Raw genomic sequence first — 57,185 nt, 5'->3', positions numbered from 1 at the left:
TCACCGCGGGCTTCAGCACCATTCCTTCGGAGAACTGGTCGACCATGCCGCGCTGGATCTCCTGCCATGGGGTCTGGTGCTTGGGGTAGCGATAGCCGCCACTGTTCTGCAGCTCGGCGCGCCGGCGCGTAATCTCGTCATCGGTGACGAGAATGTCGGCAGTGCCCTTGCGCAGGTCGATGCGGACGCGGTCGCCGGTCTTCAACAGCGCCAGCCCGCCGCCTATGGCGGCTTCGGGCGAGGCGTTGAGGATCGACGGCGAGCCCGACGTGCCTGACTGGCGGCCGTCGCCGATGCAGGCCAGCGCATGGATGCCCTTCTTGATGAGATGGGCCGGCGGCTGCATGTTGACGACTTCGGCGCCGCCGGGATAACCGATCGGGCCGGCGCCACGCATGAACAGGATGGTGTGCTCGTCGATGCCTTGCGCCGGGTCGTCGATGCGGGCGTGGTAGTCCTCTGGCCCGTCGAAGACCATGGCGTTGCCCTCGAAGGCCTCGGGGTCGTTCGGGTTCGACAGATAGCGCTCGCGGAATTCGGGCGAGATGCCGCTGGTCTTCATGATCGCCGAATCGAACAGATTACCCCTAAGATTGATGAAACCGGCATTGTCCTTCAGCGGCTCGGCGACGGTGCGGATAACATCGAGATTCTCGTTGACGGCCGCGCTGCAATTGGCGCCGATCGTCTTGCCGTTGACCGTCATGGCGTCGGGATGAGGCAACAGCCCGGCCTTCATCAGTTCGGCCACCACCGCCGGCACACCGCCGGCATGGTGATAGTCCTCGCCGAGATACTCGCCCGACGGCTGCAGGTTGACAATGAGCGGTATCTGGAGGCCGACCGTCTGCCAATCGTCATTGTCGAGCGGCACGCCGAGATGGCGGGCGATGGCGTTGAGGTGGATCGGCGCGTTGGTCGAGCCGCCGATGGCCGAGTTGACGACGATGGCGTTCTCGAAGGCCTGGCGGGTCATGACGTCTGAGGGTTTCAAGTCCTCATGCACCATGTCGACGATGCGCTTTCCCGTCTCATAGGCGATCTGGCCGCGCTCGCGGTAGGGCGCCGGAATGGCGGCCGAGCCCGGCAGCTGCATGCCGAGGGCCTCGGCCAGCGAGTTCATGGTGGTGGCGGTGCCCATGGTGTTGCAATAGCCGGTGGACGGCGCCGAAGAGGCGACGATGTCCATGAACTCGTCATAGCCGATCTCGCCGGCCGACAGGCGCTGGCGCGATTCCCAGACGATGGTGCCGGAGCCGGTGCGCTTGCCCTTGTGCCAGCCGTTGAGCATCGGGCCGACCGACAGCGCGATAGCCGGAATGTTGACGGTGGCGGCGGCCATCAGCAGGGCCGGCGTCGTCTTGTCGCAGCCGATGGTGAGCACGACGCCGTCGAGCGGATAGCCGTAGAGCACCTCGACCAGGCCGAGATAGGCGAGGTTGCGGTCGAGTGCGGCGGTCGGGCGTTTGCCCGTCTCCTGGATCGGGTGGCACGGGAACTCGAAAGGGATGCCGCCCATCGAGACGATGCCCTCACGCACGCGCTTGGCCAGTTCGAGATGATGGCGGTTGCAGGGCGACAGATCCGAGCCGGTCTGGGCGATGCCGATCAGCGGCTTGCCCGACATCAGTTCGGCACGCGTCAGCCCGTAATTCAGGTAGCGCTCGAGGTAAAGCGCCGTCATCCCCGGATTGTCCGGATTGTCGAACCACTCCTGCGAGCGAAATTTCTTTTTCTGCGTGGGGGCGCCGGCCATCATGGTCTCCGTATTTGTATGACAAATCGATATGACAACGCGCGAGAGCAGGCAAGAGGCACGCGCCATCCGATTCCGGACTTTGGTGCGATAGACATGTGTTTACCCCCACGCTAGACCGGATCGGGGTTTGTCAATTCGTATCCGGGAGATTTTGATGGCTTTGGTTATCGAAGGCGAGGAACGCATCGCCGCACCCTTGCAAAAGGTGTGGGAGGCGCTGAACGACCCGGACGTTCTGAGGCAGACCATTCCGGGCTGCCAGAGCCTCGAAAAGAAGTCGGACACCGAGATGGCGGCGACCGTGGTGGTCAAGATCGGCCCGATCAAGGCGACGTTCAAAGGCGAGGTGACGCTCAGGAATCTCAACCCGCCGCATTCCTACACCATCCAGGGCGAGGGCAAGGGCGGCATCGCCGGCTTCGCCAAAGGCGGCGCCGATGTGACGCTGACCGCCGATGGCCCGGAGGCGACGATTCTCAGATATGCGGCCAAGGCCGATGTCGGCGGCAAGATCGCCCAGCTCGGCAGCCGTCTGATCGAATCGACATCGAAGAAACTGGCCGGACAGTTTTTTTCGAGCTTTGGCGACAAGGTGGGCGGCTCCCCTCGCCCTTGAGGGGAGGGTGCCGCGCGAAGCGGGCGGGAGGGGTCGCCTCAACCGCCTCGACCTACAACTGGCGTTGACCAAGAAAGGTGGAGTGCGTCGCCACCGACCCCACCCGGCCCTGCGGGCCACCCTCCCCTCAAGGGGGAGGATCACTCAAACACGATGTTCGGCACGGCGGCTTCGGCCGCGCCGCGTTCTTCCTTGACCCTGCCCCAGACGTTCGCGGCGATGTCGCGGTAGATCTTGGCCTCGGCGCTGTCGGGCTTGGAGACCACCACCGGCGTGCCGGCATCCGAGCTTTCGCGGATGCCCATTTCGAGCGGCACTTCGCCGAGGAAGGAGACGCCGAGACGCTCGGCCTCGCGGCGCGCGCCGCCATGGCCGAAGATGTCGTAGCGCTTGCCGGTGTCGGGGGCGAGGAAATAGCTCATATTCTCGACGATGCCCAACACCGGCACGTCGACCTTCCTGAACATGTTGAGGCCTTTTCGCGCATCGATCAGGGCCAGATCCTGCGGCGTCGAGACGATGACGGCGCCGGCCAGCGGCACCTGCTGGGCCATGGTCAGCTGCGCGTCGCCGGTGCCGGGCGGCATGTCGACGACGAGCACGTCGAGCGGACCCCATTCGACCTCGCGCAACATTTGCGTCAATGCCGACATCACCATCGGCCCGCGCCAGATCATTGGCGTCTCCTCATCGACGAGGAAGCCCATCGACATCACCTTCAGGCCGTAATTCTCCATCGGCTTCAGGACCTTGCCGTCGACCGTCTGCGGCCGGCCATGGATGTTGAGCAGCCGCGGCATCGACGGGCCGTAGATGTCGGCGTCGAGCACGCCGACCCTCAGGCCGTTGGCGGCGAGGCCAAGCGCGATATTGACGGCAGTGGTCGACTTGCCGACGCCGCCCTTGCCGGAAGCGACAGCGATGATCGCCTCGATGCCGGGCACGCCGCGCTTGCCCTGACTGTGCGAGGCCGGAGCGTGCGGAGCCGGACGCGGCGCGGCAGCGGGTGCGGCCGGCGGTACGGGCCTGGTGGCAGGCCTTTGCGGAACCGGAGCCTCCATGCCGCCACCCTTCTTTTCCGCCGTCAGGGCGACCACGGCGCCGGCGACACCCGGGATCGCCTTGACGACACGCTCGGCGGCGGCACGCAGCGGCTCCATCTCCTGGGCCCGGGCAGCCGGCACGGTGATCGAAAAGAAAACCTTGGCATCGGCAATGAAAATCTCGGAGACCATGCCGAGGTCGACGATGTTGCCGGTGAAGTCCGGTCCGTTGACCGTCTTCAGGCGCTCGATGACGATTTCCTCGGTGACGTTTTCCTGGACGGCGGGCATCAGCTTTTCCTCTGCTTTTACGCCTGAGATAGTGCAGTTCCCGAACAGAACCAAGCGGCGGAACGACACGCACGGGCGTGGCTGCAAAGACTTGCGTCCGTTTGTCGGTCTTGCAGAGGACGAAACGTCTTTAGGGAAGAAGCACGCCGATCGCACAGGCTGCGTCGCCTGAAGACGAAGCAGCCCTATCTTTGCAGGCTTCGGACGTGCTCGCTCGCAAGCAAAGGAGACCAATCATGCTCGCAAACAGCAACGCAACGGCCAATCTCGCGGTGAAGGACCTGGCCAAGGCCAAGGCCTTCTATGAAGACGTTCTGGGGCTGACGGAGGTTCACAACGAGGGTGGCGAACTGATCGTCTACAAATGCGGCGACACCAGCATCAATGTCTATCGCTCGCAATTCGCCGGAACCAACAAGGCGACGGCGGTGACCTGGATGGTCGGCGACGAGATCGACACCATCGTCAAGGCGCTGAAATCGAAAGGCGTTGTCTTCGAGCACTACGAGATGCCGGGCCTGAAGCTGGAAGGCGACATCCATGTCGGCTACGGCATGAAGGTCGCATGGTTCAAGGATCCTGACGGCAACATTCTGAACTTGGTCGACAGCTAGGCCTGGACGGCGGCGAAGCTTCGGCCGCAATGAGGATTCGCCAAGCAAAAACAGCATGCATCTGGCGCAGCCTCACTCGGCCGGGTAGCGTCCGCTCATGATCGACAAGCTGGAATTCTTCATCGCGCTGGCCAGGGAGGAGCATTTCGGCCGGGCGGCGGAGGTGTGCGGCGTCACCCAGCCGACGCTTTCGGCCGGCATCAAGCAGCTGGAGGGCCAGCTCGGCGTGATGCTGGTTCTGCGCGGCTCGCGCTTCCAGGGGCTGACGCCGGAGGGAGAACAGGTGCTGGCGTGGGCGCGCCGCATCGTCGGCGATACCCGCACCATGCGCGAAGAGATGCGGGCGGCGCGTCACGGCCTTTCGGGGCGCATCCGCATCGCCGCCATTCCGACGGCGCTGGCCATGGTGGCGCGGCTGACGACACCCTTTCGGACAAAACATCCCGGCGTCACCTTCTCGGTGCTGTCGCGCACCTCGATCGAGGTGCTGTCGCTGCTCGGCAATTTCGACATCGACGCCGGCATCACCTATCTCGACAACGAGCCGCTGGGGCGGGTGACCAGCGTGCCGCTCTATGACGAGCGCTATCAGCTGATCACCGCGATCGGAAACCCCTATTCCGACCGCGACAAAGTGACATGGGCGGAGCTCAGCCAGCTGCCGCTCTGCCTGTTGACGCCGGACATGCAGAACCGCCGCATCATCGACCAGCATTTGGCCGAAGCCGGCACGCAGGTGCGGCCGACACTCGAATCCAATTCGATGATCGTGCTGTTCTCGCATATCCGTACCGGAAAATGGTCGTCGATCATGCCGCTCAACCTCTCGGAAACATTCGGCTTTTCCGAGCCGATCCGGGCCATTCCGATCGTCGAGCCGGACGCCAGCCACACTGTCGGGCTGGTGGCGACGCTGCGCGAGCCGCACACCCCGCTGGTCTCGGCGCTGCTGGACGAGGCAATGGCGCTGGCAGACGATTTCCGCGCCCGCCACTGAGCTAGAGATTGCAGGCTGGACGGCAGCGATAGAAGATTTCTATCGAGCAACGGATCAGCTTTATTGATTTAGCGGGTTTCCTCCGATTTCCTAGGCACTTAGCGGATTACTACGACCAGGGAGGGCGCTGCATGATCATGCAGCCTGCAAGTACCGAGATCGCGTCGCGCACGGCGGCGATCGTCCAGGAGCTGAAGGGCCTCGAAGGCCCGCTGTTGCCGATCCTCCACGGCATCCAGGAAGAGTTCGGCCATGTGCCGCAGGACGCGCTGCCTATCATCGCCGAGGCGCTGAACATCTCCAAGGCGGAGGTGCACGGCGTCGTCACCTTTTACCACGATTACCGCAGCCGCCCGGCCGGCCGGCATGTGCTGAAGCTCTGCCAGGCCGAAGCCTGCCAGTCGATGGGCTCGGACGCGATTGCCGCCAAGCTCAAGCAATTGCTGGGCATCGGCTTCCACGAGACGGCCCGCGACGGTTCGGTGACGCTGGAGCCGGTCTATTGCCTCGGCCTTTGCGCCTGCGCGCCATCGGCGATGCTGGACGGCGAGGTGATCGGCCGGCTCGATGACGAAAAACTCGACGAGATCGTTGCCGAGGTGCGGTTATGACCCCGCGCATCTATATTCCCGGCGATTCCGGCGCGCTGGCGCTCGGTGCGGAAAAGGTTGCCAGGGCGATTGAGAAGGAATTGGCCGATCGCGGCATCGAGGCCAAGATCGTGCGCAACGGCTCGCGCGGCGCCTATTTCCTCGAGCCGATGGTCGAAGTGGCAACGGCAGACAAGGGCCGCGTCGCCTACGGGCCGGTGAAGCCTTCCGATGTCAAAGGCCTGTTCGACAGCGGCTTTCTCACCGGCGGTCACCACAAGCGCTGGCTGGGCGCGCCCGACAAGATCCCGTTCCTGGCCAGGCAGACGCGCCTGACCTTCGCGCGCTGCGGCGTCATCAATCCGCTGTCGCTTGATCACTACAAGGCGCATGGCGGACTGAAGGGCCTGCAGAACGCCGTGGCGATGGCTCCGGCCGACATCGTCAAGCAGGTCACCGAGTCGGGCCTGCGGGGTCGCGGCGGCGCCGGCTTCCCGACCGGCATCAAGTGGAAGACGGTGCTCGATACGACCGCCGACAAAAAGTACATCGTCTGCAACGCCGACGAGGGCGACAGCGCCACCTTCGCCGACCGCATGATCATGGAGGGCGATCCCTTCGTGCTGGTCGAGGGAATGGCAATCGCCGGTGTCGCCACCGGCGCGACCAAGGGTTTTGTCTACATCCGCTCGGAATATCCGCATGCGGTGGCGATGATGCAGAACGCGGTCGAGATCGCCCGCAAGGCCGGCCTGCTCGGCGTCAACGTGCTGGGCTCGCCCAACGCCTTCGACATGGAAATCCGCGTCGGCGCCGGCGCCTATGTCTGCGGCGAGGAAACCTCGCTGCTCAACAGCCTCGAAGGCAAGCGCGGCGTCGTTCGCGCCAAGCCGCCACTGCCGGCCATCCAGGGCCTGTTCGGCAAGCCGACGGTGATCAACAACGTCATCTCGCTGGCCTCGGTGCCTGTCATCATGGACAAGGGTGCTGCCTTCTACAAGGATTTCGGAATGGGCCGCTCGCGCGGCACCATTCCGATCCAGATCGCCGGCAATGTCAGATATGGCGGCCTGTTCGAGGCGGCGTTCGGCATGACGCTTGGCGAGATCGTCGACGACATCGGCGGCGGCACGGCGACCGGACGTCCGGTCAAGGCGGTGCAGGTCGGCGGGCCGCTCGGCGCTTATTTTCCGCGCAGCCTGTTCGACACGCCGTTCGACTACGAAGCCTTCGCCGCCAAGGACGGGCTGATCGGCCATGCCGGCATCACCGTGTTCGATGACACCGCCGACATGCTGAAGCAGGCGCGCTTCGCCATGGAGTTCTGCGCCATCGAGAGCTGCGGCAAGTGCACGCCCTGCCGCATCGGCTCGACACGCGGCGTCGAGACGATCGACAAGATCGCCAGGGGTAGCGAGCCGGAAAAGCAGATCGAGCTGGTGACGGACCTCTGTAACACGATGAAGTTCGGTTCGCTCTGCGCGCTGGGTGGCTTCACGCCTTATCCGGTGATGAGCGCAATCAACCACTTCCGCGAAGATTTCAAGCCGGCGCCAGTCGCCGAAGCAGCAGAATAGGAACCTCGCGATGGGTCTCATTCAGGAAATCGACTACGGCACGCCGGCCTCGACGTCCGAGAAGCAGGTGACGCTGACCGTCGACGGCTTCACCGTCACCGTGCCGGAAGGCACATCCATCATGCGCGCCTCGATGGAGGCCGGCATTGCCATCCCGAAACTTTGCGCCACCGATATGGTCGACGCCTTCGGCTCCTGCCGGCTCTGCCTGGTCGAGATCGACGGCCGCAACGGCACGCCCTCCTCCTGCACGACGCCGGTGGCGCCGGGCATGGTCGTGCACACCCAGACCGGTCGGCTGAAGGACATCCGCCGCGGCGTGATGGAGCTCTACATCTCCGACCATCCGCTCGACTGCCTGACCTGTGCGGCCAATGGCGACTGCGAATTGCAGACGCAGGCCGGCGTCGTCGGCCTGCGCGACGTGCGCTACGGCTATGAGGGCGACAACCACGTCTTCAAGAAGAACGACGGCGCCGAAAACTTCAAATGGATGGCGAAGGACGAGTCCAACCCATACTTCACCTATGATCCATCGAAATGCATCGTCTGCTCGCGCTGTGTGCGCGCCTGCGAGGAGGTGCAAGGCACATTCGCGCTGACCATCGAGGGCCGCGGCTTCGAAAGCCGTGTGTCGCCCGGCATGCACCAGCTTTTCATCGACAGCGAGTGCGTGTCCTGCGGCGCCTGTGTGCAGGCCTGCCCGACGGCGACGCTTTCCGAGAAATCGGTGATCAAGATCGGCCAGCCCGAGCATTCGGTCGTCACCACCTGCGCCTATTGCGGCGTCGGCTGCTCGTTCAAGGCCGAAATGCGCGGCGACGAGCTGGTGCGCATGGTGCCGTACAAGGACGGCAAGGCGAACCGTGGCCATAGCTGCGTCAAGGGCCGTTTTGCCTACGGCTACTCGACCCACAAGGAGCGCATCCTCAATCCGATGATCCGCGAAAAGGTCACCGATCCATGGCGCGAGGTGTCGTGGGAGGAAGCGCTGACCCACACCGCCAACGAGTTCCGCCGCATCCAGTACCAGTATGGCCGCACCTCGATCGGCGGCATCACCTCGTCGCGCTGCACGAATGAGGAAACCTATCTGGTGCAGAAGCTGATCCGCCAGGGTTTCCGCAACAACAATGTCGATACCTGCGCCCGCGTCTGCCATTCGCCGACCGGCTATGGCCTTGGCCAGACTTTCGGCACCTCGGCAGGCACGCAGGATTTCGACTCGATCGAGCAGACCGATGTGGTGATGATCATCGGCGCCAATCCGACCGACGCACATCCGGTGTTTGCTTCGCGCATGAAGAAGCGGTTGCGCAAGGGCGCCAAGCTGATTGTGCTCGACCCGCGCCGCACCGACATCGTGCGCTCGGCTCATATCGAGGCGCAGCATCATCTGCCGCTGAAGCCGGGCACCAATGTCGCCGTGGTCACCGCGCTTGCCCATATCATCGTCACCGAAGGCCTGTTCGACGAGGCCTTCATCCGCGAACGCTGCGACTGGGACGAGTTCCAGGATTGGGCGTCGTTCGTGGCGCTACCGGAAAACAGCCCTGAGGTGGTCGGCCAGCTCGCCAATGTCGATCCTGAAGAGATCCGCAGCGCCGCAAGGCTGTTTGCCGCCGGCGGCAATGGCGCGACCTATTACGGCCTCGGCGTGACCGAGCACAGCCAGGGCTCGACCACCGTCATCGCCATCGCCAATCTCGCCATGGCGACCGGCAATATCGGCCGGCCGGGCGTCGGCGTGAACCCGCTGCGCGGCCAGAACAATGTCCAGGGCTCTTGCGACATGGGCTCGTTCCCGCATGAGCTGCCCGGCTATCGCCACGTCTCCGGCGACGCGGTACGCGATATCTATGAAAGCCTGTGGGGGGTCAAACTCGACGACGAGCCCGGCCTGCGCATCCCCAACATGCTGGACGCCGCCGTCGACGGCTCGTTCAAGGGCCTCTATGTGCAGGGCGAGGACATTTTGCAGTCGGATCCCGACACCAAGCATGTCGCCGCAGGCCTTGCGGCCATGGAATGCGTGGTCGTCCACGATCTCTTCCTCAACGAGACCGCCAACTACGCGCATGTCTTCCTGCCCGGCTCGACCTTCCTCGAAAAGGACGGCACCTTCACCAATGCCGAGCGCCGCATCAACCGCGTGCGCAAGGTGATGGCGCCGCGCAACGGCTTTGCCGACTGGGAAGTGACGCAGAAGCTCGCACAGGCGATGGGGCTTGCCTGGAATTACCAGCATCCGTCCGAAATCATGGACGAGATTGCGAAGACGACGCCGAGCTTCGCCAAGGTTTCCTACGGTTATCTGGAAAGGATGGGCTCGGTGCAGTGGCCGTGCAACGAGCAGGCGCCGGAAGGCACGCCGATCATGCATATCAGCGGCTTCGTGCGCGGCAAGGGCAAGTTCATCCGCACCGAATATGTGGCGACCGACGAGAGGACGGGACCGCGCTTCCCGCTGCTGCTGACCACCGGCCGCATCCTATCGCAGTACAATGTCGGCGCGCAGACCAGGCGTACCGACAATGTCATGTGGCACAGCGAGGACCGTCTCGAGATCCACCCGCATGACGCCGAAAACCGAGGTTTGCGCGACGGCGACTGGGTCCGCCTGACCAGCCGCTCCGGCGAGACGACGCTGCGCGCGCTGATCACCGACAAGGTGTCGCCTGGCGTGGTCTATACGACGTTCCACCACCCCGACACGCAGGCCAACGTCATCACCACCGACTTCTCCGACTGGGCGACCAACTGCCCGGAATACAAGGTGACGGCGGTGCAGGTCGGCGCGTCCAACGGGCCGTCGGGATGGCAGCTCGACTATGACGAGCAGGCCCGCAACAGCCGTCGCATCGCGACGCTGGAAGCAGCGGAGTAATCGTGCCGAGGCATTCGACCGAAAGCGCTTCAATCTTGACGGTTGGTCGACCCCCACTCCGTCGAGCTTCGCTCGACACCTCTCCCCCGATCGACGGGGGAGAGGAAAGCGCGCGAACTCCAGGCTCCCTTCCTCTCCCTCCGGAGGGGGGAGAGGTCGCGCTGCGAAGCAGCGACGGAGTGGGGGATGGCCTGGGAGAGCAACTGCCAATTGAAGCAAGAAGCCTTCGACGCTTCCCAAGTAAAATGGCCGGCAGGCCAAAGGGGGTGCCGCGTGATGCCTAAACGTTGCGCTATCACACAAATCTCCCGCCTCGCGCACCGCGCCGGCGGCAGTGCGGCCGCCAACCGGATGGTGCCGGAAGAGACGCCGGTGGCGTTCTCCTTTGCCGGCACCACTCACGCGGTGATGATGGCAAGTCCGGCCGATTTCGAGGATTTCGCGCTCGGCTTCGCGCTGACCGAAGGCATTGTCGCCGACGGCCGGGAAATCGAGGCGATCGAGGTTGAGGATCACGGCGCCGGCATCGACATCCAGATCAGGCTGAAGGACCAGGCCAATACGCGCTTCGAGGCGCGGCGCCGACGGCTGGCCGGCCCGGTCGGCTGCGGGCTGTGCGGCATCGAGTCGATCGAGGAGGCGATGCGCTCGGTCGAGGCGGTCGGTTCGTCAAGACTTACACTTGACACCGACGACATCGTCCGTTCGGTCAGGCTTTTGTCGAAAGCGCAGCCGCTGCATGCCGAGACCGGTGCGGTCCATGCCGCCGGTTTTTATATCCCGGGCAAGGGCATCGTCATGGCGCGCGAGGATGTCGGCCGCCACAATGCGCTCGACAAGCTGGCCGGGGCGCTCGCCAAAGCCGGCATCGATGGCTCCTTGGGTGCTGTCGTGGTGACATCGCGCGTTTCGGTCGAGATGGTGCAGAAGACGACGGCGATCGGCGCTGCGTTCATCATTGCCGTTTCGGCGCCGACGGCACTTGCCATCCGCACAGCCGGGGACGCCGGCATGACGCTGGTGGCTTTGGTGCGCGGCGATGAATTCGATATTTTCACCCACCCCGAGAGGGTGGCTTCCGGAGTTGCCAAGCATGTCGCATGACGAAGGCCACATCATGAGCACCAGCGAAAAGCTGGTCCGCATGGCCAACCAGATTGCCGCCTTTTTTCACTCCAAGCCGCGCGAGGAAGGCATTGCCGGCGTCGCCGAGCACATCAACAAGTTCTGGGAGCCGAGGATGCGGCGGCAATTGTTCGAGATGCTGGACAACGGCGGCGAAGGCTTCAACGAGCTTGTCGTGGCCGCCTCGGCAAGGATCAAGCGGCCGGCCGCACCGGAAGCAGCGGGCTTAGGCCCCGGGGCCGTCGTTCCGGGCGGCAAAGGCCTTGGGGCCGGTGAGTCGAAAGCCGGGATCGCCGCTTCGCCGAAGTAGGCCCCGCAGATTATATTCCCATCCTCTAAAGTTTGATCTGCCGCAAGCGACGCGCCTCTCCCACAAGGGGAGAGGCAAAGGCAAAAAGGCGCTACCCGTGCGCAACCATCACATGGCGGACGGCGGTATAATCCTCCAGCGCATAGAGCGACATGTCCTTGCCGTAGCCGGACTGCTTCAGCCCGCCATGCGGCATCTCGTTGGTCAGCATGAAGTGGGTGTTGATCCAGGTGCAGCCATATTGCAGCCGGGCGGCCGTCGCCATGGCGCGCGAGACATCCTTGGTCCACACCGAGGACGCAAGGCCATAGTCGCTGTCATTGGCCCAGTTCACCGCCTCGTCGACCTCGGCAAAGCGGGTGACGGAGACAACCGGCCCGAACACTTCGCGGCGCACGATCTCGTCCTCCTGCAGCGCGCCGGCGACGACGGTCGGCTGGTAGAAGAAGCCGGAGCCCTCGCCCGGCTTGCCGCCGGTGGTGATCTCGATGTGCTTCAGCTCCGAGGCGCGCTCGACGAAGCTCGAGACGCGGTCGCGCTGGCGGCGTGAGATGAGCGGCCCGATCTCGTTTTCGGTGTCGTCGGGGCAGTTGTATTTGATGGTCGAGACGGCGGAGGAAAGGTCGGCGACGAGCTTGTCGTAGATCTTCTTGCCGGCATAGATGCGGCAGGCGGCGGTGCAGTCCTGGCCGGCATTGTAATAGCCGAAGGCGCGCAGGCCGTTGACCACCGCGCCGAGATCGGCGTCGTCGAAGACGATGACCGGAGCCTTGCCGCCTAGTTCGAGATGCGTGCGCTTGACCGATTTGGCGGCGGCCTGCAGCACCTTCTTGCCGGTGGCGACATCGCCGGTGATCGAGATCATGTTGATTTTCGGGTGGTTGATCAGCGTGTTGCCGACGCTGTCGCCTCTGCCGAGCACGACGTTGACGACGCCCTCGGGCAGTATCTCGGCAAGGATTTTTGCCAGCTTCAGCGCCGTCAGCGGCGTCTGCTCGGACGGCTTGAAGACGACCGTGTTGCCGCCGGCAATCGCCGGCGCCAGCTTCCAGGCCATCATCATCAGTGGGTAGTTCCACGGCGCGATCGAGGCGACGACGCCGATGGCGTCGCGGCGGACCATCGAAGTGTGGCCGGGAATGTATTCACCGGCGACCTGGCCGGGCATCGAGCGGACAGCGCCGGCAAAGAAACGGTAGCAGTCGACGATCGCCGGGATTTCGTCGTTGAGCACGGCATTGATCGGCTTGCCGCAATTGAGCGCCTCGAGGGCGGCGAAATCTTGTGCCGCGGCCTCGATGCGATCGGCGATCTTCAGGAGATAACCGGCGCGCTGCGCCGGCGTGGTGCGTGACCAGGTGACGAAGGCCTTTTCGGCCGCCAGCACCGCCGCCTCGATCTGCGCCTGGCTGGCTTCAGGCAGGTTGAGGATAGTCGCCCCGGTCTTTGGATTGAGGATCGGCTCCTCGGTCTCGGTGCCCTTCTCGAATTTCGAGCCGATCAGCATCTTTGTGTCCATGGCAGTCTCTCCCTTATGGATTCTTGACGTCATTTGCCCGAACCGGCGATCTGGTCGCCGTCGCGGGTCAGGTAATAGGCGACGAGGATGGGCAGCAGCGTCACCAGCACGACGACCATGGCCACGACATTGGTGACCGGGCGCTGGCGCGGACGGATCAATTCCTCCAGCATCCAGATCGGCAGCGTCTGCTGCTGGCCGGCGGTGAAGGTGGTGACGATGACCTCGTCGAACGACAGCGCAAAGGCAAGCATGCCGCCGGCCAGCAGCGCGGTGGCGATGTTGGGCAGCACGACATGCCGAAACGTCTGGAAGCCGTCGGCGCCGAGGTCCATCGACGCCTCGATCATCGAGCCGGAGGTGCGGCGAAAGCGGGCGACGGCGTTGTTGTAGACGACGACGACACAGAAGGTGGCGTGGCCGAGCACGATCGTCCAGAACGAGAACGGAATCTCGGCCAGCGAAAAGGCCGAACGCAGCGCGATGCCGGTGATGATGCCGGGCAGCGCGATCGGCAGGATGACCAGCAGCGAGATGGTTTCGCGGCCAAAGAACCGTGTTCGCGAAACGGCGGCCGCGCAGAGCGTGCCGAGGACCAGGGCGACGAGTGTCGAGATGGCGGCGACACGGACCGACAGCGACAGCGCTTCCCACACGTCGGGGCGGTTCCAGGTGACGGCGAACCATTGCGTGGTCAGCCCCGGCGGCGGCCAGGCGAAGCTCTTTTCCTCTGTCGTGAAGGCATAGACGAAGATCAGGAAGATCGGCAGATGCAGGAACAGCAGGCCGTAGGCGGCGGCGACCTTTAAGCCGAGAGGGGCGGTTGGTGAACCATCAGAGCGCATCGAAGGCCCCCATGCGCTTGGCGCCCCAGAGGTAGAAGCCCATGATGACGATCGGCACCACGGTGAAGGCGGCGGCGAGCGGGATGTTGCCGGCGGTGCCCTGCTGCGAATAGACGGCCTGGCCGATGAACAGCCGCGAGGTGCCGATGATCTGCGGGATGATGTAGTCGCCGAGCGTCAGTGAGAATGTGAAGATCGAGCCGGCGACGATACCCGGCAGCGCCAGCGGGAACAGCACGTTGCGGAAGGTCTGGCCGGGCGAGGCGCCGAGATCGGACGAGGCCTCGACCAGATTGCCCGGCACGCGCTCAAGCGCCGCCTGCACCGGCAGGATCATGAACGGCAGCCAGACGTAGACGAAGACGATGAAGGTGCCGGTGGACGACACCGACAGCGAGTTGCCGCCGACGACCGGCAGCGACAGCCAGCCATCGAGCAGCCATAGCAGATGCAGCTTGGCGAGCAGCCAGGTGAGAATGCCTTCCTTGGCGAGAATGAGCTTCCAGGCGTAGATCTTGACCAGATAGCTCGACCACAGCGGCAGCATCACGCCGAGATAGAACAGCGCCTTCCAGCGGCCGCGCGCATAGCGGGCCGCGTAATAGGCGATGGGAAAGGCGATGGTCGCCGAGGCGAGCGTGACCAGGGCCGCCATCGTCACCGTGCGCAGGATGATGTCGAGATTGGCGGCCTGCAGCAGGTCGCCATAGGTCTTCAGCGTGAACTGCCGGTTGATGAGGCCGGAGAATTCGTCGATCGAGAAAAAACTCTGCAAGAGCAGCGCGAACAGCGAGCCGACATAGACGATGCCAAGCCACAGCACCGGCGGCAGCAGCATCAACAGCAGCAGCAGCTTCGGCTTGCGCCAGAACAAGTCGGACAGGGCGCCGCGCACGCCGCCGCTTCCCGGCAGGATGGCGGGAGCGGGATTGGAGTTGAGCGCGGCGATTGTCATGACTCCGCTCTGTCTTGGCGGAGGATATTTGGGAGGCCGCGATCCTTCGCGCCCCCCTTTGTCCTGCCGGACATCTCCCCCACTTGGGGGGAGATCGGCAGCTTCGCCGGCGGCGCCTCTTCTGCAACGTTGGTGACTGGCGAAAGCGGTTGCAACAGCCGATCTCCCCCCTCGTGGGGGAGATGTCCGGCAGGACAGAGGGGGGCGCCGTAGAGCGTCTTGCCTCGGCTAGCCACAATTGCCGACAGCGCCATCATCCCGGCTCGTCCATCAGATGCAAATGCTCGCGGTTGAAGGTGAGCACGACCGCCTCGCCTTCCCTGGGCAATTTCGCACCGGCCGGCACAATGGCATGCAATCTCAACCCGTCGGCGTCGAGCGCCAGTCTGGTCGTGGCGCCGAGATAATTGGTCGAGACGAGACGGGCGGCAACGCCGTCGCCCTTCGCCGCCCGGCCGATGCGAATGGATTCAGGGCGCAGGCTGCCCCAGCGATGCTGGCCGGAATAGCGCTGAACGAAATCCGGCGGCAGCACATTGGACGAGCCGACGAAATCGGCGACGAAGCGCGTCCTCGGCCGCTGGTAGATGTCCTCCGGCGTGCCGATCTGCATGATCTTGCCGTCGTTGAAGACGGCAACGCGGTCGGCCATCGACAGCGCCTCGCCCTGGTCGTGGGTGACGAAGACGAAGGTGATGCCGAGCGCCTTTTGCAGCGACTTCAGCTCCTCCTGCATGTTCTCGCGGAGCTTGAGGTCGAGCGCGCCAAGCGGCTCGTCGAGCAGAAGCACCTTCGGCTGGTTGACCAGCGCGCGGGCGAGCGCGACGCGCTGGCGCTGTCCGCCGGAAAGCTGGCTCGGGCGGCGGGCGCCGTAGCCGGGAAGCCGGACCAGCGACAATGCTTCCTCGGCCGCCTTCTGCCGTTCGGGCTTGCCGACACCCTTGACCATCAGCCCGTAGGCGACGTTTTCGAGCACGTTCAGATGCGGGAACAGCGCATAGTCCTGAAACACGGTGTTGACGTTTCGGCGATAGGGCGGAACGCCTTCGGCGCGTTCGCCGAAGATGGAGATCGAGCCCGATGTCGGCTGCTCAAAGCCGGCGATCAAGCGCAGGCAGGTCGTCTTGCCGGAACCCGAAGGTCCAAGCATGGCGAAGAACTCGCCCGGCACGATGTCGAGATCGACCATGTCGACGGCGCGCACGGTGCCGAAATGGCGCGAGACTTTTTGGAAGGAAACGGCTGATGTCATGGAGCTGTCCTGATCTGCCAGGCTCGTCAATTCAGACGACAGCGCTGCCCCTCATCCGCCTGCCGGCCTTCTGCCCGTATAGAGACGGGAGAAGGGGCTAGCCGCAACGGTCGCGATCCCCTCTCCCCGTTGTTCACGGGGAGAGGGTAAGGGGCAGCGCCAACTTGCGAGCAATGCGAAACGAACTCACCGTCCGCCGATGACGCCGATATAGTCCGACACCCAGCGATAGTAAGGCACGCACTGGTCCTGGGTGGCGCATTTCGATACCGGCGTCTTCCAGAACTTGATCTTTTCGAAATTGTCGTAGCCGTTGGTCTTGCAGCCTTCGTCGCCGAGCAATTCGTTGCCCTTGCAGGCAGCCGGCACCACCGGCAGCGAACCGAACCAGGCGGAGACATCGCCCTGCACTTTCGGTGACAGCGAGTGCTCCATCCACACATAGGCGCAGTTCGGGTGGGCTGCGTCGGCTGCCAGCATGGTCGTGTCGGCCCAGCCGGTCACGCCTTCCTGGGGGATGGTCGAAGCGACCGGCTTCTTGGCAGCAACCAGTGTGTTGACCTGATAGGGCCATGAACCGGAGGCAACGACGCCTTCGTTCTGGAAGTCGTCGACCTGGATGGCGGCGTCATGCCAGTAGCGTCCGACCAGCGTGCGCTGGACGCGCAGCAGATCGAGGGCGGCCTTGTACTGATCTTCGGTCAGCTCGTAGGGATCCTTGATGCCGAGCTCCGGCTTGTGGGACATCAGATAGTTGGCCGCATCGGCGATGTGGATCGGCCCGTCATAGGCCTGGACGCGGCCCTTGTTCGACTTGCCGTCGGGCAAGGTCATCTCCTCGAAGACGACGTTCCAGCTCTTCGGCGCTTCCTTGAACACCTCGGTGTTGTACATCAGCACGTTCGGCCCCCACTGGTAGGGGGCGCCGTAGTGGACGCCGCCGACCGTGAACCACGGCGCATCCTTCAGCCGGTCGTCGACCGTGTTCCAGCTCGGGATGAGATCAGTGTTGATCGGCTGGACCCGCTTACCGGCGACAAGGCGCAACGACGCGTCGCCCGAGGCAGTAACAAGGTCGAAGCCGCCCTCATTCATCAGCGCGACCATCTCGTCGGAGGTGTTGGCGGTCTTGATATTGACCTTGCAGCCTGTGGTCTTCTCGAAAGACGTGACCCAATCATAGTTCTTGTCGGTTTCGCCGCGTTCGATGTAGCCGGGCCAGGCGACAATATTGACCTGGCCTTCGCCCTTGCCAAGTTCCTTAACCTGGGCGATCGCCTGGCCGGAGAAGGCCAGCGCGACCGTCAATGCAGTGCATGACTTCAGGAATGAATTCATCGTCGATCTCCCATCTGAGGGGCCGCACTCTCGCGGCGGCTTGGTCCCTGGTTGTCAAAGTGCTGTGAAATTTCCGGTTTCGCAAATTCATTTGTCAGAAAGGCGATATCGGTTTTTCCGATAGGTCAGCGGCCGTTCTTGTCCAGCCGCTGCCGAACCATGCGCTGCGACTGGGCAAGCCCGATGAAGTCGCGCGCCGCCTGCGACAGGCCGGAGCCGCGCCGCCAGACCGTGCCGACCTGGACAACCGGCAACGAGCCCGAAATATCGCGCGATTCGATGCGGTCGCCTTCCAGCGACCATGGCCGGTAGACGAGGTCGGGCAGCAGCGCCACGCCGGCGCCGGTGGCGACGAGGCTGCGCACCGCTTCGACCGAGCGGGTGCGGAAGGCGACATGCGGCTTGGCGGCGATCGCCGCCAGCAATTTTCCGGTATTCTCTTCGATCTCGTCGACGGTCAGCATGATCAGCGGCTCCGACGCGATATCGCTGATGCCGATGATGTCGGCGCCGGACAGCGGATGGCCAAGCGGCAGCCATAGCCGGTAGGGCGAGACTTCGAGAATTTCCGATTGCAGGGCGGTGCGGTCGCGCAGGTTCGAGGTGACCATGACGGCGATGTCGAGCTTGCCGCCGATCAGCAGATGTTCGAGGTAGTCACCATTGTCCTCGATGGCCGAGATCTCGACGCCCGGATAGGCGCGGCGATAGCGGGCGAGAAGGTCGGACAGCACATAGCCGGCAACCAGCGAGGTGACGCCGAGTTGCAGCCGGCCGCCAGCCGCCGCTTGCTCGCCGGAGAAGGCGCGGCGCGCATCGGAAACATCGGCAAGGATCTTTGTCGCGTGGCGCAGGAACTGGTGGCCCTTGTGGGTAATGTTGAGGCCGCGCGGATGGCGCTCGAACAGTTCGACGCCGAGATCGCCTTCGAGCTCCTTGATCGCCTCGGTGACCGACGATTGCGAGATGGACAGGTTTTGGGCGGCGCCAGACACGGTGCCTTGCTCGGCGACGGCGATGAAGAACTGCAATTGGCGGATGGTGAAGGCCATCGCCGGACTAAACACCGGGACGGCAAGGAAGAAAAGCCGCCGATCCCAGGCTCACCGCATTACTGCTCTGGCCAGGTCAGGTCCCGCTTTCGCTGCCAGCAATGCTGAGCCGTGCGCCAGCCTGGGCAAGGGCTGCGGCGATGGCGTGCGGCGGCGGCCGATCGGTGACGAGTTCGGAAAAACCGTCGAGGCCGCAGACCTGAACCAGGCCCTGGCGGCCGAACTTGGTGTGGTCGGTGATGACGAGCGAGCGCTGGCCGCGCGACAGCACCATGCGGGCGAATTCCGCCTCGTCCAGATCATAGTCCATCACGCCGGTGACGGCATCGACCGCGCCGGTGGAGATCACAGCGTGGCTGACGGAAAAGCGGCTGACGAATGCAATGGCCGAGACGCCGAAGGCAGCGCCCGAATCGCTGCGCAGTTCGCCGCCGGCCATATAGACCTTGTTGCCGTTGACGGTGGCCAGCGTGCGGGCGATGTCGGAGGAGTTGGTGACCACCGTCAACCGCCGGTGACCGAGCAGTTCGCGGGCCAGGAAAGAGGTCGTGGTGCCGGTGTCGAGCATGATCGCTTCGCCGTCGCGGATGGTGGCGGCAACCATGCGGGCGATGGCGCGCTTGGCATCGGCATTCTCGCGCATACGCCGCTCGAACGGCGCCTCGCCGGCCATCGACGGCAGGCCGACGGCGCCATGCATCTTCAGGATCGAACCGTCACTGGTCAGCGGCTTGACGTCGCGGCGCACGGTCTCCAGCGAGACGCCCAGCCGGTCGGCCAGGCTGGCGATGGTGACGGTGCCTTCCTCATGGAGGAGACGCAGGATCTCGCCATGCCGCTTCGAGGGCATCAGTCTCACCCAATCGATTTGTTGCGCTACTGACCGCTTCTAAGGCAAATCGGCCACAGTTTACAAGAAATCCTTGTGATTTCGGGCAAAAAGCCACAAGTTGTCGTTGACAAGCCGGATCACATGGCGCGACACTGGCTTGTGACAGGCTTCGGAACTGCCACGGGAGAACGATGGCAGAGCCGCACCAAAATTCGCCTGCCCGAACGTCCGGGAAATCGTCTGACGTAAGGGAAAAGGACTTTTTTGAATCCGCGGGGGCGGATGCCGGAGTCAAAGAACCCGGCACTGGGGCTCGTCGGTGCGGTGCGGGATACCGATCCCGGGATCCCGCACCGACGAGGACTTCGCATTGCTCCCTCCTGCCGGCCGCCATCTTTGCGTCGCCCGCGACGCCTTGAACCCCGCGCAACGAGGGATTCACCCGTGACCGCCGAGGACCGCATCCGCGCGCTGCCCTGCTGGACCGGCAGCATCGAGATCGCGCCGCTGCCGGGCGGCCTGAGCAACGCCAACTATCTGGTCAAGGACGCCGCCGGGCGGCATGTCGTGCGCTTTGGCCAGGACTTTCCGTTCCATCACGTCTTTCGCGAGCGCGAGGTGATGACTGCGCGCGCGGCGCATGCCGCCGGCTTCGCGCCTGCGGTCCGCCATTCCGAGCCCGGCATCCTGGTAACGGAATTTCTCGGCGCCAAGACTTTTGTCGCCGAGGACGTCCGCGCCAATATCGACCGCGTCGCCGCCCTGATGCGCGGCTTCCATCGCGAGATGCCCAATCATGTCTCCGGCGCCGGCTTCATGTTCTGGGTATTCCATGTCATCCGCGACTATGCGCGCACGCTGGAGGAAGCCGACAGCCGCATGCGAAGCGAGTTGCCGCGGCTGCTGACGCTTGCAGACGAGCTCGAACGGGCGCAGAAATTGCTGCCGATCGTCTTCGGTCATAATGACCTTCTGCCGGCTAATATTCTCGATGACGGCCACAGGCTGTGGCTGATCGATTTCGAATATGCCGGCTTCAACACGGCGATGTTCGACCTCGCCGGCGTCGCCTCGAACGCCACCATGAACGACGAGGAGTCCTTCGCCTTCCTGACCGCCTATTTCATGAAGGAGCCGGACGAGGCGATCCGCCGCTCGCATGCGGCCATGCAATGCGCATCGCTGCTACGCGAGGCGATGTGGAGCATGGTTTCCGAACTCTATCTCGACGCACCAGGCATCGACTACGTTGCCTATACCGACGAAAACCTGACGCGGCTCGATGCCGCGCTGGAAAACTACAGAACAAAATACGGACAGATATCATGACCTTGCCCGCCCACGCCGAGATCGTCGTCATCGGCGGCGGCATAATCGGCTGTTCGACGGCTTATCATCTGGCGCGTGACCACAAGGCCGATGTCGTGCTCCTGGAACAGGGCAAACTGACTTCGGGCTCGACATGGCATGCGGCGGGGCTGGTCGGTCAATTGCGGTCTTCGGCCTCGATCACCCGCGTGCTCAAATATTCGGTCGATCTCTACAAGGGACTGGAAGCCGAAACCGGGCTGGCCACCGGTTGGAAGATGACCGGATGCCTCAGGCTCGCCACCAATGCCGACCGCTGGATCGAGTACAAGAGGCTGGCGACGACGGCGAAGAGCTTCGGCATGGACATGCAGTTGCTGTCACCGGCCGAGGTCAAGGCGATGTGGCCGCTGCTGGCAACCGGCGATCTCGTCGGCGCCAACTGGCTGCCGACCGACGGCCAGGCAAACCCTTCCGACATCACGCAGTCGCTGGCCAAAGGCGCGCGCATGCATGGCGCTAGGCTGTTCGAGGATGTCCGCGTCACCGGCTTCGACATGCAGGAGGGCCGCATCACAACGGTAAAGACCAACAGGGGCGATATCGCCTGCGACAAGGTGGTGAACTGTGCCGGGCAATGGGCGCGGCAGGTGGGAGCGCTAGCCGGCATCAACGTGCCGCTGCAGCCGGTGAAGCACCAGTACCTCGTCACCGAAAGAATAGACGGGTTGGCGACCGATGCGCCGACGATCCGCGACCCCGACCGCCGCATTTATTTCAAGGAGGAGGTCGGCGGGCTGGTGATGGGCGGCTATGAGCCGAACCCGCAAGCCTGGACGACCGATCTTCCCGGCGGCGATGTCCCTGACGACTGGCAGTTCCGGCTGTTCGACGACGATTACGATCATTTCGAGCAGCATATGAACCAGGCAATCACGCGGGTTCCGGCGCTCGAAACCGTCGGCGTCAAGCAGATGATCAACGGGCCGGAGAGCTTCACGCCGGACGGCAATTTCATTCTCGGCGTGGCACCCGAATGCGCCAACATGTTCGTCGGCGCCGGCTTCAACGCCTTCGGCATCGCGGCAGGCGGCGGCGCCGGCTGGGTGCTGGCGCAGTGGGTCGTCGACGGCGAGGCGCCACTCGACCTGTGGGTGGTCGATATCAGGCGCTTTTCCGACCTGCACCGCGACCGGCAATGGGTCCGCGACCGCACGCTGGAAGCCTATGGCAAGCACTATACGATCGGCTTCCCGCATGAAGAGTATGCCACGGGCCGGCCACGGATCGTGTCGCCGCTCTATGAACGGCTGCAAAAGCACCGCGCCGTGTTCGGCTCCAAGCTCGGTTGGGAGCGGCCGAACTGGTTTGCGCCCGAAGGCGTCGAGCCGAAGGACATCTATTCGATGGGCCGGCAGAACTGGTTTTCGCCGGTCGGCGACGAGCACCGGCACGTGCGCGAACACGTGGGCATCTTCGACCAATCGTCCTTCGCCAAATACGAAATGACCGGTGCGGATGCGCTGAAGGCGCTCGACTGGATCTGCGCCAACGACGTCGCCAAGCCGGTCGGCCGGCTGACCTACACGCAGCTTCTCAACACGCGCGGCGGCATCGAGGCCGACCTGACCGTGGCGCGGCTCGGCGAAGACCGATTCTACGTCGTCACCGGCACCGGCTTTAGGACGCATGACTTCTCGTGGATCGGCGACCATGTCGGCAACCAGCTCGACGTGACGCTCACCGATGTCACCGAGGATTTCGGCACGCTGTCGCTGATGGGGCCGCGGGCCCGCGACGTGCTGGCTGCGGTGACCCACGCGGACGTGTCGAACACCGCTTTCCCGTTCGGACACGTGCGGGAAATCTCCATCGCCGGCACCACAGTTAGGGCGCTGCGCGTCACCTATGTCGGCGAGCTCGGCTGGGAGCTGCATGTGCCGATCGCGGCGACGGGCGAAATCTTCGACGCTCTGATGGCGGCGGGCGAGGAGCACAGCATCCGCCCGGTCGGCTACAGGGCGCTGGAATCGCTGCGGCTGGAAAAAGGCTACCGCGCCTGGGGCTCCGACATCACGCCCAACGACACGCCGCAGGAGGCCGGCCTTGGCTGGGCGGTGAAGCTTCGCAAGAACACAGATTTTCTCGGGCGGCGGGCGCTGGAAGAGATCGGCGGCGCGGTTCTGAAAAAACGCTTTGCCGGCTTCACCGTCGACGATTGCGAGATCGTGCTGCTCGGGCGCGAAACGATCCTGCGCAACAGCGAGCCGGTCGGCTACCTGACCAGCGGCGGCTATGGCTACACGGTCGGAAAGAACATCGGCTACGGCTATGTGCACAACGCCGACGGCGTCAGCGACGATTTCCTCACCTGCGGCGACTACGAGCTGGTGGTGGCTATGGAGCGGACGCCGGCAAAAATCCATCTCGAGCCGCTTTACGACCCGGCCGGAGAAAGGATCAGAGCCTAAAGCGCGTCGCGTCTGAACGGATTCATGCGAGGCGCTTTAAGTAACTTGTTTCTATGCATGTCGTTATCGCAAAACCGCTGCGCACTTTTGCGCGACATGCATAAGAGCGGGGATGGTCAGTTCACGCGCAGAACGAGACCGCGGCTGGGCACGGTGTCAGCCTCGCCCGGCATGGAGACATAGGGCGATGTCTCCTCGGCGCGCGTGACGACGCCCTTCGCCTCAAGGTCGTCTATCCCTGCGGAAAAGCCGGCGTCCCACAGGGTGTTCTTGACCGTCAGCACGATTATCCCGCCCGGCCGGCAGATGCGGATCAGTTCGTCCAGCCCCTCAGCGCCGACATGGCCCGAGGTGAAGACGCCGGCCGATATGATCCCGGCATAGGCATCATCCGCGAAGGGCAGCGGGCCGCCGAGCGCCAGGCAGTGAAGCGCCGAATAGACGCCCTTGCGCGCTGCCTGGGCCAGCATGCCTTCGGAAATGTCGAGCGCCTCGACCTGCGGATAGCCCGCGATCTTCAGCCACTCGCCGATGAGCCCGGTGCCGGCACCGGCATCGAGGAGCGGTGCCGCGCCGCGCGGCAGGTGGCGGGCAAGCAGGGCAAGGCAGATGGTCGGATGGCGATAACCGGCCGCCGACATGTCGGCATCGTAGGTGTCGGACCAGCGGTCGTAGAGCGCCGCCACCTCCTCTGGCCGCTTCGCTGCATAGGCCGCGGCGAGCGCGCCTTTGTTTTTCCTGTCCGCCATTACAGTCTCGTCCGCAAATCAAAGCGCCGCAGCGTTCTTAGCGCGTCCTGCAGGAACGCACGGCGCTGGAGTGAACCGCATGCAAGCGATGATAGCCAAACGGCGAAATTTGTGGAACCGTCGTCACCACAAATAGACGCGAAAAGAGGGCAGAAGCGATGGTGGACGAGGAAGCACGCGCGGCGCTTGCAGCCATTCCGGCGCTGGCCGGCTACGAGGGACCGCTGGAGCGGCTGGGTGGCCTCACCAACCTCGTCTTCAGGGCTGGAGATGCCTGCCTGCGGATTCCCGGCAAGGGCACGCAGGAGTATATCAACCGCGCCAACGAGGCGGTGGCGGCGCGGGAGGCAGCGATGGCCGGCGTCAGCCCCGAGCTGCTGCATGTCGACGGCGAGACAGGCGTGATGGTGACGCGCTTCATCGCGGGCGCCGAGACGATGTCGCCGGATAAATTCAAGACCCGGCCGGGCAGTCCGGCGCGTGCCGGCAAAGCCTTCCGCAGATTGCATACATCCGGCGCGGTGTTTCCCTTCCGCTTCGAGCTGTTTGCGATGATCGACGACTACCTGAAGGTGCTGTCGACCAAGGACGTCGCCCTGCCTGCCGGTTACCACGACGTCGTTATGGAGGCGGAAACCGTGCGCTCGGCGCTTGCCGCGCATCCCCTGCCTCTCGTCGCCTGCCACTGCGATCCGCTGTGCGAAAATTTTCTCGATACGGGCGACAGGATGTGGATCGTCGACTGGGAATATTCCGGCATGAACGACCCGCTTTGGGATCTCGGCGACCTCAGCGTCGAAGGCCAGTTTGATACGGCGCAGGAGGACGAGATGATGGGCGCCTATTTCGGTGGCGAGCCGACGCCGGCGGAGCGCGGCCGCATCGTCATCTACAAGGCGATGTGCGATCTCTTGTGGACGCTGTGGGGACTGATCCAGCTTGCCAACAGCAATCCGGCCGATGATTTCCGCGCCTATGCCGACGGTCGCTTTTCACGCTGCAGGGCGCTGATGGAGACGGCCGACTTCTCAACGCATCTGGCGGCGGTGCGCGCCGGGTAGGTGCCAAAACTCTGAACCTTAAGGCACCAGAAATCTGGACCCTAGTTGACACCTTTCGGCACGTTTTCGGGCGGCACCGTGTCGACTACTTTCTGGCGATGGAAGATGAATAGGCCGGCCAGCACGATGATGCCCGAGCCGATCAGGATGCGCGGGCCGGGCATGTCGCCGAAGAAGGCCAGCCCGAAGATGACGGCCCACAGCAGCAGGCTGTAATGCAGCGGCGCCAGCGTCGACGCCGGCGCCAGCTTCAGCGCCCTGGTGATCATCAGATGCGCGCCGCAGGAGACGATGCCAAGAAGCAGCATGGCGCCGAAATCGAGCGAGGACGGCGTCTGCCAGTTGCCGATGGTGAGAAACCCGCCGACCAGCAGCGTGCCGATGGTTTGCCAGGTAACGAGCGAGGTGTCGCTGGTGCCGCGCAACCGACGGTTGAGGATGATGGCGAACGCGAATGAAATGCTTCCGGCCAGCGCGAAGGTCGACGACAGCGAAAACGCGGCCGAGGACGGTTCGAGCATGATCAGCACACCGCAGAACCCGACCAGGATCGCCATCCAGCGGCGCCAGCCGACCTTTTCACCAAGCAGCAGGTGGGACAGCGCCGCCACGTAGATCGGCCCCGCCATGTAGAAGCTCATGACGTCGGCGAGCGGCAGATAGACGACGGCGGCGTAGAACAGCGCCGTGTCGAGCGTTGTCATGACGACGCGCAAGACCTGCAGTTCCAGGCGCTCCATGCGGAACAGCCTGGCCGCGCCTTGACGCGCGATCATCGGACCGAGCACGAAAAAGGCGCCGATGGAACGGATCAGCACGACCTGGCCGACGGAAAAGCTGGCGACCAGCCATTTACCCATCGCATCATTCAACGCAAACAGGAAATCGCCGGCCAGCATCAGCAGAATGCCAGCCAAAAGCACGTTCCTGATCTTCGAATTCTGGGCTGTTGGCTGTGCCATCCCGATGTCGCTTCCTCCCGCATGAAAGCCCGGTGAGCAGCGTCGTAGACGCAAGCGGCCACTTTGACGAGCGGAAATCGGGAAGCCGGCCAGACCAGGGACCGGAAATCGGCTGGGCCTGTACGGACGATCGCAACGGCCTACTTTGGCCGTGGCCGAATGATAACCGGACGATAGATCACCGGCCGATCCCAAGGATTGAAGACCGACGCACTTCTGAGCTCGGCGCGGCGCGCCAGATCGATGCGCTGCAGACATTCGGCGAAGGCATCATTCTTCCTGACGAAGCCGTAGGAACGGCATTTCGCCTCGTCTGCGGCACGACGGTCTTCGGCCGTCATGCAGCCTGCACAGGTCGCCGCCAACACGACCACCATCGCCGCCTTGTGCCACATGACATCCTCCTCGGCATAAAACTTGAGGTTGATTGTAGACTTGCGGTCAGGACCTATCAATCTGATCGATGGAGTTTTGAGACCGGCGATGCCTGCGGTTCACTGTTGCCGGCCGTCCGGCGATCGAGAGCCGTGTTTCCTGCCTGGCCCGCTCGGCCACCACCTTGCCCCTGGCGATGACACAGAGTCGCTCGGGACGCAGGCGCAAGGCCTCGACCGGATCGCCGGCATCGAGGACGACGAGGCTGGCGCGCTTGCCGACCGACAGGCCGAAATGGTCGAGGCACATGATGGCGGCGTTGACGTTGGTGACCATGTCGAAGCAGCGCGCCATGTCGGCCGGGCTCGACATCTGGGCGACGTGAAGGCCCATGAAGGCGACGTCGAGCATGTCGGCGGTGCCCAGCGAATACCAGGGGTCGAGCACGCAATCCTGACCCCAGCCGACGCGGATACCGTGGGCAAGCATTTCCTTGACCCGCGTCAGGCCGCGGCGTTTGGGGAATGTGTCGTGGCGGCCCTGCAGCATGATGTTGATCAGCGGATTGGGGATCGCCGAGACGCCTGCCTCGGCGATCAGCGGCAACAGCTTCGAGACATAGTAATTGTCCATCGAGTGCATCGACGTAAGATGCGAGCCTGCGACCCTGCCCTGCAGGCCGAGGCGTTGCGTCTCATAGGCCAGTTGTTCGATATGGCGCGACAGCGGATCATCGGTCTCGTCGCAATGCAGGTCGACCATGAGGCCGCGTTCTGCCGCGATTTCGCACAGTTCCGTCACCGAACGCGTGCCGTCGGCCACGGTGCGCTCGAAATGCGGAATACCGCCGACGATGTCGACACCCATGTCGAGCGCGCGGATGGTGTTATCGCGCGCCGTCGGCGAGCGATAAAACCCATCCTGCGGGAAGGCGACCAGTTGCAGGTCGATATAGGGCGCGACGGTCTTCTTCACATCGAGCAGAGCTTCGACCGCCAGCAGCCTGGTATCGCAGACATCGACATGACTGCGGATGGCGAGCAGGCCCATGGACACTGCCCAGTCGCAATAGGCGAGCGCGCGGTCGCGCACCGCTTCGTGCGTCAACAGCGGCTTCAGTTCGCCCCACAGCGAGATGCCTTCGAGCAGCGTGCCCGACACGTTGATGCGCGGGATGCCTAGCGAGAGCGTGGCGTCCATGTGAAAATGCGGATCGACGAAGGGCGGCGAGATCAGATTGCCATGGGCGTCGATCGCCGTGCCCGCGCCAGCGTTCAGCTCCGGCTCGATGGCCGCGATCGTCTCGCCGATGATGCCGATATCGGCGATCCTGCCGTCGGGCAGCGTGCCGCCGCGGACGATAAGGTCGAAATCCATCTACCGTCATCCCTTTGAAGAAGCGAACCTATTCCGGCACATACCTTACCGCACCCTTTGCAGCACTGGTCGCCATCGAGGCGTAGGCGCGCAAGGCCATTGTCACCTTGCGCTTGCGCTTTTCCTCGGGCTTCCAGGCGGCGGCTCCCTTGGCCTCCATCGCGGCGCGGCGGGCGGCCAGTTCGGCATCGTCGACTGCAAGCCGGATGGTGCGGTTCGGGATATCGATCTCGATCGTATCGCCCTCATGCACCAGCCCGATCAGCCCGCCTTCCGCCGCCTCGGGAGAAGCATGGCCTATCGACAGGCCGGAGGTGCCGCCGGAGAAGCGGCCATCGGTGACCAGCGCGCAGGCCTTGCCGAGGCCCTTCGACTTCAAATAGCTGGTCGGATAGAGCATTTCCTGCATCCCGGGGCCGCCGCGCGGCCCTTCGTAGCGGATGACGACGACATCGCCGGCTTTGATCTCGTTGGACAGGATCGCCTTGACGCTGGCGTCCTGGCTTTCGAACACCCTGGCCGGGCCGGTGAATTTCAGGATCGATTCATCGACGCCCGCGGTCTTCACGATACAGCCGTCGAGCGCCAGGTTGCCTTTCAGCACGGCAAGGCCACCATCCTTGGAAAAAGGATATTGGGCCGAGCGGATGACACCCTTCTCCCGGTCGAGATCGAGTTCGTCCCAGCGGCGATCCTGGCTGAAGGCGACCTGCGTCGGCACGCCGCCCGGGGCCGCCAGAAAGAAGTCGCGGACATTCTGGCTTGACGTGCGCGAGATATCCCAATGGTCGAGCGCTTCGCCGAGGCTTGCGGTGTGCACGGTCGGCAGGTCGCGGTTGATCAGTCCGGCGTTATCGAGCTGGCCGAGGATCGCCATGATGCCGCCGGCGCGGTGGACGTCTTCCATGTGCACATCCGCCTTGGCGGGGGCAACCTTGCATAGCACCGGCACCTTGCGTGACAGCGCGTCAATGTCGTCCTGACCGAAATCGATCTCGCCCTCATGCGCGGCAGCCAGGATGTGCAGCACGGTGTTGGTCGAGCCGCCCATGGCGATGTCGAGCGTCATGGCGTTCTCGAAGGCGCCCTTCGAGGCGATGCTGCGCGGCAGCGCGGTGTCGTCGTCCTGCTCGTAGTAGCGCTGCGCGAGATCGACGATCAGGTGGCCGGCCTCGACGAACAGCCGCCTGCGGTCGACGTGCGTCGCCAACGTCGAACCGTTGCCGGGCAGCGAAAGGCCGAGCGCCTCGGTCAGGCAATTCATCGAATTGGCGGTGAACATGCCCGAGCAGGAGCCGCAGGTCGGGCAGGCCGAGCGCTCGATGGTCTTGACGTCCTCGTCGGAGATCTTGTCGTCGGCAGCCGCGACCATCGCGTCGACCAGATCGAGCGCCTGCGTCTTGCCGGCAAGCACCACCTTGCCGGCCTCCATCGGGCCGCCGGAGACGAAGACGGTCGGGATGTTGAGACGCAGCGACGCCATCAGCATGCCCGGCGTGATCTTGTCGCAATTCGAGATGCAGACCATGGCGTCGGCGCAGTGGGCGTTGACCATATATTCGACCGAGTCGGCGATCAGCTCGCGCGAAGGCAGCGAATAGAGCATGCCGTCATGACCCATGGCGATGCCGTCGTCGACAGCGATGGTGTTGAACTCCTTGGCGACGCCGCCGGCCTTCTCGATCTCGCGGGCGACCAGTTGGCCGAGATCCTTGAGATGGACGTGGCCCGGAACGAACTGGGTGAAGGAATTGACGACAGCGATGATCGGCTTGCCGAAATCGGAATCCTTCATGCCGGTGGCGCGCCACAGGCCGCGGGCGCCGGCCATGTTACGGCCATGGGTAGTGGTGCGGGAACGGTAGGCGGGCATTAAACTGTCCTTGCTGTTTGCGTCGTCCGAACAGGGGCGGAAAACCGGAATTGAGCGGCGTTATATACGCCACCGTCTGGTCTGGCCACGGTTTTGCGATGCGCCGGATCTTGAGCCAAAGACGGCAAGCCGGTCCAGGCAGTAAAAAAAGTCAGAGGTGCTGTCGGATCGTGTTTTGTTTGAGCGTCCTTGGGCAGACGGCGGCGACCGGCATCAATCGCCAGCCGGCCGTTGGACGCGTGAAAACAAGCCAAAACAGCCCAAGGAGCAAGAAAATGCAAAAGATCACCCCCTGCCTGTGGTTCGACGACCAGGCCGAGGAGGCCATGAACCATTACATCTCCATCTTCAAGAACTCGAAGGTGCTGAGCGTGATGCGCTGGCCCAAGGGCAGCGGCGATAATGAGGGCAAGGTGCTGGTGACCTATTTCGAGCTCGACGGTGTGCAGTTCCAGGCGCTCAACGGCGGGCCGCAATTCAAGTTCACCGAGGCAGTCTCGCTCTCCATCCACTGCAATACGCAGGAGGAGGTCGACTATTTCTGGGAAAGGCTCATCGAGGGCGGTGGCGAGCCCAGCCAGTGCAGCTGGCTGAAGGACAAATTCGGCGTCTCCTGGCAGGTCGTGCCGGAGCAATTGCCGAGGCTGCTGCAGGACCCCGACACGGAAAAGGCCGGCCGCGTCATGCAGGCGATGATGCAAATGACCAAGATCGACATCGCCAAGATCGAAGAGGCCGCCAGGGGGTGAGTGAGACGCTCCCGACAGGCGATCTTTGCCCGATTTTGGGAATATCAACTGCCAAAGTCGGCGCCGTCCCTCACCTGCCTGCCGGCATCCTCTCCCCGTATAGTGACGGGGAGAGGGGCGCTCTCATACATGATTTCGCCAATTACCCACGTTGCAGGAAGGGCGTTGGCGTTGCGGCCAGCCCCCCTTCTCCCCGTCACTATACGGGGAGAAGGTGCCGGCAGGCGGATGAAGGGCGGCGCAACGCGCGAGTGTGATCTTGGCGGCCATACGGCAACGGTCAAGCCGCCTTGTCGCGGACCTGGTAATCCTTGACCGCGGCGAAGCGGATCGCCTTCCAGCGCTCGGCCTCGTAGTTGAGCGAAAAGGCGTGCTGGGCAAGGAACACCGGATCGTGGTCGAGGTCGCGGGCAATGTCGCCGCGATGCGCCTCGATGAAGCGATGCACCTCGGCCTTGTCGTCGGCCGATATCCAGCGGCAGACGGAAAAGCGCGACATCTCGAAATCGACCGGCAGCGTGTATTCGATATTCAGCCGCTCCTTCAGCACGTCGAGCTGCAGCGCACCGACGACGCCGACGATTGCCGGCGAACCGTCTTCTGGCGAGAACAGTTGCACGACGCCTTCCTCGGCCATCTGGTGCAGCGCCTCCTTCAGCTTCTTGGCCTTCATCGCGTCGCCGAGACGGACGCGGCGCAGGATTTCCGGCGCGAAATTCGGCACGCCGCGGAACAGGATCTCCTCGCCCTCGGTCAGCGTATCGCCGATGCGCAGCGTGCCGTGGTTGGGGATGCCGACGACGTCGCCGGCAAAGGCCTCGTCGGCGGTGACGCGGGTGCGGGCGAAGAAGAATTGCGGCGCCGACAGGCTCATCGGTTTTCCCGTGCGTACCAGCTTGGCCTTCATGCCGCGCTCGAGCTTGCCCGAGCAGACGCGGACGAAGGCGATGCGGTCGCGGTGGTTGGGATCCATGTTGGCCTGGATCTTGAAGACGAAGGAGGTCATCTTATCCTCGGTCGCCTCCACCTTGCGGGTGTCGGCCTCCTGCGCGCGCGGCGGCGGTCCGTAGGCGCCAAGCGCCTCGATCAGATCGCGCACGCCGTAGTTGCGCAGCGCCGAACCGAAATAGACCGGCGTCAGATGGCCCTCGCGGAACGCACCGATGTCGAGCGGACGGCAGGCTTCGCGCGCCAGCTCCAGCTCCTCAATGAAAGCCTCGCGCTCGTTCTCCGGCAACAGGCCGGCGACGCGGTTGGAGTCGGGACCGTTGACCGGCGTGCGTTCTTTCTCCGCGTCGCCCTTGCGCACGGCATTCAGCGCCAGATGATAGGTGCCGGAAAAGGTCTTGCCGCGGCCGATCGGCCAGGTGATCGGAGCGGTGTCCAGCGCCAGCTTCTGCTCGATCTCGTCGAGGATCTCGAATGGGTCGCGGCTTTCGCGGTCCATCTTGTTGACGAAGGTGATGATCGGGATGTCACGCAGCCGACAGACCTCGAACAGTTTTAGCGTGCGCGGCTCGATACCCTTGGCGGCGTCGATGACCATGACCGCCGCATCGACCGCCGACAGCGTGCGATAGGTATCGTCGGCGAAATCCTCGTGACCGGGCGTATCGAGCAGGTTGAAGACATTGTCCTCATACTCGAAGGTCATTACCGAGGTGACGACCGAAATGCCGCGCTCGCGCTCGATCTTCATCCAGTCCGACCGGGTCTGGATGCGATCCTTCTTGGCCTTGACCTCGCCGGCAAGCTGGATGGCACCGCCGAACAGCAGCAGCTTTTCGGTCAGCGTCGTCTTGCCGGCGTCCGGATGCGCGATGATCGCGAAAGTGCGGCGGCGCGCCACCGCGTTCGTGATGTCTTCAGCCAATTTATGGAATCCCATGTGGTGCGCGGGCTTCTAGCAGCGCTTTTGCAGCCTGTCGAACAATTTTGGGCGGTTGCCCGGCCTTGAGATAGGTCCGCCGCAATGGCATCAACATGAGGCGGTTCGATAAAGGTCCATCCATGAGCGCAGCCAAGCACGTCATCGTCGTCGGCGCCGGCATCATCGGCGCGTCCATCGGCTGGCATCTGGCGAAGGCTGGCGCGAACGTGACGATCATTGCCGACAGCGGCGCCGGCGGCGTCGCCACGCCGAATTCCTTTGCCTGGATCAATGCCAGCTGGGGCAATCCAGAGCCGTATTTCCGGCTGCGTAGCCGTTCGATGGCCGAATGGACGCGGCTTGCTCATGACGTGCCCGGCATTCCGCTCGCCTGGTGCGGCGGCCTGTGCTGGGACCTGCCGCCGGCCGAGCTTGAGGCCTATGCCGCCGAGCATTCCGCCTGGGGCTACGGGATCGAGCGCGTCGACCGCGTGGGAGCCGCACGTATAGAGCCCAATTTGACCGAGCTTCCCGACTTCGCCCTTCACGTCGCTGAGGAGGGCGTGGCCGAACCGGTCGCGGCCACGCAGACGCTGCTGGCCGACGCCGAGCGGGTTGGCGCGCGGGTGATTACCAGCACGACAGTCACCGCGCTGATACAGACCAATGGCAGAATTAGCGGCGTCGATACGTCAGGCGGACCGATTGTCGCCGACGAGGTGGTGATCGCGGCCGGCGCCGGCTCTGCGGCAATTGCGGCAACGGCCGGGCTAAAACTGCCGATCGAGACGCCGCCCGGCCTGATCGTCCATTCACGCCCGTACGAAAAGCTGCTCAACGGCCTGGTGATCGGCGACCGGCTGCACATGCGCCAGACTGCCGAGGGCCGCATCATCGCCGGCTCGGATTTCGGCGGCGCCGATCCGGGCATGGATGCCGAAGCCACAGCCCGCGAGTTGTATGCGTCGATGAAAACCATGCTGCGCGGCGCCGACCGGCTGGATCTCGATTTTCACACTGTCAGCTATCGGCCGACGCCGATTGACGGCTTTCCGATCATCGGACGGGCTCAAGGCGTGAGCGGCCTCTATGTCGCGGTCATGCATTCCGGCATCACCCTGGCGCCTGCCGTCGGCCTGTTCGCCGGCCGGGAAATACTGGACGACGCGCGCGACCCGCTGCTTGAGCCCTATGGGTTGGCGCGGTTTGCTCAATAGCCGGGCGGAGGGCGAAAACCGCCGCTCAGCGGCGCTATCGCCCTGGCGATGCCAAGCAGCCGCGATTCTGACCAGCGACGGCCGACCAGCTGCAGGCCGATGGGCAGGCCGTCGCGGTCCTGCCCGCAGGGCATCGACAGTGCCGGGTGGCCGCTGTAGTTGAACACCGCGCCATAGGCTGGCAGCAGCCAGTAGCTCTGCTCCCTGTCATCGACCTTGATTGGTGTTCCCGGCTCGCAATGCGGAAAGGCCGTGGTCATGGCGACGGGGCAAAGCAAGACATCGCAACCTTCGAAAAACCAGTCCCAGGCAAGGATTGACTGGTCGCGGCGGGCGAGCGCCTCGAACCAGCGCGAGACCGGTGTCGGGTCTTCTGGCGGCTCCGGTTGCGCAGCCTCCAGCATCATGCCGATCAGCGCGCCGCCTTGCGTCAGATCGTCATGCAGGTCGAGCGTCGGCAGTCTTGCTTCCTCGACGGCTGCCCCCGCAGACTTGAGTTGCTCGGCCAGACTTTCGACCGCGGCCCTGATCTCGCCGGCTACCGGAAAACCCGGAAAGGCCGGCGCGAAGGCGATGCGCAGGGTCTTGGGATCAACCTCCGGCGTGCCCTCGACAGGCACCGGGGCAAGGTCGGTGTCGCTGCCATCCGGTCCTGCAATGATCCTCAGGATCAGCGCCAGATCTTCGACGTTGCGGGCCAGCGGACCGATGCAGGACATCAGCCGTACGCCGCGCGGTACGCCACCGGGATCGGGAAAGGCGCCGGCCAAGGAGACGCGATGCTCGGTCGGCTTGAGGCCGTAGACGCCGCAGAAGGCTGCCGGCAGGCGGATCGAATCCTGCATGTCGGTGCCGAGTTCGAATGGCGTCATGCCCGCGCAAAGTGCTGCCGCAGCTCCCCCGCTGGAACCGCCGGCGGTGCGCGATAGATCCCACGGATTACTGGTGCGGCCGAACAGTGGGTTGTTCGACTGCCAGTCGCCCAGCATCGTTGCGACATTTGTCTTGCCGACGAACACGCCGCCGGCCGCCTTCAACCTGACGACGATCGGGCTGTCTTTTCTCGCCACATAGTCGGCAAAAGGCGGGAAGCCGACCGTCGTCTTCATCCCCAGTGTTTCGTGGGTGTCCTTCAGCGTAAACGGCACGCCGTGCAGCGGCCCGAGAGCGTCGCCGCGCGCCTGCGAGGGTCTGTTGAGGGGGGCGCTGTCCCGCGATGTTGCCGCGATAGCGAGGGAGCTACACGGCCAGCGCCAGTCTTGCCGGATCCGGCGCAAATGGACGAGTGGTCATGCCGTCTCTGGTAATGGTGACGAAGCTAGAGGGCGGGATCGGCTGCCAGTCGCCGCCATCACGGTCGAAAGGCTCCGACATCAGGCATCGCCCGCCGCCGTTGCGGAAGACGGAGGTGTAGAGCGTCGGCGCGTGGGCATCGGTCGCATAGCGCACCGCATGGAGCGATTCGCCGTCCGACAAGGCGGCGGTAAGCATCAGCGCCGGTTCGAAGCCGGCGCGGCGCGAGGCGTCGATCACCCGCGCCGTAGCGCGCGACACCGCGCCTTGCGGATCGCCCGCCAGACCCTCGTCGATCATCAGGAGAAAGAAAAGTTCGGAATCGGTGGTGCCCTCGCGCCGATCGAAGACATCGTCGGAGAGCGCGTTTTCCAGCGCGCGGCGGATTCTTTCGAAGCCGCCGATCTGGCCGTTGTGCATGAACGACCAGCGGCCGGCAGTGAAGGGATGACAGTTCATGCGGCTGGTGGCGCCGCCGGTCGAGGCGCGCACATGGGCAAGGAACAGGCTGGACCTGATCTGCCGGCACAGGCTCTTCAGATTGGGATCGGACCAGGCCGGCAGGATGTCGCGATACAGGCCCGGTTCGGGCCGGTCGCCGTACCAGGCGAGACCAAAGCCATCGCCATTGGTCGGCGACTTGGCTTCCTGGGCGCAATGGCTCTGGGCGATCAGCGAATGGCAGGGCGCCGTGACGATGTCTTCCAGGAAAACCGCTTCGCCGAGGTAGGCCGCCCACCGGCACATTCGCTTAATCCCCCTCAGGCGCGATCCATGAGAGCCGCAGGCTCCTTGATCGCGTGTGTGCCTCTGTTGTGCGTGCGCTCATAGAGCTCGCGAACGATTCGGCTGGCCGTAGTCTCAAACAGAAACGGCAAGAAAGCGTGAATGAGTGCGGCGAACGCTGCCATGAACAGACGCGAGCAGAACCATGCCGCGAAGGCCATATGGCTGAAATAGGTCTCGCCGACCTTGGCCGGGTGAGAGGTAAAGAGCCTTGCAAGCGGTGTCGTCATGGTGGTCCCTCCTGCCGGGAAAAGCCCCCGATGCTGAGTATTCTGACACGAGGTTTTGATTGATTAGTCCCAAAATATCCTTGTGTCTGGTCAATTATTGGGACAAACATCCCACATGTCGCTGGAAATCGATGAGATCGACCGAAGATTGCTGGCCGAACTGCAACGCGACGGCACGCTGTCGGTCGACCAATTGTCGCAAAGGGTGTCGCTGTCGCGCAACGCCTGCTGGCGCCGGGTCAAGCGGCTCGAGGAAGACGGCGTCATCACCGGCCGGGTGGCGCTGGTCGATGCCGACAAGCTTGGCCTTGGCCTTTCGGTGTTCATCTTGGTCCGGACCTCCAATCATGATCCCGACTGGCTGCAAAAATTCCGGGCGGCAGTGGGCGGCTTTCCCGAGATCACCGGCGTCTACCGCATGTCCGGCGACCTCGACTATGTCTTGCGCGCCCGCGTCGCCGACGTGAAGGCGTATGACCGGCTCTATCAGCGGCTTATCGCCAAGGTGGCGCTGTCGGATGTTTCGGCATCCTTCGTCATGGAGGAGATCAAGGAGACGACCATCGTCCCCGTAGAACTGCGCTGAAACGGAACTGCGCTGAAAGAAAGCCGTTGATAGTCTGGCCGCCGAGTTGACTGAATCGGCGTTGATAGCGATAGGATCAGCCTCATGCGCGCAGCCCTCTACACTTCCTCCGTCATCGGTCCGGCCGTCGGCTTCATCAGGCTGCCGCACGGTGAAGGCCTGCCGCTTCCCGCCTATGAAAGCCCGGGCGCCGCCGGCATGGATCTGCGCGCCGCGGTGCCGGACGACCGGCCGCTGCTGATCCTGCCGGGAAAACGCGCGCTGGTGCCGACCGGACTGATCCTGGAGATCCCGGAGGGGGTGGAAGGCCAGGTCCGGCCACGCTCGGGCCTCGCCTTCAAGCACGGGCTTACCTGCCTCAACACGCCGGGCACCATCGACAGCGACTATCGCGGCGAGGTCAAGGTGCTGCTGATCAATCTTGGCGACGAGGATTTCGCGGTGACGCGCGGCATGCGGATCGCGCAGATCGTCTTCGCCCCGGTGACGCAGGCGACGGTCGATGAGCGCAGCTTGGCCGGCGGAACGACGCGCGGCTCCGGCGGCTTCGGATCGACCGGCACGGCCTGATGTCGCTACCCAAACTCGTCATCTTCGATTGCGACGGGGTTCTGGTCGACACCGAGAACCTGGCCAATCGGCGCCTCGCCGAATGGCTCAGCGCCGCCGGCTACCCGGCAAGCTTCGAATATTGCCGCAAGAACTTCTCCGGCCGCGCCATGGTCTCGGTGCAGAAGGAAGTCGAGGCGACCGGCGCCAGCCTCGGCGCCGATTTCGTCGACCGTTGGAACGCCGGTCTGCCGGACCTGTTCGCGCATGGCGTCGAAGCCGTCCCCTATGTCAGGCAGTTCATCGAAGCCGTGCACGCTGCCGGCATCGCAACTTGCGTCGCTTCGTCGGCGCGGGTGAGTAAAATGCACATCACGCTCGGCCAGACCGGGCTGCTGCCGCTGTTCGAGCATGCACTGTTCAGCTCGACCATGGTTTCGCGCGGCAAGCCTTTTCCCGACCTGTTCCTGCATGCCGCAAGCACGATGGGCTTCGCGCCAGCCGACTGCATCGTCATCGAGGACAGCGTCGCCGGGACATTAGCCGGCATTGCCGCCGGCATGCGCGTATTTTCCTACTACGGCGACCCGCATTCCGACCGCGACGGCCTGACCGAGGCCGGCGGCATCCTGTTTGACGACATGCGCGAGCTGGCCGGGCTGGTGCCGATCCCCTGATCTGGTCTTCAGGTTTTTATCCGGCTGGACGCGCCAGGCGCCCATGCTAGCTTGCCAATGTTCGACAGTGGGAGGCGCCCAGCCTATGAACTCGATCCTGTTTCGCTTCACCCTCGCCTGCTTGCTGCTGCCGTGTCTGTGGGCCGCGGCCGGCGCGCAGGGCGTCAGCTTCCCGGACCTTGGCAGCACCATCCCCGGCCACGAGAACACGACCTATCTCGACCTCGCCAGGATGGTCATTCCCGATCTGGCGGCGGATAAGGATGGCTTCTACGATGGCTCCATGCCGATCGAGATGCGCCATATCGAAGGTGGGGATAGCGGTGGCTCGCCGCCCGAAACGTCGGGCTTTTCCGATGCTGGCGTGCTCCAGATCAGGGCCGGCGGCAAGGAACGGCTGGCCATACTGTTCGACCTCGGCAGTTCCTCCGACAGCGCAGAGGGCTTTGCGGTGCTGGCGCTCTACGATCTTGCCGGCAAGCCGAGACTGCTCGACGCTGTCAATGTCGCCGTCGACCGGAGCACCTATTTCCGCGATCCGGGCAAGCTTCCGATCGGGCTAGGCGATGACGTCATCATCACCCTGAGCACGCATTTCAATTCGAGCCAGGGCTATGTGAGCACGCCGCTGATCCTGGTCCGCGACGACAGGTTCGAGCTGATCGACATGATCTCTACGTTCGACGAGTCCCTGTGCGCCTACAGGCGCACGCAGGAGTTGGCGTTTCAGACCGTTGCGGAAGGCCAGCCCTATGCGGCCATCAAGGCGACGGTGACCGATGCCACCATGCCGAATGGCGAAAGCTGCGACGATGCGGCGCCCGAGGCTTCCTCGCGCGACATCTCCGTCACCTACCATTGGGACGGGACCGCGTACGTCAAGGGGTCCGACGCACTGGACAAATTGGCAGGAGAGAACGCCAATCGCTTCTGACCCAATCGCATTCGTTTGCCCGGCGGGCAGTGGCGGGATAAAATGCGCTTCGCACTCTGGGGAGCATCCATGGACAAGGGCAAAATCTTTCGCGACCTGCACAGTTCGATCTTCGTCATGCCCAACCCCTGGGACGTCGGCACGACGAAACTGCTGGCCTCCTTCGGTTTCAAGGCGTTGGCGACGACCAGCGCCGGCTTTGCCTTTTCGCGCGGCCTGCCCGATGGCGCGGTGACCTTCGAGGCGATGATCCACCACTGCCGCGACGTGACCGCGGCGACCGGCCTGCCGGTCTCGGCCGACCTCGAGAAGGGCAAGGGCGACAGCGCGACAAGTGCCGCGGAAACTGTCTTCGCAGCCGAAGCGGCAGGCCTCGCCGGCTGCTCGATCGAGGACCACACCGGCGAGCCCGACAAGCCGATTTATGAATTTTCGCATGCCGTCGAGCGCGTCGCCGCTGCAGCGGAGGCGGCACGGGCGCTGAAGCACGACTTCGTCTTCACCGCGCGGGCCGAGAATTTTCTGTGGGGCAGGCCAGACATCGACGACACGATCAAGCGGCTGCAGGCCTTCGAGAAGGCCGGCGCCGACGTGCTCTACGCGCCAGGCCTCGGCGATGTCGAGACGGTGCAAACCGTCTGCTCGGCGCTGACCAAGCCGGTCAACGTCATGGTGAGGCCCGGCTTCACCATCGCCGATCTTGCCCAGGCAGGGGTCAAGCGCATTTCGCTCGGGCCCTGGCTGACCAATTACGCCTTCGGCATGCTGGAAAGGGCGGCGCGCGAGATCCAGCAGGACGGCACCTTCGGCTTCACCCGCACCGCCATGCCGTTCGGCAAGCTGCAGGCGTTGTTTGCCGAACCCAACGCATGAAGCTCAGCGTCGTCGACATGCACACCGGCGGCGAGCCGCTGCGGATCGTCACCGGTGGTTATCCCAGGATTCCTGCAGGCACGATCCTGGAAAAACGCGCCTATGTGCGCGATCATCTCGATCATCTCAGGAAGATCCTGATGTTCGAGCCGCGCGGCCATTACGACATGTATGGCGCGCTGCTGGTGGAACTCGACCTGCCCGGCGCCGACCTCGCCGTGCTGTTCATGCACAATGAGGGCTATTCGACGATGTGCGGCCACGCCATCGTCGCGCTCGGCCGCTACGCCGTCGACGAGGGGCTGGTGGCGCGGCAGGAGCCGCTGACGACAGTCAACATCGAGGCGCCGTGCGGGCTGGTCGTCGCCTCGGTCGAGGTTCAGGACGGCAAGGCCGGTGCTGTGTCATTCGAAAGCGTGCCGGCCTTTCTGTTCGCCCGCGACCAGCAGATCGAATTGCCGGGTTACGGGGCGATCGGATTCGACATCGCCTATGGCGGCGCCTTCTATGCGCTCGCCGATTGCCGGCAGTTCGGGCTGGAGTTCGGCAAGAACCGCGTGTGCGATTTCATCGATGCGGCGACGGCACTGACGGAGAAGCTGGAGAAGGAATTCCCGCTGTCGCATCCCGACCATGCCGAGCTTGCCTTTCTCTACGGCACCATCCTGACCGACGGACAGGACGCATATTCCGATAGCCCGACCAAAAACATATGCGTCTTCGCCGAGGCTCAGGTCGACCGCTCGCCGACCGGATCGGGTGTCACCGCGCGGCTGGCGGCGATGCATGCCAGAGGCGAAATCGCCGGCCAGACGCGGCTGTTCGAGAGTATCGCCGGCTCGCGCTTTTCCGGCAGCGTGGCGAGGACCGCGAAAACCGGGCCGCATGATGCCATCATCGCCCGCGTCGGCGGCCGCGCCTTCTACAGCGGCCGGGCCGAATTCATCGTCGAACCCGAGGACGAGTTGGGACGTGGTTTTCTTTTACGCTAGCGCCGAACCCAACAAAACGGAACGGAGCGTAACGTTTGGCTACAACCGCCATTCGCAAGCCTGCATCACCAGAACATCAGCACTCCTAAGCCGCTTCCCGCGCCGAGATCGCCTTGTGCAGATGTACCATCATGGCGGCGGCGAACAGCGGCGTCAAAAGGTTGAGCAGCGGCACTGCGAGGAAGGCAGCGACAACCAGCCCGGCGAGGAACACCGTGACGGCATGTTTTTTGCGCAACGCCCGGGCGTCGGACTCCGGGCGAAAGCGCATCGCGGCGAATTCGAAGAATTCACGTCCCAGCAGATAGCCGTTGACGATGAAGAAGGCGGCGATGTTGATGCCCGGCACCAGCAGAAGCAGCAAGGCCAAAAGGTTGCCGACGATGACGACGCCAAAGAATTTGATCGCCAGCACCAGCGAGCGCAGTGCCGGCATCGCGCGGCCGGGTGGGTCATTGGGATAGTCGGTGCGCTCGACCAGTTCGGCGGCGGCGTCGAGGAACAGGCCGGCGATGATCGCCGTCACCGGCGCGATCAGCAGGGCCAGACCGAAGGCAAGGGCGATGGCGGCGATGACGCCGCCCAACCAGCCGGCCCAGGACGGCAGGCCGGGTATCAGGGACTCCAACCACGGCAAGGCCAGCCACTCGACAAGGCTCGTCAACCCGAACCACAAGGCCACCAGCGCCAGCAAGGTGAGCCCCAGCGTCTTGATGAAAACCGAGCGGAATTCGGGCGAGAACAGCCGGCTCAGGGCGGCGCGGGCGGCGTCGAGTATCATCGCGTTTCAAACCCATATGCAACGCGCCCGTTTTGGGCAGGACGCCCCCCGAGATAGGAAAGGGAAATCATCAGCGCAACTGCTGCTGATAACGCAAGTTACCGCGCAAACACCGGCTTGCGGACAGGAATGGTCATCGCAGCCACGCCGGCGACAACAAGGGCCATTCCCGACCACGCCGTCGGGCCAAGGCTCTCGCCGAGGAATACGGCCCCGATACCGACGCCGATCGGCACGCGCAGATAGGCCTGCGAGGTGGTGCCGACGGAGCCCAGCGTATGGATGAGGCGGAAATGCAGAAGGCCAGCGCAGTTGAAAAAACCGAAAGTCCGAGCAGAGCAAGGATCGAGGCCGTTGATGGCGCCAACGCCCAAGGGCGGTCGAACACAAGGCTGAGGGGGACGAGTATCGCGGCGCCGCAAAGCATCGAACCGGCGGCTGGAATCATCGGATCGAGGCCCTTGAAGCCGCGACCGAAAATGGCGGCACCTGCGTAGCAGACCGTCGCCGCGACGACGGCAAGCTGCGCCCACAACTGGTGACCAAGGCCGCCAAGCGCCTGGGTGCCGACGATGAGGCATATTCCAGCTATTCCCGCACCGACGCCGAACAGTTTGCGCATGGTCACTGGTTCGTGGCGCGTGATGAGCGCGGTCAGCAAGAAGGTGAAGATTGGGGACGTCGCATTCAGGATCGTGGCCAGGCCGGCGTCTAGCGAGCGCTCGGCCGAGGCTATCAACGTGAACGGCACAACGCTGTTGAGGCATGCCTGGAACGCGAACCGACGCCAGCTGGCGGTATCGCGCGGCAGGGTCAGGCCACGCCAGCGGATGAGGGCGAGAAGAATTCCACCCGCAATCAACGTTCGGGCTGCGATCAGCGTTACCGGCGGGATCGTCTCGACGCCGATCTTGATGAAGGTATACGAAGCACCCCACAGCACCGCGAGCGCAATGAGGAGCGCCAGCTCGGTCTTCATGTCGGTTTTTGCAGGCATGGCGGGTTCGCAACCTTCGGGGGAACATTGATCGGCGACGCCATCCTTGTAAGCGAGGCACGAAAGAAATGCTTCGATCATTATCCAACCGTGATTGTTGGCTAGGCAAAGCCGCATCAAATCGCTAGACCCGCCCGCGGCCGGCATGCCAGAAAGCCGGTGGTTTTTCGCGGAGACATGATTGATGCCGAACTATGACGTGCTTTGTATCGGTAATGCCATTGTCGACATCATCGCCCAGTGCGACGAGGCATTCCTTGAGACGAACGGCATCATCAAGGGCGCGATGAATTTGATCGACATGAGGCGCGCCGAGCTGCTCTACAGCCGCATGGGCCCGGCCCTCGAAGCCTCCGGCGGCAGCGCCGGCAACACGGCGGCGGGCGTCGCCAGCTTCGGCGGCCGCGCCGCCTTCTTCGGCAAGGTCTCGAATGACACGCTCGGCGAGATCTACGCCCATGACATGCACGCCCAGGGCGTCGCCTTCGACACCAGGCCGCTCAATGGCGAACCGCCGACGGCGCGCTCGATGATCTTCGTCACGCCGGACGGCGAGCGCTCGATGAACACCTATCTCGGCGCTTGCGTCGAGCTCGGTCCGGAGGATGTCGAGGCGGACAAGGCGTCGGGCGCCGCCGTTACCTATTTCGAGGGCTATCTGTGGGACCCGCCGCGCGCCAAGGAAGCGTTCCGGCAGACGGCGAAGCTCGCCCACGCAGCCGGGCGCGAAGTGTCGATGACATTGTCGGATTCGTTCTGCGTTGACCGCTACCGCGAGGAGTTTCTGGAGCTGATGCGCTCGGGCACTGTCGATATCGTCTTTGCCAATAGCCACGAGATCAAGTCGCTGTACCAGACCGCCTCCTTCGACGAGGCGCTGGCCCAGATCCGCAAGGATTGCAAGATCGCCGCCGTCACCCGCTCCGAAAAGGGCTCGGTCATCCTGCGCGGCGACGAGACCGTCACCATCAATGCGACGGAAATCCGCGAACTGGTCGACACCACCGGCGCCGGCGACCTCTATGCCGCCGGCTTCCTCTACGGCTACACGCAAGGCCGCAGCCTGAAGCATTGCGGCGATCTCGGCTCGCTGGCGGCCGGGCTGGTGATCCAGCAGATCGGGCCAAGGCCGCGGCAGAATTTACGCCACGAGGCTGAGCAGGCAGGCCTGATTTAGGAAGAGGCGCTCGCTCCTCAGGCCCCCGCCGTATATGCGGCAATCGCCGCCATGTTGACGATGTCGCTGTCCTTGGCGTTGAGCGAGACGATCTGAACCGGCTTGTCCAGGCCGACCAGCAGCGGGCCGATAACGGTCGAGCCGCCGAGCTCCTGCAGCATCTTGGTCGAGATCGAGGCCGAGTGAAAGGCCGGCATGATCAGCACATTGGCCGGGCCGGTCAGCCGGATGAACGGGTATTGCGCCATGGCGCGTGCGCTGAGCGCCACGTCGGCTGCCATCTCGCCGTCATATTCGAAATCGACGCGCCGCTTGTCGAGGATGCGCACCGCTTCCTGGATGCGTTCGGAGCGCTCGCCCTGCGGATGGCCGAAGGTGGAATAGGCAAGCATGGCCAGCCGCGGCTCATAACCCATGCGGCGGGCAAAGCCGGCGGCCTCCTCGGCGATGTCGGCGATCTGTTCGGCATTCGGCATATCGTGCACGGCGGTGTCGGCGACAATCACGGTTCGACCCCGCGCCAGCACGATCGAGGCGCCGATGACGCGGTGGCCGGGCTTGGCGTCGATGATGCGGCGGATGTCGTCGAGCGCCGTCGAGTAGTTGCGGGTGACGCCGGTGACGATGCCATCGGCATCGCCCAGCGCCACCATGCAGGCGGCGAAATGGTTGCGGTCATTGTTGATCAGGCGCTGGCAGTCGCGAAACAGAAAACCCTTGCGCTGCATGCGCTCGTACAGATAGTCGGTGTAGACGCCGTTGCGGCGCGACAGCCTGGCATTGATGATCTCGATGCCTTGCTTGTTCAGTTCGATGCCGGCGTTCCTGGCGTTCTCCTTGATGATGTCGTCGCGGCCGAGCAGGATGGCGGTGCCGAGCCGCTGGTTCACATAGGAGACGGCGGCGCGCATCACCTGCTCCTCCTCGCCCTCGGCGAAAACGATGCGCTTGGGCTGGCGGCGCACGCGGTCGTAGATGCGCTGCAGGGTCGAGGCGATCGGATCGCGGCGGGCGGAAAGCTCCTGCGCGTAGCGGTCGAGGTCGAGGATCGGCTTGCGCGCGACGCCGGATTCCATCGCGGCCTTGGCAACCGCGATCGGAATGGCCGAGATCAGGCGCGGGTCGAACGGCACCGGGATGATGTAGTTGGGGCCGAATTTCGGCCGCATGCCCTGGTAGGCGGCGGCGACGTCGTCAGGCACATCCTGGCGCGCCAGTTCGGCGAGCGCACGCGCCGCGGCGATCTTCATGTCGTCATTGATGGTGGTCGCCCGCACGTCCAGCGCGCCGCGGAAGATGTAAGGGAAGCCGAGCACGTTGTTGACCTGGTTCGGATAGTCCGAGCGCCCGGTGGCCATGATGGCATCGGCGCGGATTTCGGCGACTTCCTCCGGCGTGATCTCCGGATCGGGGTTGGCCATGGCAAAGATGATCGGCTTCTCGGCCATGGACTGCACCATCTTGGTGGTCAGCGCGCCCTTGGCTGAGAGGCCGAGGAACACGTCGGCACCGTCGAGCGCCTCGGCCAGCGAGCGTGCGTCGGTCTTGACGGCATGCGCCGACTTCCACTGGTTCATGCCTTCGGTGCGGCCCTGGAAGACGACGCCTTTGGTGTCGCACAGGATGATGTTTTCGGGCGCAAAGCCCATTGCCTTCATCAGCTCGATGCAGGCGACGCCGGCGGCACCGGCGCCGTTGCAGACCATTTTGGTGGTCTTCATGTCGCGGCCGGTGATTTCCAGCGCGTTGATCAGGCCGGCCGCCGAAATGATGGCGGTGCCGTGCTGGTCGTCATGAAAGACCGGTATGTCCATCAGTTCGCGCAGCCGCTGCTCGATGATGAAGCATTCCGGCGCCTTGATGTCTTCCAGATTGATACCGCCGAACGACGGCCCAAGGAAACGCACGCAATTGATGAACTCTTCGGCATCCTCGGTGTCGACCTCGAGATCGATGGAATCGACATCGGCAAAGCGCTTGAACAGCACCGCCTTGCCTTCCATCACCGGCTTGGCGGCCAGCGCGCCGAGATTGCCGAGGCCAAGGATGGCGGTGCCGTTTGAGATGACGGCGACCATGTTGCCGCGCGCCGTGTAGTCGAAGGCGCGGCTGGGATCCTCGGCAATGGCAAGCACCGGAACCGCGACGCCCGGCGAATAAGCGAGGCTGAGGTCGCGCTGGGTGGCCATCGGCTTGGTGGCGACGATCTCCAGCTTGCCCGGGCGGCCCATGGCGTGGAATTCCAGCGCCTCCTGCGCACTGACGGAGGGGCCGTTGCTTTCGGTTTTCTTGGCCATGATGCTTTCGATTTCCTCACCCGTGCAGCACCTCGTTGAGACGGGCGCGGTGCTTTCTTTTGTGGAACGTTCGGGATTAAGGCTACACTTCGCCGCTGTAAACCGCCAAGCAGATGGCTTGGGAAATTTTGGAAGCAACTTCTTGAACGACGAAACGCCCATTCGCAGCGACAGCGCTACGCCGGCCTTTGCGCCGGCAACGCCGATGATGGAGCAGTATATCGAGATCAAGGCGGCGAACCCGGATTCGCTGCTGTTCTACCGCATGGGCGATTTCTACGAGCTGTTCTTCGACGACGCCGAGAAGGCGAGCCGGGCGCTCGGCATCGTCCTGACCAAGCGTGGCAAGCACCAGGGCCTCGACATCCCGATGTGCGGCGTGCCGGTGCATGCCGCCGACGATTATCTGCAGAAGCTGATTGGACAAGGGTTCCGCGTCGCCGTCTGCGAGCAGATCGAGGATCCGGCAGAGGCGAAGAAACGCGGTGGCAAATCGGTGGTGCGCCGCGACGTAGTGCGGCTGGTAACGCCCGGCACCATCACCGAGGACAAATTGCTGGCGCCGTCGGAATCGAGTTTCTTGATGGCACTTGGCCGGGTCAAGGGCGGAGCCGAACAAAGAAGCGGGGATCGCGGCAGCGCGACAGGGAACCAAGGAAGTTTTGCGCTGGCCTGGATCGAGATCTCGACCGGCGCCTTCCGCGTTGCCGAGACCAGCGCCGACCGGCTGCTCGCCGATGTCTTTCGCGTCGACCCACGCGAGTTGATCGTCGCCGAACCGGTGTTTTACGATCCGGAGCTGAAACCGCTGTTCGATGTGCTCGGCCGCATCGCCAGTCCGCAGCCGCCGAGCCTGTTCGACTCAGCGTCGGCCGCCGGGCGCATCGCCCGTTTCTTCGAGGTGGCGACGCCGGACAGTTTCGGCACGTTTTCCCGCGCCGAACTGTCGGCGATCTCGGGCGCCATCGCCTATGTCGAGAAGACGCAGAAGGCCGAGCGGCCGCCGCTGTCGCGGCCCGAGCGCGAGGAGCAGGGTTCGACGCTGTTCATCGATCCGGCGACACGCGCCAATCTGGAACTACTGCGCACGCTGTCCGGCAGCCGCGAGGGCTCGCTGTTCAAGGCGATCGACCGCACGGTGACCGGCGGCGGCGCGCGCCTGCTCGCCGACCGGCTGATGGCGCCGCTGACCGATCCGGCGGCAATTGGCGCAAGGCTGGATTCGGTGTCGTTCTTTCGGTCCGAGACACGGCTGTGCCAGGCGGTGCGGGCGAGCCTGAAGAGCGTCGCCGACATGCCACGCGCGCTGTCGCGGTTGGCGCTCAACCGCGGTGGCCCGCGCGATCTCGGCGCGCTGCGTGCCGGGTTCGAGGCCGCCGGCGCTATTGCCGAACTGTTTGGGGCGACCGCCCTGCCGCCAGAATTGGCGGCGGCGCTGGCGGCGATCGAGGCGCTGCCGCGCCCGCTGGCCGAGCATCTGACGCGGGCGCTCGCCGACGAGCTGCCGCTGCTCAAGCGCGAGGGCGGCTTCGTCCGTTCCAGCTACAACGCTGAGCTCGACGAGATGCGGGCGCTGCGCGATGAATCGCGCAAGGTGATCGCCGGGCTGGAGCGCTCGCTGATCGACGAAACCGGCATCCGCTCGCTGAAAATCCGGCACAACAATGTGCTTGGCTACTACATCGAAGTCACCGCCAACAACCATGCGATCATGACGAGCAGCGACGGGGCGAAGGCGCGCTTCATCCATCGCCAGACCATGGCCAACGCCATGCGCTTCACCACGACCGAACTGGCCGAGCTGGAATCGAAGATCGCCAATGCCGCCGACCGGGCGCTGGCGATCGAGCTTGCCGCCTTCGACAGGCTGACGGCGGAAGCCGTTGGCGAGGCGGACAAGATCCGCGCCGTCGCCGAAGCACTCGCCGTGCTCGACGTGTCGGCGGCACTGGCGCTGCTTTCCGAAAGCGAGGCATGGTGCCGACCCATCGTGGACGCGAGCCTCGCCTTCGCCATTTCGGGCGGGCGGCATCCGGTGGTGGAACAGTCGCTGCGGCGTTCGGGCGAAGGACCGTTCGTCGCCAATGATTGCGATTTGTCGCCGGAAGGCAATGCCAAAAACGGCGCGATCTGGCTGCTGACCGGCCCCAATATGGGCGGCAAATCGACTTTCCTCAGGCAGAACGCGCTGATCGCCATCCTCGCCCAGACCGGCTCGTTCGTGCCGGCGGCATCAGCCCATATCGGCGTCGTCGACCGGCTGTTTTCACGTGTCGGCGCCTCGGACGACCTGGCGCGCGGCCGCTCGACCTTCATGGTCGAGATGGTCGAAACGGCGGCGATCCTCAACCAGGCCGGCGAACGCGCGCTGGTGATCCTCGACGAGATCGGCCGCGGCACCGCCACCTTCGACGGCCTGTCGATCGCCTGGGCGGCGGTCGAGTATCTGCACGAAAAAAACCGCTGCCGGGCGATCTTCGCCACCCATTTTCACGAAATGACTGCGCTGGCCAGCAAGCTCGCTCGACTGCACAATGTCACCATGCGGGTCAAGGAATGGGAAGGCGACGTGGTCTTCCTGCACGAGGTCGGCAAGGGTGCCGCCGACCGCTCCTACGGCGTGCAGGTGGCGCGTCTGGCCGGCTTGCCGGAGGCGGTGGTCGGGCGGGCCAGGGAAGTGCTGCACCAACTGGAAGCTGGCGAGGTTTCGGGCAAGGCCAACCGGCTGGTCGACGATCTGCCGCTGTTTTCGGTGGCGGTGAAACGGGAAGCGCTGAAGCCGGTGAAGGACGATGCACTGGGCGCCGCGCTCGGCGCGATCAACCCCGACGAGATGACGCCGCGGGAGGCGCTGGAGGCGCTGTATCGGCTGAAGGGAATGGCGGGGAAATAGCTGGGCCTCGTCCGCTCCCATCCCTCAAATCATCTGCAGGCCCTGCTTGCGCCGCGGCGGCGGGAAGGCGCGGTCGATTTCGGTGAAATCCTCACGCGTAAGCTCGATGTCGAGCGCCGCGACATTCTGGCGGATATGCTCCTGCTTGCTGGCCTTCGGAATGGCGATGACGCCGTCCTGTGCCATCACCCAGGCCAGCGCCAGCTGAGCCGGCGTCGCATCGTGGCGGGCGGCGATGGCTTCGAGCCTGGCGTTGCGCGCCAATACGCCCTGGTCGACCGGCGAATAGGCCATCAGCGGAATGCCGCGTTGCCGGCTCCAGGGCGCAAGGTCGAATTCGGGGCCGCGTTGGGACAGATTGTAGAGGATCTGGTTGGTCTGGACGCTGTCGCCGGCCGGCAGGCTGACCAGTTCCTCCATCTCATGAGTATCGAAATTGCTGACCCCCCAATGGCGGATCTTGCCAGCTTTTTTCAACGCTTCGAAGGCCTCGACCGTTTCCGCCAGCGGCACGCTGCCAGGCCAGTGCAGCAGATAGAGATCGATGCGGTCGGTGCGCAGATGCCTGAGGCTTGCCTCGCAGGCAGCCGGCACGCCGGTGCGCGAGGCGTTGGATGGCAGCACCTTGGAGACCAGGAACACCTCGTCGCGGCGCCCGGCAATAGCATCCGCCACCACTTCCTCGGCGCCACCGCTGGCATACATTTCGGCGGTGTCGATCAGCGTCATGCCGAGATCCAGCCCAAGCTTCAGGGCATTGACCTCATCGGCATGGCGGCGGGCGTCCTCGCCCATTTTCCAGGTGCCTTGACCCAGCACGGGAACGGCTTCGCCCGAGGGCAATGTTGTGGTTCTTATCGTTGACGGCATGGCGTGCTCCAGTCGAGGCCCGATGGCTGATGCTACTTCACCGGATGGGCGGCCAGCCAATCCTGCATCTGCTTGATCTCGGCTTCCTGCGCCGCGATCACCGCTTCGGCCAGCTTGGGCATTTCCGGTTCCTTGCCATTGGCAAGCTCGACCTTGGCCATGTCGATAGCCGCCTGGTGATGCGGGATCATGCCGCGGGCGAAATCGACATCGGCATTGCCGGAATATTCGATCGCCGTCATCGCGGTGTGCATTTTGTCCATCGCCGCCTTGTAGCTGTCGGTCGAGGCACCCTGCGCGCCCATCGCCCCCATATCGTGCGCCCCCATGTCGTGTTTCGTCTCCTGGGCTTGCGACGGAATGCTTTCCAGGAAAACGGCAAGCAGCATTCCGGCCGCCATCAGCAGCAGCACGATCTTTTTGGCCAACGTCATTCATGATCTCCTTTTTGAACGAGTTCCTATCTGGGGACTTGGCTCAGAGTTTCAACGTCCTGAGCCGCAACGCGTTGGTGATCACCGAAACCGAGGACAGGCTCATCGCCGCTGCCGCAATCATCGGCGACAACAGCGTGCCGGTGAGCGGATAGAGCACGCCGGCGGCGACCGGCACGCCAAGCAAATTGTAGAGGAAGGCGAAGAACAGGTTCTGGCGGATGTTGCGGATCGTCGCCTGGGCGAGCGTGCGGGCCCGAACGATGCCGTTGAGATCGCCCTTGACCAGCGTGATCCCGGCGCTTCGACCGCGACATCGGCGCCGGTGCCATGGCGATGCCGACATCGGCGGCGGCCAGCGCCTGGTGAAATCGACCAGTTCCGGGTTTGGTCCCTCATCGCCGGTCGGCACGCCCATCGGTTCCAGCGCCATCCCGCAGATCGGGCAGCGCCTGACTTGTCGCGGACGATTTCTGGATGCATCGGACAGGTGTATTGCGTGCCTTTCGGCATCGCCTGCTGCTCCGGCCTGTCGCCAAGATACTTTGCCGGCTCCGCCTCGAACTTCACCTTGCAACCGGCCGAGCAGCAATAGAAGCCCTGGCCTTCATGCCGGGAAAAGTGCTTCGCGGCGGCACGCTCGACACGCATGCCGCAGACCGGGTCGGTGGCGGTAATGTAGTTTTCAGGCTCGGCCGTGAACCTCGAACGGCAGCTCGCTGCAGAAATGATAGAGGTGGCCGCCATGCTCGGCAGTCGGCTTGCCGGCGGCCGGATCGACGGTCATGCCGCAGACCGGGTCGCGAATGACTGCGTCGGCGACGGACGGAGCAGCTTTCGGCGAGCAGCAACCGCTATGGGCGTGATGGTGGTGGTCGGAGTGCGTCAATGCGGAAAGGCCTCTCTGTCTCGAACTTGCAACAGAGGTAGTGCTTCCAGTAACTGGAAGGTCAAGGCCAATTTCGACCTTTGGTGCCGTGGGTGCATGCCGGACTGCCTGACCCAAACCGCTTCCATGCTTATGGCCGCCGCCACTTCCGGGCTTGGCAACATCGTCCAGCAAGACCATCTATCAAGTGCGGCAGGAGGCGATCATCCGGTTTCGACTCATGCAGAGTCTGTCCGTCCGCCCCATACCCAGCGCCGCGAAAACGCGCTATAGACGCCGCCAAAACGGCGAGGCCGAACGGCACTTATGGCAAGAATCTCTCTAAAGCTCGACGAACTGATCGACGGCGAAGCCTTGCGCCGCGAGATGACTGCGCTGACTGAGGCCACGGCAGGCGACGGCTCCGGCAAGGCTGCGCGAACCGGTGTTCTCCAGCTTCTCAAGGGCAGGCTGGCCGCCGGCCGCAGCATCGCCGAACGCATGCTGACGGACGACGGCAGCGGCACTGCCTGCGCCGCCCGGCTGTCGCATCTCATGGACGAAATCATCCGCGCGCTCTACGAGTTCGCCGCCACTCACGTCTATCGCGTCAAAAACCCGTCATCGGCCGAACGCATGGCCGTCGTCGCGGTCGGCGGCTATGGCCGCGGCACGCTGGCGCCGGGATCCGATATCGATCTGCTCTTCCTGCTGCCCTACAAGCAGACGCCATGGGGCGAGCAGATCGTCGAATACATGCTCTACGTGCTGTGGGACCTGGGGCTGAAGGTCGGCCACGCCACCCGCAACATCGACGAATGCCTGCGGCAGTCGCGCACCGACATCACCATCCGCACCTCGATCCTGGAGGCGCGTTTCCTGTGGGGCGAGCAGAAGCTCTATGACGAGCTCTTGCAGCGCTTCGACCGCGAGGTGGTGCGCACGACCGGACCCGAATATGTGCAGGCCAAGCTTGCCGAACGCGACGAGCGTCATGCCAAGGCCGGCGAAAGCCGCTATCTGGTCGAACCCAACGTCAAGGACGGCAAGGGCGGCCTGCGCGACCTGCAGACGCTGTTCTGGATCGGCAAGTATTTCTACCGGGTCCGCACCGGCGAGGAACTGGTCGACAAGGGCGTCTTCACCGGCACCGAATACCGGGAATTCCAGAAGGCCGAGGACTTCCTGTGGGCGGTGCGCTGCCACATGCATTTCCTCACCGGCAAGGCCGAGGAACGGCTGCATTTCGACATCCAGCGCGAGATCGCCGAGCGGCTGGGCTACACCACACATCCGGGCCTGTCGGCGGTCGAGCGCTTCATGAAGCACTACTTCCTCGTCGCCAAGGACGTCGGCGATCTGACCCGCATCTTCTGCGCGGCGCTCGAGGAAGAGCAGGCCAAGCATGTGCCGGGCTTCAACCGCATCTTCCTCACCTTCTCGCGCCGCAAGCGCAAGCTTGCCGGCACGTCCGATTTCATTATCGACAACCATCGCATCAACATCGCCGACGACCTGGTGTTCGAGCGCGATCCGGTCAATCTCTTGAGGCTGTTCTGGTTCGCCGACAAGCACGGGCTGGAATTTCACCCCGATGCGCTGAAGCTGCTGACCCGTTCGCTCGGCCTCGTCGGCAAGGCGCTCAGGCGCGACGAGGAAGCCAACCGGCTGTTCCTCGACATATTGACGTCGGACCGCAACGCCGAACTCAATCTCAGGCGCATGAACGAGGCGGGACTGCTGGCAAAGCTGATCCCGGATTTCGGCAAGATCGTCGCCATGATGCAGTTCTCGCTGTACCACCACTATACGGTGGACGAGCACCTGATCCGCTGCATCGGCGTGCTGGCCGAGATCGAGCGCGGCGACGGTGAAAAGGTCCACCCGCTTGCCCACTCGCTGATGCCGGGGCTGAAGAAAAGCCGCGAGGCGCTCTATGCCGCGGTGCTGCTGCACGATATCGCCAAGGGCCGGCCGGAGGACCATTCCGAAGCTGGCGCCCGGATCGCGCGGCGGATCTGCCCGCATATGGGGCTGTCGGCGGCCGACACCGAAACGGTCGCCTGGCTGGTCGAGAACCATCTCGTCATGTCGATGACCGCGCAGACCCGCGACCTCAACGACCGCAAGACGATCGAGGACTTTTCCGCGATCGTGCAGTCGGTAGAACGGCTGAAGCTGCTGCTCGTCCTGACCGTCTGCGATATCAGAGGCGTCGGGCCTGGCGTCTGGAACGGCTGGAAGGGTCAGTTGCTGCGCACGCTCTACTACGAAACCGAACTGCTGTTGACCGGCGGGTTTTCGGAGGTGTCGCGTGCGATGCGCACCGCGGCCGCCCGCGAAAAGCTGGCCGAGGCGCTCGCCGATTGGCCGGAAAAGGCCCGCAAGCGCTATGTCGCCAAACACTATGAGAATTATCTGTTGGCGGTCGATCTCGCCGACCAGCTTCGCCACGCCGAATTCATCCGCGAGGCGGATGCGGCGGGCAAGAAGCTCGCCACGATGATCAAGACCCACCAGTTCGAGGCGGTGACCGAGATCACCGTGCTGGCGCAGGACCATCCCCGCCTGCTGTCGGTCATTGCCGGCGCCTGTGTGGCGGCCGGCGGCAACATCGTCGATGCGCAGATCTTCACCACCTCCGACGGCCGCGCGCTGGACACCATCCTGATCTCGAGGGAATTCGACCGCGACGAGGACGAACGCCGCCGTGCCGAACGCGTCGGCCGGCTGATCGAGGACGTGCTGTCGGGCAAGAGCTGGCTGCCGGAGATGATCGAGAAGCGCACCAAGCCGCGGCGCGGCGCCAAGGTCTTCCGCATCCAGCCGCGCGCCGAAATCCGCAACACGCTGTCGAACCGGTTCTCGGTGATCGAGGTCGAGGGGCTGGATCGGCCGGGCCTGCTGTCCGAGATCACCGGGGCGTTGTCCGACTTGTCGCTCGACATCGCCTCGGCACACATCACCACCTTCGGCGAAAAGGTCATCGACACCTTCTATGTCACCGATCTCACCGGCCAGAAGATCGACAGCCCGACCCGCATGGCCGCCATCAAAAACAGGCTGATCGCCGTCCTCGAAGGCACCGTGCCCGAGCGCGGCGGCAAGGCCAAGGCTGCGGCCGAGTGACCGCCACCACTCATTTGTCCCAATCCTGCAGGCAGTCTCCAGACGCATGAGCCTTGTCAAAAAGTTCGCAACGGTCGCTTCCGGCACGCTGATGAGCCGCGCCCTCGGCTTCGGCCGCGAGATGCTGATGGCGGCCGCGCTCGGCACCGGGCCGATCGCCGACGCCTTCAACGCCGCCTTCCAGTTTCCCAACACCTTCCGCCGGCTGTTTGCCGAAGGCGCCTTCAACGCCGCCTTCGTGCCGCTGTTCGCCAAGGAGATCGAAACCCACGGCACCGATGGCGCCAAGCGCTTTTCCGAAGAGGTGTTCGGTGTGCTGTTCACGGCGCTGCTGGCGCTGACCATCGCCATGGAACTGGCGATGCCGCTGATCGTGCGCTACCTGGTGGCGCCGGGCTTTGCCGACTCGCCGGGAAAGTTCGAGATGACGGTCCGGCTCGCGACCATCATGTTTCCCTATCTGATCTGCATGTCGCTCGGCGCCATGATGGCCGGCATGCTGAATTCGCTGCGCCGCTATTTCGCCGCCGCGGTGGCGCCGGTGTTCCTGAACGTCATCCTGATCGGCGTGCTCGCCTATGCCTGGCACAAGGGATCGGACGCGCGCACCGTTGGCTTCGCACTGGCCTGGGGCGTGCTGGCGGCGGGGCTGGTGCAACTGGCGATCGTCTGGGTGGCGGTGCGCCATGCCGGCATCTCGATCGGCTTTCGCCGGCCAAGGATGACGCCCAATGTCAAGCGGCTGCTGATCCTGGCGCTGCCGGCGGCGATCACCGGCGGCATCACCCAGATCAACCAGCTGGTCGGCACCGCAATCGCCTCGGCGCAGGACAGCGCGGTGTCGTCGCTCGCCTATGCCGATCGCATCTATCAGCTGCCGCTCGGCGTCGTCGGCATCGCCGTCGCCATAGTGCTTCTGCCCGAACTGTCGCGGGCGCTAAAGTCGGGCAATCTGATCGAGGCGGCCAATCTGCAAAACCGGTCGGTGGAGTTCACGCTGTTCCTGACCTTGCCGGCGGCGGCGGCACTGCTGGTCATGGCGGAGCCGATCGTCGGGCTGGTCTACGAACGCGGCGCGTTTGCCGCAAACAACTCGACGCCGATCGTGGCGGCGATCCTGGCGATCTTCGGCTTAGGGCTGCCGGCCTTCGTGCTGATCAAGGCGTTCACCCCCGGCTATTTCGCTCGCGAGGACACGCGCACGCCGATGATCTTCGCCGCGATCTCGGTGGCGGTGAACATCACCACCGCGCTGACGCTGTTTCCGCAGATGGGCGCGCCGGGCATCGCCGTCGCTTCGGCCGTCGCCGGCTGGGTCAATGCGTTGATGCTGCTCGGCGTGCTGATCCGGCGCGGCCATTGGGGCCGCGACGTGCCGCTCATGAGACGCATCCCACGGCTGATGGTGTCGGCGGCGGTGATGGCGGCGGCGCTGTATTTTGCCGAACACTGGTTTGCCGCCAGCCTCGCTTCCGGCTCGCCGCTGGTGGTCAAGACTGCAACGCTGCTTGGGCTCGTCGCCGGCGGGGCGCTGCTTTATTTCGTCACCGCCTTCGCCATCGGGGGGGCGGATTTCGGCATGATCCGGCGCAGTATCAGGCGGAAGGGCTCCCCTTCGACCAGGGAATAGTCTCCAGATCCGTAAACCTAACCGCAGCGACCCCGTCGACAAGCATCAGTCTTCGCCGGACAATTCGTCATAGACCGGGCGCGGCAGCGGCTTACGTGCCTGCTTGCTAAGTTCGATCCCGAATTCGGCCCGAAGCCGCGCCGCTGTCTCCAGCGGCGTCTCGCGGCCATGCCGGCGCTCCAAAGCTTTCTCGTTTAAGATGGTCATCCATTTCTCGTCAGATCGTTTGCAGAATATGTTCCACCTATCATACACATCGATGTCAAGCCGAGACAGGCGCTATAGGCGCAGCGCCAACAACATCGAACAAGCAATCCGACCTGAAGCAATCGCTCTGCTGCGATCGCCTACAGCCCCTTGATCCGCTCCCCGCTCTCGTCCATAAGCGCGCCGTCGCAAGACTTTCGCCGCGCGCGAAACGGCCCTCCACAAGCCATGAGGACATATGACCGCCTTCAAGCCCCTCGTTTTTTCCGGCGTCCAGCCGACCGGCAATCTGCACCTCGGCAACTATCTCGGCGCCATCAAGAAATTCGTTGCCCTGCAGGACACCTCCGATTGCATCTATTGCGTCGTCGACCTGCATTCGCTGACCGCGCAGCTTGTCCATGAGGATCTCAAGGACCAGACGCGCGCGATCACCGCGGCGTTTCTCGCCTCCGGCATCGACCCGAAAAAGCACATCGTCTTCAACCAGTCGCGGGTCATGCAGCACGCCGAGCTTGCCTGGATCTTCAACTGCGTGGCCCGCATCGGCTGGATGAACCGGATGACGCAGTTCAAGGACAAGGCCGGCAAGGATCGCGAGAACGCCTCGCTTGGGCTGCTCGCTTATCCGAGCCTGATGGCGGCCGACATCCTTGTCTACCGCGCCACCCATGTGCCGGTCGGCGATGACCAGAAGCAGCATCTGGAGCTGACACGCGACATTGCGCAAAAATTCAACAACGACTTTTCGGACCGCATCGCCGGCCTTGGCGTCGGCGTCGAGATGAAGATCGGCGAGGAGACCGTGAACGGTTATTTCCCGCTGACCGAACCGATCATCGGCGGACCGGCGGCGCGTATCATGTCGCTACGCGACGGCTCGAAGAAAATGTCGAAGTCGGATCCGTCGGACCTGTCGCGCATCAATCTGACCGACGATGCCGACAGCATCTTGAAGAAGATCCGCAAGGCCAAGACCGACCCGGAGGCGTTGCCTGGCGAATTGGACGGCCTGGCCGGCCGGCCGGAAGCCGAAAACCTGGTCGGCATCTATGCGGGTCTCGCCGAGATATCGAAGGAGGCAGTGCTGAAAGAGTTCGGCGGCCAGCAGTTTTCGGTGTTCAAGCCGGCGCTGGCCGACCTTGCCGTGGAAAAGCTGGCGCCGGTCGCCGGCGAAATGCGCCGCATTTCCGACGACCGCGCCTATGTCGACGCGGTGCTCAGGGATGGCGGCGAGCGGGCCGGCCTGCTGGCCGAGGCGACGATGAAGACCGTGCGCGACATCATCGGCCTGCTGCAGGGTTAATCTGCAGCCAATATCGCTACATCCGCCGGTCGCTTGCGGCCGGGCCGTGGCGGTGGCAGATT

At 64.1% G+C, this 57,185-nt stretch carries 47 protein-coding genes and 3 pseudogenes (1 of these 50 cut by a window edge); 24 read left to right on the top strand and 26 right to left on the bottom strand.

Annotated elements, in window-relative coordinates; genetic code table 11:
• Positions 1-1,756: the 5' portion of an IlvD/Edd family dehydratase gene (locus tag AC0L3O_RS24450; RefSeq protein WP_128174072.1), read on the bottom strand. It extends 50 nt beyond the left edge of the window; 1,756 of the gene's 1,806 nt are visible here — the first part of the coding sequence; it begins with the start codon at positions 1,754-1,756; its stop codon lies beyond the left edge, outside the window.
• 157 nt (positions 1,757-1,913) lie between these two features.
• Between AC0L3O_RS24450 and AC0L3O_RS24445 the strand changes: the two genes are divergently transcribed.
• Positions 1,914-2,375 (top strand): SRPBCC family protein, encoded by a 462-nt coding sequence (locus AC0L3O_RS24445; protein WP_473536475.1) that lies wholly within the window; start codon positions 1,914-1,916, stop codon positions 2,373-2,375.
• A 140-nt stretch (positions 2,376-2,515) separates the two neighbouring features.
• Here AC0L3O_RS24445 and AC0L3O_RS24440 read toward each other — a convergent pair whose 3' ends face one another.
• Positions 2,516-3,709, bottom strand: coding sequence for an Mrp/NBP35 family ATP-binding protein (locus tag AC0L3O_RS24440; protein WP_473616843.1), 1,194 nt, complete (start codon positions 3,707-3,709; stop codon positions 2,516-2,518).
• 236 nt (positions 3,710-3,945) lie between these two features.
• On the opposite strand from AC0L3O_RS24440, the gene AC0L3O_RS24435 reads away from it, so the two are divergent.
• The 7 genes from AC0L3O_RS24435 (at position 3,946) to AC0L3O_RS24405 (ending at position 11,809) form a co-directional block, all read left to right on the top strand.
• A complete protein-coding gene (locus AC0L3O_RS24435) occupies positions 3,946-4,323 on the top strand; it encodes a VOC family protein (protein WP_023802882.1) in 378 nt (125 codons plus the stop codon).
• Positions 4,324-4,420: 97 nt separating this feature from the next.
• The gene (locus tag AC0L3O_RS24430) at positions 4,421-5,320 is read left to right on the top strand and encodes a LysR family transcriptional regulator (RefSeq protein WP_473515072.1); all 900 of its coding nucleotides are present in this window, start codon (positions 4,421-4,423) and stop codon (positions 5,318-5,320) included.
• Between the two features lie 131 nt (positions 5,321-5,451).
• A complete protein-coding gene (locus AC0L3O_RS24425; RefSeq protein ID WP_473616841.1) occupies positions 5,452-5,931 on the top strand; it encodes a formate dehydrogenase subunit gamma in 480 nt (159 codons plus the stop codon).
• Complete coding sequence (locus tag AC0L3O_RS24420; protein ID WP_473616840.1) at positions 5,928-7,487, top strand: formate dehydrogenase beta subunit; 1,560 nt, start codon at positions 5,928-5,930, stop codon at positions 7,485-7,487. The genes AC0L3O_RS24425 and AC0L3O_RS24420 overlap by 4 nt, the downstream gene beginning before the upstream one ends.
• Before the next feature lie 10 nt (positions 7,488-7,497).
• Positions 7,498-10,374: a formate dehydrogenase subunit alpha gene (gene fdhF / locus AC0L3O_RS24415; RefSeq protein ID WP_473616838.1), complete on the top strand. Its 2,877-nt coding sequence runs from the start codon at positions 7,498-7,500 to the stop codon at positions 10,372-10,374.
• Between the two features lie 276 nt (positions 10,375-10,650).
• Entirely contained in the window at positions 10,651-11,478 is an 828-nt protein-coding gene (gene fdhD / locus AC0L3O_RS24410) for a formate dehydrogenase accessory sulfurtransferase FdhD (RefSeq protein WP_473616850.1), read from the top strand.
• Positions 11,468-11,809 (top strand): formate dehydrogenase subunit delta, encoded by a 342-nt coding sequence (locus tag AC0L3O_RS24405; RefSeq protein WP_473616837.1) that lies wholly within the window; start codon positions 11,468-11,470, stop codon positions 11,807-11,809. The genes fdhD and AC0L3O_RS24405 overlap by 11 nt, the downstream gene beginning before the upstream one ends.
• Positions 11,810-11,900: 91 nt before the next feature.
• Here the strand turns inward: AC0L3O_RS24405 and AC0L3O_RS24400 are convergent, their stop codons facing one another.
• The 7 genes from AC0L3O_RS24400 to AC0L3O_RS24370 all read right to left on the bottom strand — a co-directional run bounded on the left by AC0L3O_RS24400 (position 11,901) and on the right by AC0L3O_RS24370 (position 19,623).
• Positions 11,901-13,328 carry a gamma-aminobutyraldehyde dehydrogenase gene (locus AC0L3O_RS24400; RefSeq protein ID WP_287194517.1) on the bottom strand — a complete coding sequence of 476 codons (1,428 nt, stop codon included), beginning with the start codon at positions 13,326-13,328 and terminating at the stop codon, positions 11,901-11,903.
• 29 nt (positions 13,329-13,357) lie between these two features.
• On the bottom strand, positions 13,358-14,173 hold the full coding sequence (locus AC0L3O_RS24395; RefSeq protein ID WP_473616836.1) for an ABC transporter permease: 816 nt from the start codon (positions 14,171-14,173) through the stop codon (positions 13,358-13,360).
• The gene (locus AC0L3O_RS24390; protein ID WP_128174075.1) at positions 14,163-15,128 is read right to left on the bottom strand and encodes an ABC transporter permease; all 966 of its coding nucleotides are present in this window, start codon (positions 15,126-15,128) and stop codon (positions 14,163-14,165) included. Before AC0L3O_RS24390 ends, AC0L3O_RS24395 begins: the two co-directional genes overlap by 11 nt.
• Before the next feature lie 253 nt (positions 15,129-15,381).
• Positions 15,382-16,380 carry an ABC transporter ATP-binding protein gene (locus AC0L3O_RS24385; protein ID WP_023802871.1) on the bottom strand — a complete coding sequence of 333 codons (999 nt, stop codon included), beginning with the start codon at positions 16,378-16,380 and terminating at the stop codon, positions 15,382-15,384.
• A 186-nt stretch (positions 16,381-16,566) separates the two neighbouring features.
• Positions 16,567-17,718 (bottom strand): ABC transporter substrate-binding protein, encoded by a 1,152-nt coding sequence (locus tag AC0L3O_RS24380; protein ID WP_473616834.1) that lies wholly within the window; start codon positions 17,716-17,718, stop codon positions 16,567-16,569.
• 125 nt (positions 17,719-17,843) lie between these two features.
• Positions 17,844-18,770 carry a LysR family transcriptional regulator gene (locus AC0L3O_RS24375; RefSeq protein ID WP_473616833.1) on the bottom strand — a complete coding sequence of 309 codons (927 nt, stop codon included), beginning with the start codon at positions 18,768-18,770 and terminating at the stop codon, positions 17,844-17,846.
• A gap of 76 nt (positions 18,771-18,846) precedes the next feature.
• Complete coding sequence (locus tag AC0L3O_RS24370) at positions 18,847-19,623, bottom strand: DeoR/GlpR family DNA-binding transcription regulator (protein ID WP_473616849.1); 777 nt, start codon at positions 19,621-19,623, stop codon at positions 18,847-18,849.
• Between the two features lie 423 nt (positions 19,624-20,046).
• Here AC0L3O_RS24370 and AC0L3O_RS24365 point away from each other — a divergent pair, with 423 nt between their 5' ends.
• On the top strand, positions 20,047-20,931 hold the full coding sequence (locus tag AC0L3O_RS24365) for a phosphotransferase family protein (RefSeq protein ID WP_023802867.1): 885 nt from the start codon (positions 20,047-20,049) through the stop codon (positions 20,929-20,931).
• Positions 20,928-23,381 (top strand): GcvT family protein, encoded by a 2,454-nt coding sequence (locus AC0L3O_RS24360; protein ID WP_473616831.1) that lies wholly within the window; start codon positions 20,928-20,930, stop codon positions 23,379-23,381. Before AC0L3O_RS24365 ends, AC0L3O_RS24360 begins: the two co-directional genes overlap by 4 nt.
• Positions 23,382-23,497: 116 nt before the next feature.
• Here the strand turns inward: AC0L3O_RS24360 and AC0L3O_RS24355 are convergent, their stop codons facing one another.
• Positions 23,498-24,130 carry a class I SAM-dependent DNA methyltransferase gene (locus AC0L3O_RS24355; protein WP_287055164.1) on the bottom strand — a complete coding sequence of 211 codons (633 nt, stop codon included), beginning with the start codon at positions 24,128-24,130 and terminating at the stop codon, positions 23,498-23,500.
• A 158-nt stretch (positions 24,131-24,288) separates the two neighbouring features.
• Between AC0L3O_RS24355 and AC0L3O_RS24350 the strand changes: the two genes are divergently transcribed.
• Positions 24,289-25,191, top strand: a complete 903-nt coding sequence (locus tag AC0L3O_RS24350; protein ID WP_287138410.1) for a phosphotransferase family protein — start codon at positions 24,289-24,291, stop codon at positions 25,189-25,191.
• Positions 25,192-25,232: 41 nt separating this feature from the next.
• On the opposite strand, the gene AC0L3O_RS24345 is transcribed toward AC0L3O_RS24350, so the two are convergent.
• From AC0L3O_RS24345 to ilvD, 4 genes are all read right to left on the bottom strand, one after another.
• Positions 25,233-26,153: a DMT family transporter gene (locus tag AC0L3O_RS24345; RefSeq protein ID WP_287217663.1), complete on the bottom strand. Its 921-nt coding sequence runs from the start codon at positions 26,151-26,153 to the stop codon at positions 25,233-25,235.
• Positions 26,154-26,293: 140 nt separating this feature from the next.
• Positions 26,294-26,548 carry a hypothetical protein gene (locus AC0L3O_RS24340; protein ID WP_473616830.1) on the bottom strand — a complete coding sequence of 85 codons (255 nt, stop codon included), beginning with the start codon at positions 26,546-26,548 and terminating at the stop codon, positions 26,294-26,296.
• A 46-nt stretch (positions 26,549-26,594) separates the two neighbouring features.
• On the bottom strand, positions 26,595-27,905 hold the full coding sequence (locus AC0L3O_RS24335) for an amidohydrolase family protein (RefSeq protein WP_473616828.1): 1,311 nt from the start codon (positions 27,903-27,905) through the stop codon (positions 26,595-26,597).
• 28 nt (positions 27,906-27,933) lie between these two features.
• The gene (gene ilvD / locus AC0L3O_RS24330) at positions 27,934-29,778 is read right to left on the bottom strand and encodes a dihydroxy-acid dehydratase (protein WP_023802860.1); all 1,845 of its coding nucleotides are present in this window, start codon (positions 29,776-29,778) and stop codon (positions 27,934-27,936) included.
• A gap of 275 nt (positions 29,779-30,053) precedes the next feature.
• Between ilvD and AC0L3O_RS24325 the strand changes: the two genes are divergently transcribed.
• Positions 30,054-30,527 carry a VOC family protein gene (locus tag AC0L3O_RS24325; protein ID WP_473616827.1) on the top strand — a complete coding sequence of 158 codons (474 nt, stop codon included), beginning with the start codon at positions 30,054-30,056 and terminating at the stop codon, positions 30,525-30,527.
• A 280-nt stretch (positions 30,528-30,807) separates the two neighbouring features.
• Here AC0L3O_RS24325 and AC0L3O_RS24320 read toward each other — a convergent pair whose 3' ends face one another.
• Positions 30,808-32,415, bottom strand: a complete 1,608-nt coding sequence (locus tag AC0L3O_RS24320; protein ID WP_473616825.1) for a peptide chain release factor 3 — start codon at positions 32,413-32,415, stop codon at positions 30,808-30,810.
• Between the two features lie 122 nt (positions 32,416-32,537).
• Between AC0L3O_RS24320 and AC0L3O_RS24315 the strand changes: the two genes are divergently transcribed.
• Positions 32,538-33,614 (top strand): NAD(P)/FAD-dependent oxidoreductase, encoded by a 1,077-nt coding sequence (locus AC0L3O_RS24315; RefSeq protein WP_473616824.1) that lies wholly within the window; start codon positions 32,538-32,540, stop codon positions 33,612-33,614.
• Here AC0L3O_RS24315 and AC0L3O_RS24310 read toward each other — a convergent pair.
• From AC0L3O_RS24310 to AC0L3O_RS24300, 3 genes are read right to left on the bottom strand one after another with little or no spacing between them, the layout of a single operon-like run.
• Complete coding sequence (locus tag AC0L3O_RS24310) at positions 33,608-34,891, bottom strand: amidase (RefSeq protein WP_473616823.1); 1,284 nt, start codon at positions 34,889-34,891, stop codon at positions 33,608-33,610. The two genes, AC0L3O_RS24315 and AC0L3O_RS24310, sit on opposite strands and share 7 nt — an antisense overlap.
• Positions 34,854-35,654: a class II glutamine amidotransferase gene (locus AC0L3O_RS24305; RefSeq protein WP_473616821.1), complete on the bottom strand. Its 801-nt coding sequence runs from the start codon at positions 35,652-35,654 to the stop codon at positions 34,854-34,856. The genes AC0L3O_RS24310 and AC0L3O_RS24305 overlap by 38 nt, the downstream gene beginning before the upstream one ends.
• A 14-nt stretch (positions 35,655-35,668) precedes the next feature.
• On the bottom strand, positions 35,669-35,923 hold the full coding sequence (locus tag AC0L3O_RS24300) for a DUF6356 family protein (protein ID WP_023803739.1): 255 nt from the start codon (positions 35,921-35,923) through the stop codon (positions 35,669-35,671).
• Between the two features lie 115 nt (positions 35,924-36,038).
• Here AC0L3O_RS24300 and AC0L3O_RS24295 point away from each other — a divergent pair, with 115 nt between their 5' ends.
• The 6 genes from AC0L3O_RS24295 (at position 36,039) to AC0L3O_RS24270 (ending at position 40,534) form a co-directional block, all read left to right on the top strand.
• Positions 36,039-36,509: an Lrp/AsnC family transcriptional regulator gene (locus AC0L3O_RS24295; protein WP_023803740.1), complete on the top strand. Its 471-nt coding sequence runs from the start codon at positions 36,039-36,041 to the stop codon at positions 36,507-36,509.
• 84 nt (positions 36,510-36,593) lie between these two features.
• On the top strand, positions 36,594-37,079 hold the full coding sequence (gene dut, locus AC0L3O_RS24290) for a dUTP diphosphatase (protein WP_023803741.1): 486 nt from the start codon (positions 36,594-36,596) through the stop codon (positions 37,077-37,079).
• Complete coding sequence (locus tag AC0L3O_RS24285; protein WP_287055152.1) at positions 37,079-37,735, top strand: HAD family hydrolase; 657 nt, start codon at positions 37,079-37,081, stop codon at positions 37,733-37,735. Before dut ends, AC0L3O_RS24285 begins: the two co-directional genes overlap by 1 nt.
• Before the next feature lie 85 nt (positions 37,736-37,820).
• Positions 37,821-38,669, top strand: a complete 849-nt coding sequence (locus AC0L3O_RS24280) for a hypothetical protein (RefSeq protein WP_473616820.1) — start codon at positions 37,821-37,823, stop codon at positions 38,667-38,669.
• 69 nt (positions 38,670-38,738) lie between these two features.
• Complete coding sequence (locus AC0L3O_RS24275; protein WP_287171360.1) at positions 38,739-39,542, top strand: isocitrate lyase/PEP mutase family protein; 804 nt, start codon at positions 38,739-38,741, stop codon at positions 39,540-39,542.
• The gene (locus AC0L3O_RS24270; protein WP_287226808.1) at positions 39,539-40,534 is read left to right on the top strand and encodes a proline racemase family protein; all 996 of its coding nucleotides are present in this window, start codon (positions 39,539-39,541) and stop codon (positions 40,532-40,534) included. Before AC0L3O_RS24275 ends, AC0L3O_RS24270 begins: the two co-directional genes overlap by 4 nt.
• Before the next feature lie 85 nt (positions 40,535-40,619).
• On the opposite strand, the gene AC0L3O_RS24265 is transcribed toward AC0L3O_RS24270, so the two are convergent.
• Positions 40,620-41,315 carry a sulfate transporter family protein gene (locus AC0L3O_RS24265; protein WP_473616818.1) on the bottom strand — a complete coding sequence of 232 codons (696 nt, stop codon included), beginning with the start codon at positions 41,313-41,315 and terminating at the stop codon, positions 40,620-40,622.
• Positions 41,316-41,413: 98 nt separating this feature from the next.
• A pseudogene (locus AC0L3O_RS24260) lies at positions 41,414-42,294 on the bottom strand (DMT family transporter).
• A 202-nt stretch (positions 42,295-42,496) separates the two neighbouring features.
• Here AC0L3O_RS24260 and AC0L3O_RS24255 point away from each other — a divergent pair.
• Entirely contained in the window at positions 42,497-43,489 is a 993-nt protein-coding gene (locus AC0L3O_RS24255) for an adenosine kinase (RefSeq protein WP_473616817.1), read from the top strand.
• A 17-nt stretch (positions 43,490-43,506) separates the two neighbouring features.
• Here AC0L3O_RS24255 and AC0L3O_RS24250 read toward each other — a convergent pair whose 3' ends face one another.
• Complete coding sequence (locus tag AC0L3O_RS24250; RefSeq protein ID WP_236379257.1) at positions 43,507-45,786, bottom strand: NADP-dependent malic enzyme; 2,280 nt, start codon at positions 45,784-45,786, stop codon at positions 43,507-43,509.
• Between the two features lie 142 nt (positions 45,787-45,928).
• Here AC0L3O_RS24250 and mutS point away from each other — a divergent pair, with 142 nt between their 5' ends.
• Complete coding sequence (mutS, locus tag AC0L3O_RS24245; RefSeq protein WP_473616816.1) at positions 45,929-48,679, top strand: DNA mismatch repair protein MutS; 2,751 nt, start codon at positions 45,929-45,931, stop codon at positions 48,677-48,679.
• Positions 48,680-48,703: 24 nt separating this feature from the next.
• Here mutS and AC0L3O_RS24240 read toward each other — a convergent pair whose 3' ends face one another.
• The 4 genes and pseudogenes from AC0L3O_RS24240 to AC0L3O_RS24225 all read right to left on the bottom strand — a co-directional run.
• Entirely contained in the window at positions 48,704-49,549 is an 846-nt protein-coding gene (locus AC0L3O_RS24240; protein WP_473616814.1) for an aldo/keto reductase, read from the bottom strand.
• A 32-nt stretch (positions 49,550-49,581) separates the two neighbouring features.
• Positions 49,582-49,983 (bottom strand): CopM family metallochaperone, encoded by a 402-nt coding sequence (gene copM / locus AC0L3O_RS24235; protein ID WP_473616813.1) that lies wholly within the window; start codon positions 49,981-49,983, stop codon positions 49,582-49,584.
• Between the two features lie 43 nt (positions 49,984-50,026).
• Positions 50,027-50,345: pseudogene (locus tag AC0L3O_RS24230) on the bottom strand (copper-transporting ATPase); the annotation flags it as partial.
• Positions 50,339-50,872, bottom strand: a pseudogene (locus AC0L3O_RS24225) (YHS domain-containing protein); the annotation flags it as partial. The pseudogenes AC0L3O_RS24225 and AC0L3O_RS24230, both read right to left, overlap by 7 nt.
• Before the next feature lie 306 nt (positions 50,873-51,178).
• On the opposite strand from AC0L3O_RS24225, the gene AC0L3O_RS24220 reads away from it, so the two are divergent.
• On the top strand, positions 51,179-53,980 hold the full coding sequence (locus AC0L3O_RS24220) for a [protein-PII] uridylyltransferase (protein ID WP_473616811.1): 2,802 nt from the start codon (positions 51,179-51,181) through the stop codon (positions 53,978-53,980).
• Between the two features lie 46 nt (positions 53,981-54,026).
• On the top strand, positions 54,027-55,610 hold the full coding sequence (gene murJ / locus AC0L3O_RS24215) for a murein biosynthesis integral membrane protein MurJ (RefSeq protein ID WP_473609258.1): 1,584 nt from the start codon (positions 54,027-54,029) through the stop codon (positions 55,608-55,610).
• A 45-nt stretch (positions 55,611-55,655) separates the two neighbouring features.
• On the opposite strand, the gene AC0L3O_RS24210 is transcribed toward murJ, so the two are convergent.
• Positions 55,656-55,817, bottom strand: a complete 162-nt coding sequence (locus AC0L3O_RS24210; RefSeq protein ID WP_473616810.1) for a hypothetical protein — start codon at positions 55,815-55,817, stop codon at positions 55,656-55,658.
• 238 nt (positions 55,818-56,055) lie between these two features.
• On the opposite strand from AC0L3O_RS24210, the gene trpS reads away from it, so the two are divergent.
• Complete coding sequence (trpS, locus tag AC0L3O_RS24205; protein ID WP_473616809.1) at positions 56,056-57,123, top strand: tryptophan--tRNA ligase; 1,068 nt, start codon at positions 56,056-56,058, stop codon at positions 57,121-57,123.
• Positions 57,124-57,185: the final 62 nt, after the last annotated feature.

The organism is Mesorhizobium sp. WSM4810 (assembly GCF_055811235.1).
Note: the sequence above shows the minus strand (reverse complement) of the source record. Positions and strands in the feature narration are given on the sequence as shown.

Excerpts from the sequence above, each read along its gene's own strand:
- AC0L3O_RS24445 (WP_473536475.1), top strand. The coding sequence starts at position 1,914 with ATGGCTTTGGTTATCGAAGGCGAGGAACGCATCGCCGCACCCTTGCAA.
- AC0L3O_RS24440 (WP_473616843.1), bottom strand. The coding sequence starts at position 3,709 with ATGCCCGCCGTCCAGGAAAACGTCACCGAGGAAATCGTCATCGAGCGC.
- AC0L3O_RS24435 (WP_023802882.1), top strand. The coding sequence starts at position 3,946 with ATGCTCGCAAACAGCAACGCAACGGCCAATCTCGCGGTGAAGGACCTG.
- AC0L3O_RS24430 (WP_473515072.1), top strand. The coding sequence starts at position 4,421 with ATGATCGACAAGCTGGAATTCTTCATCGCGCTGGCCAGGGAGGAGCAT.
- AC0L3O_RS24425 (WP_473616841.1), top strand. The coding sequence starts at position 5,452 with ATGATCATGCAGCCTGCAAGTACCGAGATCGCGTCGCGCACGGCGGCG.
- AC0L3O_RS24420 (WP_473616840.1), top strand. The coding sequence starts at position 5,928 with ATGACCCCGCGCATCTATATTCCCGGCGATTCCGGCGCGCTGGCGCTC.
- fdhF (WP_473616838.1), top strand. The coding sequence starts at position 7,498 with ATGGGTCTCATTCAGGAAATCGACTACGGCACGCCGGCCTCGACGTCC.
- fdhD (WP_473616850.1), top strand. The coding sequence starts at position 10,651 with ATGCCTAAACGTTGCGCTATCACACAAATCTCCCGCCTCGCGCACCGC.
- AC0L3O_RS24405 (WP_473616837.1), top strand. The coding sequence starts at position 11,468 with ATGTCGCATGACGAAGGCCACATCATGAGCACCAGCGAAAAGCTGGTC.
- AC0L3O_RS24400 (WP_287194517.1), bottom strand. The coding sequence starts at position 13,328 with ATGGACACAAAGATGCTGATCGGCTCGAAATTCGAGAAGGGCACCGAG.
- AC0L3O_RS24395 (WP_473616836.1), bottom strand. The coding sequence starts at position 14,173 with ATGCGCTCTGATGGTTCACCAACCGCCCCTCTCGGCTTAAAGGTCGCC.
- AC0L3O_RS24390 (WP_128174075.1), bottom strand. The coding sequence starts at position 15,128 with ATGACAATCGCCGCGCTCAACTCCAATCCCGCTCCCGCCATCCTGCCG.
- AC0L3O_RS24385 (WP_023802871.1), bottom strand. The coding sequence starts at position 16,380 with ATGACATCAGCCGTTTCCTTCCAAAAAGTCTCGCGCCATTTCGGCACC.
- AC0L3O_RS24380 (WP_473616834.1), bottom strand. The coding sequence starts at position 17,718 with ATGAATTCATTCCTGAAGTCATGCACTGCATTGACGGTCGCGCTGGCC.
- AC0L3O_RS24375 (WP_473616833.1), bottom strand. The coding sequence starts at position 18,770 with ATGGCCTTCACCATCCGCCAATTGCAGTTCTTCATCGCCGTCGCCGAG.
- AC0L3O_RS24360 (WP_473616831.1), top strand. The coding sequence starts at position 20,928 with ATGACCTTGCCCGCCCACGCCGAGATCGTCGTCATCGGCGGCGGCATA.
- AC0L3O_RS24355 (WP_287055164.1), bottom strand. The coding sequence starts at position 24,130 with ATGGCGGACAGGAAAAACAAAGGCGCGCTCGCCGCGGCCTATGCAGCG.
- AC0L3O_RS24350 (WP_287138410.1), top strand. The coding sequence starts at position 24,289 with ATGGTGGACGAGGAAGCACGCGCGGCGCTTGCAGCCATTCCGGCGCTG.
- AC0L3O_RS24345 (WP_287217663.1), bottom strand. The coding sequence starts at position 26,153 with ATGGCACAGCCAACAGCCCAGAATTCGAAGATCAGGAACGTGCTTTTG.
- AC0L3O_RS24340 (WP_473616830.1), bottom strand. The coding sequence starts at position 26,548 with ATGTGGCACAAGGCGGCGATGGTGGTCGTGTTGGCGGCGACCTGTGCA.
- AC0L3O_RS24335 (WP_473616828.1), bottom strand. The coding sequence starts at position 27,905 with ATGGATTTCGACCTTATCGTCCGCGGCGGCACGCTGCCCGACGGCAGG.
- ilvD (WP_023802860.1), bottom strand. The coding sequence starts at position 29,778 with ATGCCCGCCTACCGTTCCCGCACCACTACCCATGGCCGTAACATGGCC.
- AC0L3O_RS24325 (WP_473616827.1), top strand. The coding sequence starts at position 30,054 with ATGCAAAAGATCACCCCCTGCCTGTGGTTCGACGACCAGGCCGAGGAG.
- AC0L3O_RS24320 (WP_473616825.1), bottom strand. The coding sequence starts at position 32,415 with ATGGGATTCCATAAATTGGCTGAAGACATCACGAACGCGGTGGCGCGC.
- AC0L3O_RS24315 (WP_473616824.1), top strand. The coding sequence starts at position 32,538 with ATGAGCGCAGCCAAGCACGTCATCGTCGTCGGCGCCGGCATCATCGGC.
- AC0L3O_RS24305 (WP_473616821.1), bottom strand. The coding sequence starts at position 35,654 with ATGTGCCGGTGGGCGGCCTACCTCGGCGAAGCGGTTTTCCTGGAAGAC.
- AC0L3O_RS24300 (WP_023803739.1), bottom strand. The coding sequence starts at position 35,923 with ATGACGACACCGCTTGCAAGGCTCTTTACCTCTCACCCGGCCAAGGTC.
- AC0L3O_RS24295 (WP_023803740.1), top strand. The coding sequence starts at position 36,039 with ATGTCGCTGGAAATCGATGAGATCGACCGAAGATTGCTGGCCGAACTG.
- dut (WP_023803741.1), top strand. The coding sequence starts at position 36,594 with ATGCGCGCAGCCCTCTACACTTCCTCCGTCATCGGTCCGGCCGTCGGC.
- AC0L3O_RS24285 (WP_287055152.1), top strand. The coding sequence starts at position 37,079 with ATGTCGCTACCCAAACTCGTCATCTTCGATTGCGACGGGGTTCTGGTC.
- AC0L3O_RS24280 (WP_473616820.1), top strand. The coding sequence starts at position 37,821 with ATGAACTCGATCCTGTTTCGCTTCACCCTCGCCTGCTTGCTGCTGCCG.
- AC0L3O_RS24275 (WP_287171360.1), top strand. The coding sequence starts at position 38,739 with ATGGACAAGGGCAAAATCTTTCGCGACCTGCACAGTTCGATCTTCGTC.
- AC0L3O_RS24270 (WP_287226808.1), top strand. The coding sequence starts at position 39,539 with ATGAAGCTCAGCGTCGTCGACATGCACACCGGCGGCGAGCCGCTGCGG.
- AC0L3O_RS24265 (WP_473616818.1), bottom strand. The coding sequence starts at position 41,315 with ATGATACTCGACGCCGCCCGCGCCGCCCTGAGCCGGCTGTTCTCGCCC.
- AC0L3O_RS24255 (WP_473616817.1), top strand. The coding sequence starts at position 42,497 with ATGCCGAACTATGACGTGCTTTGTATCGGTAATGCCATTGTCGACATC.
- AC0L3O_RS24250 (WP_236379257.1), bottom strand. The coding sequence starts at position 45,786 with ATGGCCAAGAAAACCGAAAGCAACGGCCCCTCCGTCAGTGCGCAGGAG.
- AC0L3O_RS24240 (WP_473616814.1), bottom strand. The coding sequence starts at position 49,549 with ATGCCGTCAACGATAAGAACCACAACATTGCCCTCGGGCGAAGCCGTT.
- copM (WP_473616813.1), bottom strand. The coding sequence starts at position 49,983 with ATGACGTTGGCCAAAAAGATCGTGCTGCTGCTGATGGCGGCCGGAATG.
- AC0L3O_RS24220 (WP_473616811.1), top strand. The coding sequence starts at position 51,179 with ATGGCAAGAATCTCTCTAAAGCTCGACGAACTGATCGACGGCGAAGCC.
- murJ (WP_473609258.1), top strand. The coding sequence starts at position 54,027 with ATGAGCCTTGTCAAAAAGTTCGCAACGGTCGCTTCCGGCACGCTGATG.
- AC0L3O_RS24210 (WP_473616810.1), bottom strand. The coding sequence starts at position 55,817 with ATGACCATCTTAAACGAGAAAGCTTTGGAGCGCCGGCATGGCCGCGAG.
- trpS (WP_473616809.1), top strand. The coding sequence starts at position 56,056 with ATGACCGCCTTCAAGCCCCTCGTTTTTTCCGGCGTCCAGCCGACCGGC.